The following is a 57,147-nucleotide window of genomic DNA, read 5'->3' on the forward strand; positions in this document are numbered from 1 at the left end:
GCTCTCGTGTTTCGCTGTGTTGCTTGGATTTGTCACGAAAGTCCTCCCAGGCTTTTTTGTTATCGGGAGGACGATCATGCGCCCGCAATTTGGGCACAATGCGGGCGCGCTGTGAAGAAACAACCAAAGAGTGTGTCGCCCCGGCCTCGTGCGCGATTGCGCACGGCGTTCGCCGAGGCGACTTTTTCATAAAACTGTCAGATCGGATCCCAAATTCAGATCGGATCCCAGGTGAAGACGTCGGCCGAGCGGTCGAGCTTGGCGAACGATCCCTTCAGCGCCGGCATGCCGTGTTCGGCAATGGTCTCGGGCGTCCAGCCTTCGCCGCGATGAACCGAGCGCACCGGACGATGCTGGCCGAACAGGAAGATCTCGTTCATGCGCACGCCGAAGATCTGCCCGGTGACATCCTTGGCGGCGTCCGAGAGCAGATAGGCGCAGACCGGCGCGATCTTCTCCGGGCCCATCTGCTTGATCTTCTCGACGCGCGCCTTCTCGGCGTCGGTCTCGGTCGGGATGGTGCCGATCATGCGGGTCCAGGCGAACGGCGACACGCAGTTCGAGCGCACGTTGAAGCGGCCCATGTCGAGCGCGATCGATTTCGACAGGCCGACGATGCCGAGCTTGGCCGCGGCGTAGTTGGCCTGGCCGTAATTGCCGATCAGGCCGGAGGTCGAGGTGAAGTGCACGAACGAGCCTGACTCCTGCTCGCGGTAGATGCGCGCCGCGGCGTGGCTGACATAGAACGAGCCCATCAGATGCACCTTGATGACGGCCTCGAAGGCTTCCACGCTCATCTTGTGGAAGATCATGTCGCGCAGGATGCCGGCATTGTTGACGACGCCGTCGAGCCGGCCGAAATGATCGGTCGCGGTCTTCACGATCTTGCTGGCCGGGATCGCTTCCGCCACCGACTCGAAATTGGCGACGGCGGTACCGCCGCGCTTCTTGATCTCCTCGACGACTTCCTCGGCGGGCGCCGCGCTCGAGCCGCCACCGTCGGCGGCGCCGCCGGGATCGTTGACCACGACCTTGGCGCCTTCCGCCGCGCAGAGCAGCGCAATCTCGCGGCCGATGCCGCGGCCCGCGCCGGTGACGATGATGACTTTATCCTGCAGTGATTTTGCCATGTGGGTTCTCCTTGGTTCTGTGTGTCCGCAGGCCGATGCAGAACCCACTCGTCATGCGCGGGCTTGGCCCGCGCATCCATCCTTCCTCAGAAGGAGATGGATTGCCGGGTCAAGCCCGGCAATGACAGATTGGGCGCTGCGCTCGCGCGGGCCATTGCTATCGTTCGTTCGTAAAGATGATCGTGCCTGACGCGGCGAACATGCCGCCGACGCCGTGGCAGACCGAGATCTTCGCGTTCGGCACCTGCGCCGGCGCGATGCCGCGCATCTGCCGCACGCTCTCCTGCAGTGCGTACATGCCGTACATCCCGGAGTGCATGTAGCTCAGCCCGCCACCGTTTGTGTTGAGCGGCAGCTTGCCGCCGGGGCGGGTGTTGCCGTCGGCGATGAACTTGCCGGTTTCCTCATGCGGCATGAAGCCGAGGTCGCCGAGGCCGTAGAGCGGCAAATGCGCGAAGGCGTCGTAGATCATCAGGTGGTCGACGTCCTTGTGGGCGATGCCGGCTTCCTTGAAGGCGAGCGGGCCCGCCACCTTGAAGGCGCGCGATGAGTCAAATGTCTTCATCTGGCTGACCATCGGCGTTTCCACGCTCTCGCCGGTGCCGAGGATGTAGACCGGCTTTTGCGGGAAATCCCTGGCGCGATCGGCCGAGGTGAGGATCAGCGCGCCGCCGCCGTCAGTGACGAGGCAGCATTGCAAGAGCCGGAACGGATAGGCGATCATCCGCGAGTTCAAGACGTCGGCGACCGTGATCGGGTCCTTCATGGTTGCGCGCGGGTTCTTCGCCGCCCATTCGCGCTGCACGACGGCGACCATCGCGAGCTGCTCATGCGTGATGCCGTGCGTCTTCATGAAGCGCAGCACCGGAATCGGGAACATGCTCGGCGGCCCGTAGACGCCGAACGGCGACTCGAACTGGCCGTTGAGGCTGTCGGGTGCGGTGAAGCGCGGCTGCTTGCCGATCATCGACTTGCCGCTCTCGGCATGGGTGATCAGCACGGTCTTGCAGAGGCCGGCCTCGATCGCCGCAGCTGCGTGGCGGACATGCAGCATGAAGGAGCAGCCGCCGACTGAGGTGCCATCGACCCAGGTCGGCGTGATGCCGAGATAGTGCGCCATCTGCTGCGGGGTCTCGACCGCGGTGGCGAAGCCGTCGATGTCGGACAGTTTCAGGCCGGCATCCGCGATCGCGTTCAGCGCCGCGTCCGCGTGCAGCTGGATCTGCGACATGTTCGGGATGACGCCGAGTTCGGTGGTTTCGGCCGCACCGACGACGGCAACCTGGTTCCTGCGCATCACATTACCCCTTTGCCGGGCGGAACAGGGGAAGGGTGATCTTGTCGTCGAGTGCCTCGAAGGCGACCTCGAGCGGCATGTCGAGCTCGAGCGCTTCCGGCGTCTGCGGACAATCGATGATGTTGCTCATCATGCGCGGACCTTCGTCGAGCTCGACGATGGCGATCGCATAAGGCGGCGTGAACCCGGGCGCGGCGGGACGATGGTTGATGACGTAGCTGTAGAGCTTGCCCTTACCGGTGGCCTTGAAGACGGAGACCTTGCGCGAGGCGCAGGAGGGGCAGAACGGTCGCGGCGGAAAGTAGACATTGGCGCAGGCGTCACAGCGCTGCAGGCGCAGTTCGCCGGCCTTGGTGCCATCCCAGAAATGCTGGGTCTCAGGCGTCGGTTTTGGTTTCGCGCGCGCGGGCTCGGCCATGTCTGATGTCTCCTCCCGAAATCGTTACAGTCTTGATGCGCCATTGGACCAACGGCCGTCAACGGTCCATCCGCGCCCCGCGCAGCGGCCTGTGTCCCGCGCATGCCGCATATTCCGCCCCTCGCACAATTGCTAAGGCCGCGATGCTTGTGTCGCCCCGGTCCGGCGCGTAGAAGGGCCGCGGTCCAAGATACGTCGAAGACCGGTCCACGAGACGTCCAAGATACCCGGGAGGAAGAATATCATGCTGAGGATCATCGGTGCGGCACTCGCTGCCAGCCTCGCATTTGCCACGCAGGCGATGGCCGCCGACGCACCGTCGGAGATCAAGATCGGCACGCTCTACGCTTCCTCGGGGCGCTATGCCTCGATCTCGATGCCGGTCTACAGCTCGCTCAAATTGTGGGTCGAGCAGAAGAACGCCGAGGGTGGCGTATTCGTGAAGGCGTTCGACAAGAAGATCCCGATCAAGCTCGTCTCCTATGACGACCAGAGCAACACCGCGACCGCCTCGACGCTTTATAACCAGCTCGTCACCCAGGATAAGGTCGACCTGCTGGTCGCCGATTCCGGATCGGTGCTGACGGCGCCGGCGGTTGCGATCGCGCGCGACCACAAGATGTTCCTGTTCGACCAGACCGGCACCGGCGCGAGCTTCTTCTCCAAGGACAATCCCTACATCGCGCTGATGGCCGATCCGGTGTCGACGGTCTGGCCGAAGCCGGTGGCTGACTTCATCAGTCATGACGGCCCTGGCCTCGGCATCAAGAAGATCGCCATCCTCTACGCGACCAACGAGTTCACGGGCACCCAGGCCAACGCGTTCCGCAAGTTCGTCAAGGAGTCCGGCGCGCCGATCGAGATCGTCTACGACCAGGGCGTTCCGACCGAGACCACCAATTACAACGTCATCATCAACAATATCAGCAACACCAATCCCGATGCGGTGATCCATTTCGGCTATGCGCCGAACGACATCGCCTTCCTGCGCAACGTCCAGGACGTCGGCACCAAGTTCAAGATGCTGTTCGCGATCTATGCCGGTCTCGAGACCGAGCTGCTGGAGAAGAACGTGGGCGCCAAGGGCCTCGAGCACGTCTGGACCTATGTGCCGCCGTCCGAGCTGGACTATCCCGTCAATTTCGGGATGACCATGAAGGACTTCCGCGCCGCCTGGCTGAAGAAGTACAACGACGGCAAGATGGAGTTCGGCTTCAACGCGGTGGCGGGCTACACCACCGCGCTGGTGATCGAGAAGACGCTGTCGGTTGCGACCAGTCTCGACCAGATGGAGCTGCGCCGCGCGGTGTTCTCGCTCAGCGGCCAGCTCAAGACGCTGGACGGCACCTTCGCGCTGGATGAGACCGGCGGCCAGATCGGCGAATTGACGCCGCTCGGCCAGCTCACGGTCGACGAGCACGATCACATCAAGTTCGTCTCGATCTATCCGCATGAGACCGCCACCGGCAAGCCGATCTATCCGGCGCCGTGATGCAGGTGAGTGCGGCAGGCGTAACCTTCGGCGGCGAGCGGTAGCATGACCTATGCGCTCGTTGCCGGCGTGCTATTCGGGCTGTATTTCAGCCTGGTCGGCATCGGTCTCAATCTCGTGTTCGGCGTCATGCGCATCGTCAATCTTGCGCATGGCGACATTCTGATGCTCGGCGCCTTCATCGCGCTCGGCGTGGTCGGCATTGCCGGCATCGACCCGCTGTTCGCGGTGCCGCTGGCCTTCATGGTCTTCGTGCTCGCGGGCGTGCTGCTTTACTGGGTGCTGGTGCCGCGGCTGCAGGGCTCGGCCAACCCGGAAATGCTGTCGATCATCCTGTTCTTCGGCCTGTCGCAGGTGATCGAAGCCGTCACCACGATCTTCGCCGGCACCAGCGAGCGCTCGATCCAGAGCCGGCTGCTTGGCACCGTGTTCACGACGATCAAGGTCAAGTGGTTCGGCGGCAAGGCCGGCGGGGCAGGGCCGATCCAGATCTTCGGCCAGGGATTTCCCGCGCCCTGGGTGATCGCGGCCTGCACAAGCCTTGTCGCGATCGCGCTGGTCTATCTCTATCTCTACCACACGCGGCTCGGCACCCTGACCCGTGCCGTGATGTCACGCCGCGACGAGGCCTTGGCGACCGGCATCGATGTCGATCGCGTCTCGGCTGCCGCATTCGGCATCGGGCTCGGCATCGCGGCGGTTGCCGGCGTGTTCGCGCCCTTCATGTTCGGCTCGGTGACGCCGGCGTTCGGCGCCGATGCCACGGTGACGTCGTTTGCGATCGTCGTGCTTGGCTCGCTCGGCAACCCGCTGGGCACCGCGCTCGGCGGCGTCGTCTACGGCCTCTGCTACATGCTGGTGCAGACTTATCTCAGTTCCTGGGCCGACCTCTTGCCCTATGTATTGTTGATCGTGATCCTGTTGTTGCGCCCGAGCGGTCTGCTCGGAAGGCGGGTGCGCGTTGCATAACGCCTCGAAGCACCTGCTGTTCATCCTGGCGCCGCTGGTGGTGGTGTTCGCACTGCTGCCCGGCGTCTATCAAAACCATCTGCTGCTGTTCAACTTCGTGATCTTCCTGATCCTCGCGCAGGGCGTGAACATCATCTATGGATTCACCGGCTATCTGCCGTTCGGCTATGTCGGCTTCTTCGGGGCCGGCGCCTATGGCTTTGCCATCATGGTGATGCATCTGCAGACGCCGGCGCCATTGGCCGTGCTGGTCGGCGGCGTCGTCGCGGTTGCGCTCGGCCTGTTGCTGACGCCGCTGCTACGGCTGTCGGGCGCGTATTTTGCGATCGCCAACCTCGCGGCCTCGCTTGCGGTGCTGCACTTCGTCGCCAACCCGGCGCTGGAGGGGATCACCAAGGGCCCGTACGGCGTGTCGCTAACCGGCACGTTCAACCCGACCCATGCCTATTATGCAGCCGTCGTCGTCATGGCGCTGACGGTCGGCGCGGTGATCTATCTCAAGAACTCGCCATTCGGCCTGGCACTGCAGGCCGTGCGCGAGGATGCGGTGTCGGCCTCGATGGCCGGCGTCAACATCATCAAGATGCGGGTGATTGCCTGGCTCGCCTCGGCGCTGGTTGCAGGTCTCGCCGGCGGCATCTACGCCTGGTACGTCTCGGTGTTCTATCCGGACAACGTGTTCTCCGGCGAGTTCAGCATCTTCGCGATCGTGTTCGCGCTGTTCGGCGGGGTCGCCACCATCACCGGACCGATCGTCGGCGTGCTGATCCTCTACGGCATCTACAATCTGATCGGCTTCACCACGCCGCAATATTTCCAGCTGATCTACGGCCTCCTGATCATGGGACTGGTGCTGTTCCTGCCCGCCGGGCTGGTGTCGCTGGCAACGCGCAGGGGGTGGCATGTCCCCTGAGCAAAACTCCATCCTCAAGGTCTCCAAGCTGGTCAAGCGCTTCGGCGGCTTCCACGCGCTCGATGGCCTGAGCTTTCATGTGGTGCCCGGCGAGATCCTCGGCCTGGTCGGTCCGAACGGCTCCGGCAAGACGACGGCGATCAACGTGATTTCCGGACTCTATGCGCCCGACGGCGGCGAGGTCGTGTTCGACGGCGCGTCCTCCGGCGGCGTCGCCTCGCACAAGCTCGTTCACCGTGGCATCAACCGCACCTTCCAGGTGCCGAAGCCGTTCCTGTCGCTCACGGTGCGCGAGAACATCCAGGTGGCGCTGGCCTATGGCGGCGCGACCGGTACGCCGCCGTCGATCGCCGAGTTGCTCGAGGATTTCAGGCTGAAGGAGGTCGCCGACCGCCCCGCAGCCGATCTCAACAGTGCGCAGCAGAAGATGCTCGATCTCACCCGCGCGCTCGCCACGCGGCCGCGGCTGCTGCTGCTCGACGAGCTCGCCGCCGGTCTCAACCCGGCGGAGCTCGACTGGATCGCCGGCCGCATCAAGGCGCTGGCCGCGACCGGCATGGCGATCATCGTGGTGGAGCATCTGATGGGCTTCATCGAGCAGATCACCGACCGCGTCATCGTGCTCAATGCGGGCAAGGAGATCTTCGAAGGTACGCTCGCGACCGCGGTGCGCGAGCCGCAGGTGATCGAGGTGTTCCTGGGAGGCGAGCATGCTCACTGATGCAACGTCGCTTCTGGACGCCAAGGGCGTCGATGCCGGCTACGGCACCATGCAGGTGTTGTGGGGCGTCGATCTCGACGTCCGCCCCGGCGAGACCGTGCTGCTGCTCGGCGCCAACGGTGCCGGCAAGACCACCTTCCTGAAGTCGCTGGTCGGCCTGATCGAAGCCCGCAGCGGCCACATCAAGCTCGGCGGCGAGGACATCACCAGGATGCGATCGTCCGACCGCATGAAGCGCGGCATGACCTACATGTCGGAGCTCGCGGTGTTTCCCGATCTGTCGATCGAGGAGAACATCCGTGTCGGCGCGCAGGCGCTCGGCCATGCCAATCCGGGCGCGCGGGTCGACGAACTGTACGGCCTGTTTCCGGTGCTGCGCGACAAGCGCCGCGACCCGGCCTCCAGCCTGTCCGGCGGTCAACGCAAGATGCTGGGCATCGCCAAGGCGCTGTCGGCCGAGCCGAAGCTGCTGGTCATGGACGAGCCTTCGGCCGGGCTGTCGCCGCTGTTCGTCAAGGAGGTGCTTCGCGCCTTGTCGAGCCTGCAGGGCCGCGGACTGGCGCTCTTGATCGCCGAGCAAAATATCGGTTTCCTTGAGATTGCCACCCGCGTATTCGTGCTGGAAGGCGGGCGGATCCGCTTCTCCGGCACAGTTGCCGAGATGAGCGGCAATGAAGAGCTGCACCGGGCCTATTTCGGGCTGAAGTGATGCCGGCGCACCGGTCTGGAAATCGGCGCCGGTTCGCGCGACAATCAGCTGCAAGACCTTCTGAATTGCAAGCCAGCAAGCCGTGAAGTGCAAGCCGTAAAGTGAAAGCCATGCCGAAAAATCCGACACTCGCCTCCCTTGCCGCCGACCTCGCCAGCGGCGCGACCTCCGCCCGCAAGCTCGTCGAGCAATGCATTGCCAGGATCGCCGATCCGGCGGGCGAGGGCCAGCGCGCCTTCATCCATGTCGACCGCGACGCCGCGCTGGAAGCCGCCGACGCCATGGACCGGCTGCGCAAGGCCAATGCGGCGCCGTCACCCTTTGCCGGCATCCCGGTCTCGATCAAGGACCTGTTCGACATCAAGGGGCAGGTGACGCGCGCAGGCTCCCGGGCGCTGGATGATTCCGCGCCAGCGGATGCCGATGCGCCCGCCGTGGCGCGGCTCAAGCGCGCCGGCTTCATCGTGATCGGCCGCACCAACATGACCGAGTTCGCCTATTCCGGTATCGGCATCAATCCGCATTACGGCACGCCGAAGAGCGCCTGGAACCGGAGCGTCGGCCATGTGCCCGGCGGCTCGTCCTCGGGCGCGGCGGTCTCGATCGCCGACGGCATGGCATTCGGCGCGCTCGGCACCGACACCGGCGGCTCCTGCCGGATCCCGGCCGCCTTCAACGGCATCGTCGGTTACAAGCCGACGCAGCGCCGGATTCCGCTCGATGGCGGCGTGCCGCTGTCGTTCACGCTCGACAGCTACGGCCCGCTGGCGAATTCAGTCGCCTGCTGTGCCGCGCTCGACGCGGTGCTGGCCGACGAGCCGGTGACGCCGATCGTCCCGCGCCCGGTCAAGGGCATGCGGCTCGCGGTGCCGACCACAGTCGTGCTCGACGACCTCGACGATGCCGTTGCAAAGACCTTCGAGCGCGCGCTGGCGACGTTGTCGCGCGCCGGCGCGTTGATCGAACGGATCGAGGTGCCCGAGCTGCTCGATGTCGGCGTGATGAACACCAAGGGCGGGTTTTCCGCGGCCGAGAGCTATGCCTGGCACCGCTTCCTGCTGGCCAGCAAGGGCGACATCTACGATCCCCGCGTCGCGGTACGGATCCAGCGCGGCGAGGGATTTCTTGCCGCCGACTATATCGACATCATCAACGCGCGGCGGTCGTTCATCGCCCGGACCGAAGCGCGCATCGCGCCCTATGACGCGATGGTGCTGCCGACCACGGCGAACCTGCCGCCGACCATTGCGAGCCTTGCCGATGACAAGGCATTCGCCACCGAGAATTTGCGCGCGCTGCGCAACCCCTCGCTGATCAACGTGCTCGATGGCTGCGCCATCTCGCTGCCCGCGCATCGCGAGGGCGAGGCGCCGGTCGGCCTGATGCTCGCCGCCGCGGGCGGTTCGGATCGCCGCATCTTCGAGCTTGCCGCCGGAATGGAGACCGTCATCCGTGTTTGATCTCACCTTCAATGTCGACGACAAGGGCGTCGCGACGCCGCTCACGCTCGAAATCAAACAGGCCGTGATCGCCGGCTGGACCGGCCGCGATCCGGTGGCGCGCGACAAGCATATCGCCGAGCTCGAGGCGCTCGGCATCGCGCGTCCCGCGACGACGCCGATCTATTACCGCTGCTCGGCGCGCCGGCTCACCTTCGCCGACACGATCGAGGTCTGCGGCGAGGATTCGAGCGGCGAGGTCGAGTTCGTGCTGATCGGCTGGCAGGGCCGCACCTTCGTCGGCTGCGGCTCCGACCATACCGACCGCAAGGTCGAGAGCTACAGCGTCACGGTGTCGAAGCAGATGTGCGACAAGCCTGTCGCGGCCGAACTGTGGGAGCTCGAGGACGTCATCGATCATTGGGACCAGCTGATCCTGCGGTCCTGGGCCGTGATCGGCGGCCAGCGCGTGCTCTACCAGGAAGGCACGCTCGATCAAATGCTGCCGGTAAAGGACCTGATCGCGCGCGGCTTCGACCAGGGCGCGCTGCCCGACGGCTGCGCCATGTTCGGCGGCACTTTCGCGGCCAAGGGCGGCATCCGCCCCGCCAGCCGCTTCGAGTTCGAGCTGGAAGACCCGGTGCTGAAGCGGAAGATTAGCCATGGATATGATGTGGTGACGCTGCCGGTCAGGGGCTGATTTCCTTCCGCGCGTGATCCTGTCGATATCTGGGTGGTACTTCCTCCACGCGTCGTCCCTGCTTTCGCAGGGACGACACCGTGATTGTGGCGGCGCTCTCGGCATATTTGGATCGGAAATCGGGTGGCGCCAGCTGCGCTCAAGAGCCAGATTCCCTCGCATGACAGCAACAGCCAGAACCATCACCCGCCCAACCACCAGCATTCCCGCCTGCGTTGACGCGCTCGACTGGGACCAGATTACAACCGACCTCGACGGACAGGGCTGCGCCGTCCTTGGTGGCCTGCTGACGCCGCAGGAATGCGACGCCATCGCCGGGCTCTATCCCGACGACAGCCGGTTCCGCAGCCGGGTCGTGATGGGCCGCCACGGTTTTGGCCGCGGCGAGTACAAGTATTTCTCCTATCCGCTGCCGGACCTGATCGCGGAACTGCGGCCGGCGCTGTATGCGCGGCTGACCGCGACCGCCAATCGCTGGAACGAGACGATGGGGATCGAGATCAGCTATCCTCCGTCGCATGCGGCCTTCCTGAAGCGCTGCCATGATGCCGGGCAGACGCGGCCGACGCCGCTGCTGCTGCAATATGGCGAGAGCGATTACAATTGCCTGCACCAGGATCTCTATGGCGAGCACGTATTCCCGATCCAGGTCGCGATCCTGCTGTCGCAGCCGGGGCGCGATTTCACCGGCGGCGAGTTCGTGCTGACCGAGCAGCGGCCGCGGATGCAGTCGCGGCCCGAGGTGGTGCCGCTGACCAAGGGCGATGCGGTGGCCTTTGCCGTGCATCATCGTCCGGTGCAGGGGACGCGCGGGCCTTATCGTGTCAATCTGCGCCACGGCGTCAGCCGGATCAGGTCCGGTCATCGCCACACCGTTGGCGTGATCTTCCACGACGCAAAGTGAGTGCGAGAGAGGCGTGGCCGCTGATCTGTTCGAGACAATTGGCGATGCGCGGCCGCCGCGCGAAGTTATCGCGGACGGCGCGGTGCTGTTGCGCGGCTTTGTCCGGCCGTTCGAGGCTGAGCTGATCCCGGCCTTGCGTGTGATCGTCAAGCAGGCGCCGTTCCGGCATCTGATCACGCCGGGCGGCCACCGGATGTCGGTCGCGATGACCAATTGCGGCAGCGTCGGCTGGGTCTCCGATTCCAATGGCTATCGCTATGATCCGATCGATCCGGACTCCGGACAGCCCTGGCCTGAAATGCCGGAGGCGTTGCGCGGGCTCGCCGCCGAGGCCGCGGCTGCGGCCGGCTTCAACGGCTTCGCGCCGGAGGCCTGCCTGATCAACCGCTATGTGCCCGGTGCAAAACTGTCGCTGCACCAGGACAAGGACGAGCTCGACTACGGCGCACCGATCGTCTCGATCTCGCTCGGGCTGCCGGCGGTCTTCCTGTTCGGCGGGCTGAAGCGCAGCAATACGCCGCGCCGCTATCGGCTCGAACATGGCGACGTTGCGGTGTGGGGCGGGCCGTCACGGCTATTTTATCACGGCGTCGCGGCGCTCGCTGATGGCGAGCACAGCGTGCTCGGCCGGCAGCGCATCAATTTGACCTTCCGCAAGGTGCGTTGACGCCCCCCTCCCGCAAATGGGGGAGCTGGTCTAAACTCGGGCCATGACCACCAAGGCCGACCGCGCGGTCAACCGCACCGGCGTCTATCTCGCCGTGCTGCAGCTCGTGTTCACGCTGGGCTGGACCACCTACCTGATCTATCTGCCGAAGCTGTGCGCCGATGTCGGCATCGCGCCGTCGACCGTCATCCTGATCCTGATGATGGACCAGGGCATCTTCACGGTCACCGACACCGCGATGGGCATGGCCGCCGACAGGATTGCGAGCCTCGTCGGCCGGCTCGGCGTGTTCGTCGGCGTTCTCGCCGCGATCTCCTGCGCCGCCTTCGTCGCGCTGCCCTATGTGGCCGGCACCGGGCCGGGCGCGAAATTGTGGCTCATCGTGCTGATCGTAATCTGGTCGGTCACATCGTCGGCCTTGCGCGCGCCGCCACTGACGCTGCTCGGCAAGTATCGCGCGCAACCCTCCGTCCCGTTCCTCGCCGCGCTGGCGATGCTGGGCTACGGCATCGCGGGTGCGGTCTCGCCCTATCTCGGCGTTGTGCTGCGCGATCATGATGCGCGGCTGCCGTTCGTGCTGTCCGGCGCCGTGCTGCTGCTGACCGCGCTCGCGTTCTCAGGGATTGAGCGCCGCGTCGCCGAGGAGGTTCAGCCGGAGCGGCTCGCGCCACCGGCCAAGCGGCTCGGGGCGGTGCCGATGTTCCTGATCGGATCGATGGTGCTGCTCTCGCTCGGCTATCAGCTGCATTTCAACATCAACAGCGCGCCGTTCTATTTGCGCTTTGCCAAGTCAGACGAGCTGCAGTGGCTGATGCCGGTGTTCTGGATCGGCTTCAACATCGCGATGTTTCCGGCGAGCATCGTCGTCAAGCATCGCGGCGGCCTGATCGTGATGGGCGCGGCGGGACTGCTCGGCGCATTCGCTGTCATCGCCGCGGAGATCGCCGGCAGTCTCAATGTCCTGATCGTGGCGCAGTTCATGGCGGGAGCGGCCTGGGGCTGCATGCTGATGAGCGCGGTGTCCGCGGCGCTTGCGATCGGCGAGGCCGGCGCGGAAGGCAAGGTGACGGGACTGGTGTTCTCGGCGCTGGCGCTTGCTACCTTTGCGCGGATGGCGGCGGTCGCCGGCGGCTTGCAGAAGATGCCGGACTATGCGCCGCTGGTGCATTGGGCGCCGGTCGCCTGCTGGTCAGTCGCCGGCGCCGGCCTGCTCGTGATCGCCGCGTCGCGATTGCAGCGCGGCGTGAAGAGCGCTTAGTTGTTCCTCGCCGGATGGATGAACGCCCAGGGCGAGACTTCCGAATCCGTCGGCACTTCAACCGAGATCACGTAGGGGCCGCCGTCGGCCAGCGCCTTCTCCAGCACGGGGCGGAAGTGATCGGGCGAGGTGACGCGCGCGGCGCCGACGCCGAAGGACTCCGCAAGCTTGACGAAATCGGGGTTGACCAGGTCGGAGGCAACGACACGACCGTCGAAGCGCTCGCGCTGGTCGCGGCGGACATTGCCATAGGCGTTGTTGTTGAACACCAGCGTCACCACGCCGATCTTGAACTGCACGGCGGTGGCGAGCTCCTGCACGCCGAACATGAAGCCGCCGTCGCCGGTGATCGCGACGACAGGCTTGTTGGGGTTGGCGACCTTGGCGCCGAGCGCGGTCGGGAAGCCCGAGCCAAGCGTGCCCTGATAGCCCGAGGTGACGAAGGTGCGCGGTTCGTAGATCGGAAAGCCGTACCAGGAGGCAAAGCCGACTTGCGATAGCTCGTCGGTGACGATGGCGTTTGCCGGCAACACCTCGCGCAGGATCTTCAGGTAGGCCATCTGCGGCTGGATGCGCTGGATCTCCTGCTCGGCGGCCGCGGTCGCCTCGCGGATCGCGGCGCGGCGGCCCGAGGTCTTGCTGTAGCCGGCCTTGCGCACGGCGGCGATGAGATCGGCGGTCGCGGCTCTGGCGTCCGCGATCACGCCGGCGTCGGCCGGCCAGCGGCGCAGCTCGACCGGATCGATGTCGATGCGCACGCATTTCAGGCCGGCCGGCTGATAAGGCCAGCGCGACATCGTCGGCAGCTCCATGCGGGTGCCGATGCCGATCATCAGGTCGGTCTTCGGCCACAGCTTGTAGGCCGCGGCCATGGTGAGCCCGAGCTCGTGCGCGTTGGAGACGATGCCGCGGCCGCTGCGGAATGCGACCACCGGCGCGTCGATCATCTCGGCCAGCTCGAGGATCTCCTCGCGGGCCTCGATGGCGCCGCTGCCGACGAAGATCATCGGCGCTTTGCTGCCGGCGATCAGATCGGCGGCCGCCTTGATGCGGTCCGGATCGGGTTGCGGCGCCGGCAACGGATCGAACGGATTGACGGGGGCGACCTGGGTGCGCTGAGTGAAGACATCCCACGGCATCTCCAGCGACGCCGGGCCGCGCCGGCCCGACAGCATCTCCTGGAATGCGCGCGACACCATCGCGGGCGCGTTGTCAGGATATTCGATCCGGTCGGCCCATTTCACGAAGGTGCGCAGCGTCGCGAGCTGGTCCGGCATCTCGTGCAGATGGCCGCGGCCCTTGCCGAGAAATTGCGTCGGCACCTGGCCGGTCAGGCACAGCACCGGCTCGTTGCAGCCGAATGCGGTGAGCAGCGCCGCCGAAGCGTTGAGCACGCCAGGACCGGGCACGACGCTGAACACGCCGGGCTTGCCAGAGGAGCGGGCATAGCCGAACGCCATGTAGCCGCAGGCCTGTTCATGCCGGGCGCCGATCACCTTGAGCTGCGCCTGGTGGAAGGCATCGAACAGGCCGTAGATCTGCGCGCCGGGCAGGCCGAATACGGTGTCGACGCCGTGGGCGACGAGGCCGTTGACGATCGCTTCGCCGCCGGATGTTGAGGTCATGGCACTGTCCACTTGCTTGTGAGGTTAGCTGGCTTCGTCGACGACGCCGTTGCGCAGGATGCCGACGCCTTCGGCCTCGACCTCGACGACATCACCGGGCTTCAGATAGCGCGGCGGATCGAACCGCGCACCTGCGCCGGTCGGGGTGCCCGTGACGATGATGTCGCCGGGAACCAGCGTCGTGAAGGTCGAGATGTAGTTGATGAGGTAGCGGAAGCCGAAGATCAAGCGCGAGGTGCGGTCGTCCTGCCTGACTTCGCCGTTGACCCGCGTGGTCAGCCGGATATCGGCGATCTGCGCTTCACTGGTGTAAGGCACGATCCACGGGCCGAGACTGCCGGTGGAATCGAAGTTCTTGCCCTGGGTGACGTTGAATTTGGCGTGGCGCACCCAGTCGCGGATGGTGCCTTCGTTGCAGAGCGTGATCGCGGCGATGTGATCGAGCGCGGCGCTCTCGGCAATGTGCCGGCCGGCCTTGCCGATCACCAGCACCAGCTCGCCCTCATAGTCGAGCTGCGGCGAGACGCGCGGCCGCACCACCGGCGTGTTGTGGCCGACGAAGGAGCGCGGCACCCGCAGGAACATGCTGGGATATTTCGGCGCGTCCGAGCCGTCCTTATACTCGGCATTGCGGTCCGGATAGTTGACGCCGATGCAGATGATCTTGTCCGGCGCCGGGATCGGCGGCTGCCAGGCAACTGCGTCCAGCGCGTGGTCGGGCGCGCGCTTGGCGGCGTCCTCCACGAGCCTGGTCAGTGCGCCGGCGGCGATCGCCTCGCGCAGCGTCGGATAATCCCCGGCGAAGCGCGACGAGAGGTCGACGATGCCGGTGTCGGTGACCGCGCCATACTGCGTGGCGCCGTTGACGGAATAGGTGGCGAGGCGAGGGGCTGACATTAGCAATCCATTTCTTGATGTCGTCCCGGCTCCGTGCGCAATCGCGCACTCGGCCGGGACGACGTGGAGGGTGTTCGTTGTACTCGCGCTTAATCCGCAACCAGCACGTCGGCGACGAAGCGGGGCTCGCGCACCGCCTGGCCGGCGAAGGTCGAGCCTTCCTCGAACCAGGAGCGCGGCGCCGGTGCGCCCCACAGCGTCTGGCGGCGCGGATCGCGCAGCGACCAGCGCAGCGGCTCATGGTCGTGATCGCCGGTGAAATAGTCGCTGGTGTAGAGCTCAATGCGGTGGCCGTCGGGATCGCGGATGTAGAGGAAGAAGGCGTTCGAGATGCCGTGCCGGCCCGGGCCGCGTTCGATGTTGGCGAGGAAGCCGGAGGAGGCCATCACGTCGCAGAGATGCACGATGTTCATCGCGGTCGGCACCCAATAGGCGATGTGGTGCAGGCGCGGGCCACGGCCGTTGGTGATGGCGAAGTCATGGACATTGCCCTTGCGGTGCATCCAGGCGGCCGCGATGCGGCCGTTGTCGCCGTCCTCCTCGGCATATTCGGTGAGGCGGAAACCGAGCCGGGCGTAGAAGTCGACGGTGTCCTGCACTTCGGCCGCGAACACGTTGAAATGGTCGAGCCGCTGCGGATGGCAGCCCTTGTAGAGATCGTAGCGCCGCAACAGATGCGGGCGCTTCTCCATCGTGGCGTAAAGCTCAATCTGGAAGCCGAACGGATCGGTGAATTGCAGCGTGCGGCCCTGGAACGGCTGGTCGACGAAGGCATAGGCAATGCCGTTCTCGGAGAAGAACGACGCCGCCTTGTCGAGATCGCCGTCGTTGCCGACCTTGAAGCCGAGGCGGTTGCAGGCGGCCTTCGCTGCTTTGCGCAGCACCACCGAGTGATGCTGGTGCTCCTCGCTGGCACGCAGATACACCGAATTGTCGTCGCGGTCCTCGATATGGAGGCCGACGGTCTTCTCGTAGAAGGTGGCGCTCTTCTCCAAATCCGTGACGTCGAGCACGGCATGGCTGCAGCGGATGATATTGAACGGCGGATCGAAGACGTGGGTTGGAACGGGCATGGCGTGTTTCCCTCAATTTGGCTCGTCATTCCGGGATGCGCCTCTTGGCGCAGGCCCGGAATCCATACTCACGATCGTGGTTATGGATTCCGGGCTCGCCGCTACGCGTCGCCCCGGAATGACAGTGCTGATTAGACTCCCAGTTTCTGAATCTTGTGCGTCCCGCGCGCGAGCGAGACGTGCTTGGTTTCCATGTAGAAGTCGAACGAGTAGTCGCCGCCGTCGCGGCCGATGCCGGACGCTTTCATGCCGCCGAACGGGGTCGGCAGATGGCGGACGTTTTCCGAGTTGAGCCAGATCATGCCGGCTTCGAGCGCGTCCGCGACGCGCAGCGCGCGGCCCACGTCGCCGGTCCAGACATAGCCGGCAAGGCCGTACTGCACGCCGTTGGCGATCTCGATGGCGTCAGCCTCGTCACGGAACGGGATCACGGTCAGGAACGGACCGAACACCTCCTGCTGGGCCACGCGCATGGTCGCGTTGGCGCCGGTGACGAGGGTTGGCTGCACATAGTGCCCGCCGCCGGGACCGTCATGCGGCTTGCCGCCGACCGCAATCGTCGCGCCGTCCTGCTTGGCGACGTCGAAATAGCTGCAGACCTTGGCGAAGTGCCGTTCGTGGATCAGCGGCCCGATCTCGGTCGCCGGATCGAGGGGGTGACCGACCTTGAGTGCCTTCACGCGCGCGGTCAGCTTCTCGATGAATTTCTCGGCGATGCTTTGTTGAACCAGCAGCCGGCTCGACGAGGTGCAGCGCTCGCCGTTGAGCGAGTAGATCATGAACACGACTGCATCGAGCGCGCGGTCGAGATCGGCATCGTCGAACACGATCACCGGGTTCTTGCCGCCGAGCTCGAAATGCACCCGCTTCAGGGTCGGCGCACCCTGCGCCATGATTGCCGAGCCCGTCGTGCTCTCGCCGACGAAGCCGATCGCCTTGATCGCGGGGTGCTCGGTCAGCGCCTTGCCGGCGTCCTCGCCGAAGCCGTGCACGGTGTTGAAGACGCCGTCGGGCAGACCGGCCTGTTTCGCGAGTTTGACCAGCAGATCGGCGGTCACCGGCGACCATTCCGCCGGCTTGTGCACGACCGTGCAACCGGCCGCGAGCGCCGGCGCGATCTTCCAGGTCGAGAGCATGAACGGCGTGTTCCACGGCGTGATCACGCCGACCGGGCCGATCGGCACGCGGGTCGAGATATTCCAGTGCTCGTCCGAGGGCGTGTTGAGGCCGTCGCGGGCCTCGCCGCATTTGTCGGCGAAGAAGCGGAAATTCTCGGCAGCGCGGATCGCGGCCTTGGCCATGAAGCGGTGTGCCTGGCCGGTGTCGATGCATTCGAGCACGGCGATATCGTCGGCGCGTTCCACGATCGCGTCAGCCACACGATGCAGCAGCTTGCGCCGTTGCGTCGCCGGCATGTCGCGCCAGGCCTTGAAGGCCTTCGACGCGGCGGTTGCGGCACGGTCGATGTCCTCGGCGTTGCCGCGCGCGACGGTCGCCAGCACCGTGCCGTCGATCGGCGATTTCGTCTCGAACGTCTGGCCGGAGGCCGCCGGCACGACCTTGCCGTCGATCACATGGCCGATGCCTTCGGCCTTCAATTTCGCAAGCAGCGGCCCGGCGCGATCGCGGTTGGCCTGGAACACGTCGGCCGACGATTTCAGGGTGGCTTTATCCATTGACCGTCTCCACCTTCAGTGCGTCGTGGATGTTGTTGCGTTTCCAGCTCGTTTCCTTGTCGTTGATCTGCATGTCGAACGACAGAGCGAACTTGCTGTTGGCGAATACCGGATCGAGATGGGCCGACAGCGCCTTGAAGATGTGCTCGCCGGCCTTCTTGCGCGCGGTGAGGTCGCGGCCTTCGCCCAGCCGCAGCACCATGTCGAGGAAGCCGTAATTCTTGCGGCCGTCGGCGATCGCGTAGTGCTCGCATCTGATGGCGCGCACGCGGATGCCGCCGAGCGGGAAGATGCCGGTCTCGACCGCGGCCTTCCGGACCAGTTCGACCGTCGCGCCCATGTCGACGAGGCCGTCGAGATTGGCGGAGTATTCAAGCGTGAAATGCGGCATGCAGCTCTCCTGCTGAGTGCGTCAGGCGAAGTAGCAGCTCACGGACCCGTAAGGTCCGTAGTCGGCCTGGATGGTGTCGCCCTTGCGGGTCTCGATCGGGCGGATGAAGGAACCTGCCAGCACGATCTGTCCGGCCTCCAGCGCCAGCCCGTTCGGTGCGATCTTGTTGGCCAGCCAGGCCACCGCGGTCGCCGGATGATTCAACACGCCGGCGGCCAGACCGGTTTCCTCGAGCTGGCCATTTCGGAAGCAGAGCGCGCCGATCCAGCGCAGATCGGCTTCGAGCGGACGGATCGGACGGCCGCCGAGCACAATGCCGGCATTGGCGGCGTTATCGGCGATGGTGTCGAAGATCTTCCGCGTCGCCTTGGTCTCGGAGTCGACGCGCTCGACCCGCGTATCCAGGATCTCCAGCGCCGGCACCACGAAGTCAGTGGCGTTGAGCACGTCGAACAGCGTGCAGTTCGGCCCCGCCAGGCGATGCTTCATCACGAAGGCGAGCTCGGCCTCGACGCGGGTTGCGATGAAGCGGTCGGTCGGCACCAGGCCGCCATCGGCAAAGAACATGTCGTCGAGCAGGATGCCTGAATCCGGCTCGTCGATATTGAGCGCGCTCTGCATCGCCTTCGAGGTCAGGCCGATCTTGTGGCCCTTGACGACGCGCCCCTGCGCCACCTTCATCTCGACCCAGGCCTTCTGAATCGCGTAGGCGTCTTCGAGGGTAATGCGGGGGTATTCCAGCGAGAGCTGGCGGATTTGCTTGCGGGTCTTTTCCGCGTTGTCGAGCCGTTGGGCGGCAGCGCGGATATCGTCCTTGGAAAGGGCCATGCGTGATACACAAAAGTGGATGTCGGGGAGATGATTAACATGTTAAGTGAATTCCCGCAAACTGAATCAGGGCATGTTGCAACGCAAAATTTTGTTGCTGTGGATTGAGCTGAGTAATGGCACGCAAGAAATCGTTGGATGAGACCCGGCCGGGGCAGGGCGACGACGCATCGTCGCGACGGACCCCGATGCGCGAGTTCTCGCGCTCGCTGCCGATGTCGCTGCTCCGTGCGCGCGAGGCGGTGATGCGGCAGTTCCGACCGTCGCTGCGCAATCACGGGCTGACCGAGCAGCAGTGGCGGATTTTGCGTGCGCTCACCGCGGTCGACGAGATCGAGGTCACCGAGCTCGCCCGCGTGGCGTTCCTGCTCGGCCCGAGCCTGTCGCGTATCCTGCGTGATCTCGAGGCGCGCGCGTTGATCGAGCGCAAGGCGGCGGAGAACGACGGGCGGCGCGGAGTGGTCTCGATCTCGGCCAAGGGGTTGAAGCTGATCGAGGCGGTGGCGCCGACGTCGGAGGCGATCTATGCCGAGATCACACGGCGATATGGCGCGCGCAAGCTTGCCGAGTTGCACGAAATGCTGGGCGCGCTGGAGGCAAGCCTCGCCGGAATGGGCTCGGCTGATGACGCCGAAGCCGAGGCCGACGAGTAGTCGCGACGATGCGCGGCAATGCCGCTCAGGCCATGTAGGGCACCCGCGAGATCACGTTGATGGCGCGGAATTCGGCGATCCAGCCTGCGACCTTGGAGTGGGACCATTCGATATGGCGGCGCAAGGTCGCGGCGGCTGCGTCGCCGTCACGGGCGCGCAAGGCTTCGATGATCACCAGATGCTCGTCCATGAAGGAATCGATCTGCGGCGCGGTCAGGGCGACCTGGATATGCTTGCCGATCACGAAAGCGCAATGGGTGCGCTTGAGCGCTTCGACCATCTCGCGATTGATGCCGTAACCCAGGCAGCGGATATGGAGGTCGCCCTCGATCTCATCGAGCTCGCCGACGCCGACGCGGCTGCGGAATTGGATGCCCTCGCGCAGCCGCTCCGCCATCCGGTCGAGCAGTGCGGTCGGAATCCTCGGCGCAGCGGATTTGAGGAGCAGCGGCTCGAGGGTTGCGCGCACCTCGAAGATGTCGCGCAGGCGATCCTCATCGAGCGGCACGACATACCAATGAGCCTTCGCGCCCTTCTCCAGGATTCCGATCGCCTGCGCGCGTAGCAGCAGATTGCGCGCAACCGTGCGCCCGACCCGGAAGTGCCGCGCCAATGCGAGCTCGCTGACGCGGAAGCGTCCGAACAGCGACCGGTAGATGATCTCGCGTTCGAGCTTGTAATAGAGCGCATCCCAGGCGTCGCTGCGCACCGCCTCGACGGGGCCGTCGGTCAGCCCGAACATCTCCGGCGTGATCGGGACGCGCCGCGGGTCGACCTTGCGCTTGCCGGCGATGACGCCGCGGCCATCGAAGCGGCGCACCAGGCCGATGTGCTCGAGCTGTTCGAAGGCCTGCCGTACCGGCGAGCGGCTGGAGCCGAACAAGGTAGCGATCGCCGATTCGGAGAGAACCGTGCCGGGTGGCACGTCGCCAGTCCGGATGTGCTTCGCCAATGCGCTCTTGATCAGCGCGTAGGCCGGCTGTTTTCGTCTGGTCTGCGATTTCGCTCTTGGAATCGACATCGATGACTGCCCGCCGGTCACACTATCACGTGATCCCGTCATGGTCGCTGGTAGCAGGCATTTACACACCGTTGCCAGCGAACTTTTGACTATTGCGTGCAATGTGCAATCATGTTTAGCTACCTCAAACGCCAGATCGAGGGCCGCCGTTGCGCGTCATGTGCGCTGCAGCGGCGCTCACGTTTGTTCGCCGCGCCGATTGACGGCTGCGGATAGCGCAGCAGATCGACGCGTCAGCTCGTTTCAACGCAGCCGACATGCAAGTCGGCGCACCAAAGGGAGGATTGAATGAAACTGACGAGGCGTGAGTTTTCCGCCGGCTTGGCGGCAGGTCTCGCTGCTCCCGCGCTGATGCGCAGCGCTTGGGCGCAGGGGGCGACCATCAAGATCGGCATGTGCGTGCCGGTGACTGGACCCGCGGCGGAGCAGGGCCTGTGGGCCCAGAACGGCGCCAAGCTGGCGCTGGCCGCGGTCAACAAGGCCGGTGGAGTACTTGGCAAGCAGGTCGAACTCGTCATCGAGGATGACCAGACCACCAATCCGGGCATCGTGCTGGCGTTCTCCAAGCTCGCCGCGCAATCCGACATCGTTGCCTTCCTCGGCTCGATCCGCTCGACCCAGGTGCAGGCGATGGCGCCCGATGTGATCAAGGTCGGCAAGCCGGTGATGATCGGCGGCACCAATCCCGATCTCACCCATTCCGGCAATCCCTGGCTGTTCCGCTTCCGCCCGAACGACAATTATTCCGGCCGCGTGATCGCCGATTTCGGCGTCACCACGCTCGGCAAGAAGAAATGGGCGATCGTGCATTCGACCGACGCGTTCGGTACCGCGGGCGGCAAGGCGCTGTCAGAGGCGCTGACCAAGCTCGGCGCGCCGCCGGTGCTTGACCAAGGCTACGCCAACCAGAGCCAGGACTTCACCCCGGTCGTGCTGGCCGTGAAGCAGTCCGGCGCCGACGTGCTCGGCACCTACTTCACCTTCGAGAACGACCTCGGCATCTTTGCCCGGCAGTTGCGCCAGCTCGGCGTCAACATCCCCTGGGTCGGCTCGCCCTCGGTGGTGGCGGTCTCCTCGACCAAGCTCGCCGGTCCCGCGCTGTTCGGCACCTACGGCGTCGCCGACTTCGCCGAAGACTCGAGCGATACCGCGAAGGCGTTCGGCAAGTCCTATCGCGATGCCTACAAGACCGCGCCCGACAACCAGAGCGCCTGGCCGTACGACGCGATCACCATCCTGTCGGCGGCGATCAACAAGGCCGGCTCGACCGATCCGAACAAGATCCGCGACGCCATCCTGGCGACGCAGAAATTCGCCGGTGCTGAAGGCGAGTATAATTTCGACAAGAACGGCGACGGCCTGCACGGCTACAATGTCGTGAAGAACGACAAGGGCAAGATCGTCTACGACAAGCACATCGACTTCAACGATTGATCGCGGATCGGCCTCGCCGGCGAAACCGGCGAGGCCGATCTTCTGCGCACACTGTTCAGATCGAGCGCTGTCATGGATCTGGTTCTACAACTGCTGTTCACCGGCATCGGCATCGGCGCGGTCTACGCGCTGGTCGCGCTCGGTTTCGTGCTGATCTTCCGCGCCACCAACGTGGTGAACTTCGCGCAAGGCGAGTTCTCGATGGTGGCCGCCTATCTGATGGTGGTGTTCTCGGTCGATCTCGGCTGGCCTTACTGGCTGTCGTTCCTGATCGCGCTCGCCGGCATGGCGCTGTTCGGCGTCATCTTCAATCTCGGCGTCTACTATCCGCTGCGCCACCGCACCTATCTGCCTGTCATCATCGCCACCATCGGCGCCTCGATCCTGCTGTCGAACTCGGTGCTCGCGATCTACGGTCCGCAGCCGCAGGTGCTGCAGGGCTGGTTCGATACGCCCGGCATCCAGCTCGGCCCGGTCTATCTCGACAGCCAGTATCTCTTGATCATCGGCGTCACGATCCTCCTGGTGCTGTTCAATTTCTGGTTCTTCGAGAAGACGCTGCTCGGCAAGAAGCTGCAGGCGACCTCGCAGGACAAGGAGATGGCCTCGCTGCTCGGCATCTCCGTCTCCACCATGATCATGATCACCTTCATCTACTCTGCCGTGCTCGGCGGTCTCGCCGGCATCCTGGTGGCGCCGGTGCTGTTCGTCTCGATCCAGATGGGCTCGACGATTGCGCTGAAGGCGTTTGCCGCGACCATCATCGGCGGCTTCGGCGACGTTGCCGGCGCCATCGTCGGCGGCCTTGCGCTCGGCGTCATCGAGACGTTCGGCGCCGCCTATATCTCGGTGCCGTACAAGGACGGCTTTGCCTTCCTGGTGCTGATCGCTTTCCTGGTGTTCCGGCCGCAGGGCATCTTCGGCGAACGTGTCGCGGAGAAAGCATGAGCGCCAGCGACAACATGATCCCGGCGCCCGCCGTGCGCTCGAAACCGCTGATCGTTCGCCATTTGCCGTATTTCATCGGCGCGGCCGCGCTGGTGGCGCTCGCCGCCGGCATGCAGTTCGACGGCTATATCCTCAACATCCTGCTGCAGGCCACGACCTTCTCGATCGCGGTGTTCGGTTTGTCGGTCGTGCTCGGCCTGTGCGGCCAGATCAACCTGGCGCAGGCGGCGTTCTTCGGCTTCGGTGCCTATGCCGTCGGCCTCGGCACTGCCGACCTGCATCTGAACTTCTGGCTCTGTCTGGTCGGCGCCTGCGCGATCACGCTGGTCGCCGGCGCGTTCCTGGGCATGTCGACGCTGCGGCTCGGCGGGCATTACCTCGCGATGGTGACGATCTCGTTCCAGCAAATCGTGACGCTGGTGATGATCAACGCCATCGGCGTGACCCACGGGCCGGACGGCGTCGCCAACATTCGCCGGCCCGAACTGTTCCAGTCCTCGCAGAGCTATCTCGCCTTCTGCGTCGCGATGCTCGCGATCGTCGGCTATCTGGTCTGGCATCTGCCTGACACCAAGCTCGGCCGCGCCATGCGCGCGGTGCGCGACAACGAGCTTGCGGCCGGCGTCAACGGCATCGACGTGTTCCGGACCAAGGTCTACGCCTTCGCGGTGTGCGCGGTGCTCGGCGGCCTCGCGGGCGGCCTGTTCGCCGGCGGCTTTGCCTATGTCAGTCCGGACCAGTTCTCGTTCGCGGAATCCATTCAGTTCCTGACCATGTCGCTGCTCGGCGGCGTGGCCTCGCCGATCGGCTCGGCGATCGGCACCGGGCTGCTGATCCTGATCCCGGAATGGCTGCGCTTCCTGAAGAGCGTGCCGGGCCTCTACCTCGCGATCTACGGTCTGTCGGTGATCCTGATCATCCGCTTCATGCCGGACGGCATCTGGGGCTTCGTGTCCGACGCGTTCACGCGCTGGCGCGCGCACACCCGGGCGCCGCCTGTTGCCGGAGCGCTCCAGCTCAAGCCCGCGACCACAGGCGGCGACATCGTGCTCGAAGTCACCGGGCTCTCGAAGCATTTCGGCGGCCTGAAGGCGGTCGATGGCGTCGACATCGCGGTGAAGCGCGGCAGCGTGCATGCGTTGATCGGACCCAACGGTTCCGGCAAGACCACGACGCTGAACGTGCTGTCCGGTCTCTACAAGGCGACCGCGGGCAGGATCGTGCTCGACGGCACCGACATCACCAGCATGGCGCCGCATCAGCGCACCGCGGCGGGGCTCGGACGCACCTTCCAGAACATCCGCCTGTTCCGCTCGATGACGGCGCTGGAGAACGTCGAGATCGGCGCCGAGCGTCCCGGCAACACCATGATCGGGAAGGGCGACGACGCACTGACCGAGCGCGCGATGGAGGCCTTGACCTTCGTCGGTCTCGGCAACCGCGCCAACGAGCTGATCTCGAGCTTCTCCTACGGCCACCAGCGCCTGATCGAGATCGCCCGCGCATTGGCGTCGAACCCGACGTTGCTGCTGCTCGACGAACCGGCCGCCGGCCTCAATTCGACCGAGAAGCTCGAGCTGCATGAGCTGCTGAAGCGCATCGCAGCGCAGGGCCTCACCATCCTGATCATCGATCACGACATGACGCTGGTCTCGGAGGCAGCCCAGCACATCACCGTGCTGAATTTCGGGCGCCGCATCGCCGACGGCGAGTCCATGGCGGTGCTGCGTCATCCCGACGTCGTCTCCGCTTATCTCGGGAGCGAATGATGCCGCTGCTCGAAATCCGCAATCTCGTGGTCCGCTACGGCGAGATCGAGGCGCTGCGCGGCGTCACCATCGCCGTGGAGCAGGGCCAGGTGGTCACGCTGCTGGGCGCCAACGGCGCCGGCAAGTCGACCACGCTGCGCGCGATCTCCGGCCTCGCCAAGCCTGCCTCCGGCGACATCCTGTTCGACGGTCATTCGATCGCGGGCCTTGGGCCGGAAGCGATCGTGCGGCTCGGCATCTCGCATGTGCCGGAAGGCCGCCGCGTGTTTCCGGGCCTCACCGTGAAAGAGAACATCATGCTCGGCGCGTCGAACCGGAAGGTCGGGGCGTCGCAGATCTCGCGCGAGGCCGACGCGATGTTCGACCTGTTCCCGGACATCCGCGCCTTCTCCAATGCGCTCGGCTGGACGCTGTCCGGCGGCCAGCTGCAGATGGTCGCGGTGGCGCGCGGCCTGATGGCCAAGCCGCGGCTGTTGCTGCTCGACGAGCCGTCTCTCGGGCTGGCGCCTGTGATTGTGCAGGCGGTGTTCCGCATCATTTCGCAGATCAGGAAGGACACCACGGTCTTGCTCGTCGAGCAAAATGCGCGCATGGGACTTTCGGTCGCCGATCACGGCTTCGTCCTGGAAACCGGCCGGATTGTGCTGGGCGGCAAGCCCGACGAATTGTGGGGCAACGAAGCCATCGCCGCGGCCTATCTCGGCGGCCACGCCAAAACCCACGCCTGACAACGCACTGTGCTTCATCGAGCGAGCTAGTCTTTCATGGTCACCATCAAGGTCGATAATCTCATCAACTTCGTGTCCGAGGTGTTTTCCCATTCGGAGTCCTCTCCGGAAGAGGCGAAGCGCATCGCGACCTACCTGACGACCGCGAATCTGACGGGCCATGACAGCCACGGCGTGATCCGCGTGCCCGTCTATGTCAGATGGAAGAAGATGGGCTCGATCGTGCCGAACCAGACCCCCGAGGTCGTGGTCGACACGGCCTCGCTCGCAGTGGTCGACGGCAAGTTCGGTTATGGCCAGACCGTCACGCCTGTCGCAGTGAGGCTCGGCATCGAGAAGTGCAAGAAGGCGGGGCTTGCCGCGGTCGCGCTGCGCAATTCCGGCCATCTCGGCCGCGTCGGCGACTGGGCCGAAATGGCCGCCGCCGAGGGGCTTGTGTCTGTTCATTTCGTAACCGCAGCGGGCTCGCTGCTGGTCGCGCCTTACGGCGGCGTCGAGAAGCGGCTGTCCACCGCGCCGTATTGCGTCGGCATTCCGCGCCAGGGGCAGGACCCGATCGTGCTCGATTTCGCGACCTCCGTCGTCGCCGAGGGCAAGTGCCTGGTCGCCAGCCGCGGCGGCAAGAAGCTGCCGCACGGCGCGCTGGTCGATGCCGACGGCACGCTGAGCGAGGATCCGCATGTGCTGTATGGCCCGTACACGCCGGACGGGCCGCGCGACCATACCAAGGGAACCGGCGCGATCCGCGCCTTCGGCGATCACAAGGGTTCGGGCCTTGCCTTCATCTGCGAGCTGCTCGGCGGCGCGCTGACCGGCACCGGCGCGACGTCGTCGGACCGGCGTTTCGCCAACGGCATGATGGCGTTCTACATCGATCCCAAGGTGATCGACACCAGCAATTTCTTCGACGATGAAATCACCCGCTACACCGATTTCATTCGCGCCACCAAGCCGATCGCAGGCACCGAGTCCGTGCTGGTTCCGGGTGATCCCGAGCGAAAAACCCGCGCCGATCGCACCAGGAACGGCATCCCCTTGCCTGACGACACCTGGGCGGCGATAGTGAATACCGCGCGCGAAGTCGGCGTCAGCGAAGTTTCTATCCAGCGGGCGACCAGCTGAGGCTCGTCCCCCAATAAACCGCAAAGGGAAACGCGATCAATGGCAAACAAGGTCAAGCAAGTCTGGGCATCGGGCAAGGCAGTGGTGAACGCGTGGCTCGCGATCCCCTCCGGGTTCTCGGCCGAAGTGATCGCGCAATGCGGCTTCGACAGCGTCACCGTCGACATGCAGCATGGCGTGCAGGATTATCAGTCGATGGTGCAGTGCTTCCAGTCGATGCATGCGCATCCGGTGACGCCGATGGTCCGCGTGCCCTGGAATGAGCCCGGCATCATCGGCAAGGTGCTGGACGGCGGCGCCTATGGCGTGATCTGCCCGATGGTCAACACGCCGCAGGAAGCCAAGAACCTGGTTTCCTATGCCAAGTATCCGCCGAAGGGCGTGCGCTCCAACGGCCCGATCCGCGCCGGAATGTATGGCTCGGCCGGCACCTATCAGCAGACCGCCAACGACGAGATCGTGCTGCTGCCGATGATGGAAACCAAGACCGCGGTCGAGAACATGGAAGCGATCCTCGATGTCGAAGGCATCGACGGCGTCTATATCGGTCCGTCCGATCTCGGTTTCTCCTACGGTCTGGTGCCGAAGCTCGATCGCGATGAGCCAGAGATCCTCAAGATCTACGAGAAGATCATCAAGGAGTGCGGCAAGCGCGGCCTCAATCCGGGCATCCACTGCTCGGGCGCCGAGGGCGCGGTGCGCGCGATCAACATGGGCTTCAAGCTCGTGACGCTGTCGAACGAGGTCGGCCTAATGCAGGTCTATGCCAGGATGCAGGTCAATGCGACCCGCGAGAAGTCCGGCGGCAAGGCGTAACTTGATCCTCTCCCTCTCCCCGTTCTTTACGGGGAGAGGGTTGGGGTGAGGGGCTTCTATCCGGCGAGCACCGTTGTTGAAGTTGGCAGTGTGCCTCGCCCCTCACCCGGATCGCTGACGCGATCCGACCTCTCCCCGCAGAGAGCGGGGAGAGGTGTAGAAAGCACCAAGGAGAACTCCCATGGCCTCGGCACAAGTGATCCGTCTGCACGCCGACGACAGCGTCCTGATCGCGCGCGCGAGCCTGCCGCCGGGGTTGGAGGTGACCGAAGGCGTCACTACGGTCGATCGCATTCCGGCCGGCCACAAGGTTGCGATCAAGGCGATCGCGACAGGTGAGCCGATCCGGCGCTACGGCCAGATCATCGGCTTCGCGACCCAGCCGATTGCGCCCGGCCAGCACGTGCACACGCAGAACTGCGGCATGGGCGATTTTGCCAAGGACTATGCCTATGGCGTCGACGTCAAGCCGGTGCCGAACTTCGATCTGCCGGCGACCTTCGAGGGCATCCGCCGCGCCGACGGCCGCGTCGCGACGCGCAACTATATCGGCATCCTCACCTCGGTGAACTGCAGCGCCCATGTCGCTGGAATCGTCGCCGACATGTTCAAGAAGAATCCGTTCACCGGCGACAATCCGCTGGCCGATTTCCCGAATGTCGATGGCGTTGTCGCGCTGACCCACAAGACCGGCTGCGGCATGACCCAGGACGAGCCCTTGGCGCTGCTTCGCCGCACGCTCGGCGGTTATGCGCGGCACGTCAATTTCTCCAATGTCATTGTGCTCGGCCTCGGCTGCGAGGTGAACCAGATCGGCGGCCTGATGGCCGAGCAGAAGCTCGCCGGCCGCCTGCGTGCGATGGACATCCAGGAGGTCGGCGGCACGCGCAAGACCGTGGAAGCCGGCGTGGCCTTCGTGAAGGAGGCGCTCACCGACGCCAACAAGGTCAAGCGCGAGGCGGTGCCGGCAAGCGAGTTGACGGTAGCGCTGCAATGCGGCGGCTCGGATGGCTATTCCGGCGTGTCGGCCAATCCGGCGCTCGGGGCCGCGAGCGACCTGCTGGTCCGTCACGGCGGCACCGTCATCCTCTCCGAGACGCCGGAGACCTACGGCGCTGAGCATCTGTTGACCCGTCGCGCCGTCAGCCGCGAGGTCGGCGAGAAGCTGGTCGGCCTGATGCGCTGGTGGGAGGAATACACCCAGCGCGAAGGCGCCGAGATGAACGCCAATCCGAGCCCCGGCAACAAGGCCGGCGGTCTCACCACGATCCTTGAGAAGTCGCTCGGCGCAATGGCCAAGGCTGGCAGCACCAATCTCGTCGACGTCCTGCATTACGCCGAACCCGTCACCAAGAAGGGTTTTGTGTTCATGGACACGCCCGGCTACGACCCGGTTGCCGCGACCGGGCAGGTCGCCGGCGGCGCCAACCTCGTCTGCTTCACCACCGGCCGCGGCAGCGTGTTCGGCTGCAAGCCCGCGCCCTCGATCAAGCTCGCCACCAACACGCCGATGTACAAGCGGATGGAAGACGACATGGACGTCAATTGCGGCACCATCCTCGACGGCGAGGAGAGCGTGCAGGAATGCGGCCAGCGCATCTTCGACCTGATCCTCAAGACCGCCTCGGGCCAGCCGACCAAGAGCGAGAGCTTTGATTTCGGCGGTGCCGAGTTCGCGCCGTGGGTCTTGGGCGCGACGATGTAGCATTCGCGTAGCCCGGATGAAGCCTCCCGGATTACGCTGCGCTCCATCCGGGCTACGGATTGGACGGAGGATGCATGCGCGTGCGCGGGTTGATTGGATGCCTCGCATTCCTGGCCGCCTTGAGCCTTAACGTCGGTTCGGCTAACGCCGCAACTATCGTCGCGCTTGGCGCGAGCAATACCTACGGCAAGGGCGTGGCGCGCAACCAGGCCTATCCCGCGCAGCTCGAAGCGATCTTGCGGGCGAAGGGTTTGAGCGTCCGTGTCGTGAACGCCGGCATCAATGGCGACACCACGGAAGGGATGCTGCAACGCCTGGACCGTGCCGTCCCGAACGGGACCCGTGCGGTGATTCTACAGCCGGGCGGCAATGACCGGCGCAAGGGCAGCCCTGACCGGACCGCGGATATTCAAAGTCGCCTCAGCGCCCGGGGCATCGCGGTGATCATGCTTCCTAACGGGATGCTGGGCGGGCTCCCGCATCAGCCCGATGGCCAGCATTTGACTCCCGAGGGCTATCATATGCTTGCCGAGCAGCTTGCGTCGCAGGTATCCGGCGCGATCGGCCGCTAGCGGGTGAGGCTAACCAGCCACGCCAGTCGCTGAGGTCGGGACAACGCGGCGGATAATTCCTGGGCAGTCGCTGCCCGTTGTTAGTGCTTGATGTCGACCGGCAGCAGTGTTCTGCTCAAAAAAGCTGCTGGAGTCCTCGGTCCGTGTCGATCTTCGTCGCACTGCATCACGTCACGCACTACAAATACGACCGGCCGATCGATCTCGGGCCCCAGACCATTCGGCTCCGGCCCGCGCCGCATACCCGCACGCCGATCCTGAGCTACTCGCTCAAGGTCACGCCATCAAACCACTTCGTGAACTGGCAGCAGGATCCGCAGGGCAACTGGCTGGCGCGCTACGTGTTTCCGGAGAAGGCGACCGAGCTCAAGGTCGAGGTCGACTTTACCGCGCAGATGACGGTGGTCAATCCGTTCGACTTCTTCGTCGAGCCCTATGCCGGCAGCTTTCCATTCGAATACCCCGGCGACCTCAAGACCGAGCTCGCGCCTTATCTTGAAACCGAGGTGCCTGGGCCGTTGCTCGCGGCTTATCTGAAGGACATTCCGCGCAAGGCCGACTCGACCGTCAATTTCCTGGTCGAGCTGAACGCGCAGCTGCAGAAGAAGATCGGCTACGTGATCCGCATGGAGGCGGGCATCCAGACGCCGGAGGAGACGCTGGCCGCGGGCTCCGGCTCCTGCCGCGACTCGGCGTGGCTCTTGATCCAGGCGCTGCGCCATCTCGGGCTCGCCGCGCGCTTCGTCTCCGGATATCTCATCCAGCTGCGGCCCGACATCGATCCGCTCGAGGGGCCGCGCGAGGTCGAGAGCGATTTCACCGACCTGCACGCCTGGGCCGAGGTTTATCTGCCGGGTGCGGGCTGGATCGGTTTCGACGTCACCTCCGGCATGCTGACGGGCGAGGGACATATCCCGGTCTGCGCCACGCCACACTATCGCTCGGCTGCGCCGGTGACCGGCACCGCGGGCTTTGCCAATGTCGAGTTCGGCTTCGAGATGAGCGTCAAGCGGATTCGCGAGGCGCCGCGGATCACCAAGCCGTTTTCGGATGAATCCTGGGCGCGGCTCGACCGGCTCGGCGAGCAGGTTGATGCAGATCTAAGTAAGGACGACGTGCGGCTGACCATGGGCGGCGAGCCGACCTTCGTCTCGGTCGACGATCTGGAATCGCCGGAGTGGAACGTCGCCGCGGTCGGTCCGACCAAGCGCGGGCTTGCCGACGAGTTGATCCGCAAGCTGCGCACGCGGTTCGCGCCCGGCGGCCTGCTGCATTACGGCCAGGGCAAATGGTATCCCGGCGAGAGCCTGCCGCGCTGGGCGTTCGGCCTCTACTGGCGCAAGGACGGCAAGCCGATCTGGAACAATGCCGACCTGATCGCTTCAGTCGAAAATCCGCGCAAGGCTGAGATCGCCGATGCGGAGCGCCTCGCAATCGGCATCGCCGCCCGGCTCGGCCTGAAGGCTGACCACGTCATGCCGGCCTTTGAGGACACTGCGTTCTGGCTCGAGCGCGAGGCCGGTTTGCCGGCTAATGTCAGCCCTGCGAATTCCAAACTGACCGATCCGGAAGAGCGCGCCCGGATGGCGCGGGTGTTCGACGAGGGGCTGACCACGCCGAAGGGTTACGTGCTGCCGATCCAGCGCTGGAGCCCGCTCGGCGATCGCGTGCCGGCGCGCTGGCGCAGCGAGCACTGGAAGATCCGGCGCAGTCATCTGTTCCTCTTTCCGGGCGATTCCCCGCTGGGCTTGCGGCTTCCGATCTCTTCGCTCGAACACGTCCCGCCCGAGGATTTTCCCTACGTCATCGAGCAGGATCCGATGGCGCCGCGCGATGCGCTGGGGAAGATCGATCCGGAGCTGACGCGGGCGCTCAAGGACATTGAAGAGCCGCTGCCGGTGCGCACCGCGATGTCGATCGAGGTGCGCGATGGCGTGCTGTGCGCCTTCATGCCGCCGGTGGAGAAGGTCGACGACTATCTCGAACTGATCGCCGCGATCGAGGCCGCCGCCGAACAGCTGCAGCTGCAAGTCCACGTCGAGGGCTACGCGCCGCCGTTCGATCCGCGGATCGAGGTGATCAAGGTGACGCCGGATCCCGGCGTGATCGAGATCAACGTGCAGCCGGCGCAAAGCTGGCGCGAAGCCGTCGACATCACCCTCGGTCTCTATGAGGACTCCGCGAAGACGCGGCTCGGGGCCAACCGTTTCCTGATCGATGGTCGCCACACCGGCACCGGCGGCGGCAACCACATCGTGGTCGGCGGCAGCAAGCCGGAGGATTCGCCGTTCCTGCGCCGGCCCGATCTGCTGAAGAGCCTCGTGCTGTACTGGCAGCGGCATCCGTCGCTGTCCTACCTGTTCTCCGGCATGTTCATCGGCCCGACCAGCCAGGCGCCGCGCATCGACGAGGCGCGGCATGACGGGCTCTATGAGCTCGAGATCGCGCTGTCGCACGTTCCGCCGCCGGGCATGGAGGCGCCGCTGTGGCTGGTCGATCGCCTGTTCCGGCACATCCTGGTCGACATCACCGGCAACACCCATCGCGCCGAGATCTGCATCGACAAGCTCTATTCGCCCGATGGCCCGACCGGCCGGCTCGGCCTGGTCGAATTCCGCGCGCTCGAAATGCCGCCCGACCCGCGGATGTCGCTGGCGCAGCAGCTTCTGATCCGGGCGCTGATCGCCAAGCTGTGGCGCGAGCCGCAGCAGGGCAAGTTCGTGCGCTGGGGCACCGCGCTGCATGACCGCTTCATGCTGCCGCATTTCCTCTGGGAGGATTTCCTGGGCGTGCTCGCCGAGCTCAAGCAATCCGGCTACGACGTCGAGCCGGAGTGGTATCAGGCCCAGCTCGAATTCCGCTTCCCCGCCTTCGGCCGCATCCATCACGGTGGCGTCGGCCTCGAGCTGCGGCAGGCGCTCGAGCCCTGGCACGTGCTGGGCGAGGAGGGCACGGCCGGCGGCACCGTGCGCTACGTCGATTCCTCGGTCGAGCGGCTCCAGGTGAAGGCGACGGGATTCGTCGAGGGCCGCCACGTCATCACCTGCAACAGCAGGCGGATGCCGATGACCGAGACCGGCCGCGCCGGCGAGGCAGTCGCCGGCGTGCGCTTCAAGGCCTGGCAGCCGGCCTCCGGCCTGCATCCGACCATCCCCGTGCATGCGCCGCTGACGTTTGACCTGATCGATACCTGGAACGGCCGCTCGCTCGGCGGCTGCGTCTATCATGTCGCCCATCCCGGTGGCCGCAACTACGAGACCAAGCCGGTCAATTCCTACGAGGCCGAGGCGCGGCGGCTGGCGCGCTTCCAGGAGCACGGTCATACCCCCGGCAGGATCGAACCACCGCCGGAGGAACGCACAATTGAGTTTCCCTTGACCCTCGACTTGCGGACGCCGCTCCTGCAGTAATTGGATGCAGGGGAAGTGCAATGACCGCATCGGGTGGCCAAGGAACCAGTCAAGGAAGCAGTCAGGAGAGCAGGGCCCGTCCCGGTCAGCGCCGGATGGCGCAGTGGACCCGCGACTATGTCCGGCTGCCCGGCATTCCCGATGAATATATTGCCGAGAACGGCGCGCCGCGGCCGGTCTGGGCGCGTTTCTTTGACGCCTTTGCCGGGCTGTCGCCGGCCGATATCGAACGCCGCTTTGCCTCCGCCGATCGCCATCTGCGCGAGGCCGGCGTCACCTACCGCGCGCCCGGCGACACGTCCGACCGGATCTGGCCGCTCAGCCATCTGCCGCTGATCATCGATGCGGCCGACTGGCGCCAGCTCGCCGCCGGTGTCGCGCAGCGCGCGCAGCTTTTGGAAATGGTGCTGGCCGATCTCTACGGCGACGGCCGTCTCGTCACAGAGGGGGCGATTCCCGCCGCGGCGATCGCTGGCAGCAGCGAATATCTGCGCGCGGTCAGCGGCATCAAGCCGCCCGGCGGCCGCTATCTGCATCTTTACGCCGCCGACATCGGCCGCGGGCCTGACGGCCGCTGGTGGGTGCTCGGCGATCGCACGCAGGCGCCGTCCGGCGCGGGCTATGCGCTGGAAAACCGCCTGGTGCTGTCGCGTGCCTTTTCCAATCTCTACAAGTCGATGAATGTCGAGCGCGTCGCGCCGTTCTTCGAAGCGTTCCGCGATTCACTGCGTGCCAGCGCCGACCGCGACGAGCCGCGGATCGGTCTGCTGACGCCCGGCGCGTTCAGCGAGACCTATTTCGAGCACGCCACGCTGGCGCGCTATCTTGGCTTCCTGCTGGTCGAGGGCGACGATCTCGCGGTCTCCGGCGACCGCATCCACATCCGCACCGTTGCCGGATTGAAGCGGCTCGACGTGCTGCTGCGCCGGGTCGATTCCAACATGCTCGATCCGCTCGAGCTCGACGCCTCTTCCTATCTCGGCGTGCCCGGGCTCGTCGAGGTGCTGCGCAAGAGCGGCGTCGTGGTCGCCAACATGCCGGGCTCGGGCGTGATGGAGGCGAGGGCGCTGCTTGGCTTCCTGCCCAATCTGTGTCGGCGTCTGCTCAGTGAAGACCTGATGATGCCGCACATCGCGACCTGGTGGTGCGGCCAGAAGTCCGCCCGCGAGCAGGTGCTGTCGCGGCTCGACGAATTCGCCATCGAAGGCGCCTATGGCCGCGGCGTCGCGGATTTTCCAGGCCACGGGCCGGTGCTGCCGGGCGAACTGTCGGCGGCGGACCGCGACCGCCTGAAGGATGCGATCAGCCATCGCGGCATCGATTATGTCGGACAGGAACTGGTACGCCTCTCCACGACGCCGGTGTGGGAGGACGGCCGCATCGCGCCGCGTCCATTCGTGCTGCGGGTGTTCGCGGCGGCGACGCCGAACGGCTGGACCGTGCTGCCCGGCGGCTTCTGCCGGATCGCGGATCGGGCGGATGCGCGCGCGGTGTCGATGGGCGATGGCGCGGTGTCCGCCGACGTCTGGGTGGTCTCCGACAAGGCGGTTGTGACCTCGACCCTGCTGCCGGCGGTCGACACCGTCCGAATCCGCCGCATCGCCGGTGTGCTGCCGAGCCGCGCCGCCGACAATCTGTTCTGGCTCGGGCGCTATCTCGAGCGCGCCGAAGCCACCATTCGCTTGATCCGCGCGCTGTGCACGCCGCTGCGCGATCCGGCACGGGCGAATTCGACCGGCTCGACGCCGGCGATGCATTCGGCCGAGCGCATCCAGCGCATGCTGGTTACCTGGGGCGCGGCCTCGCAAACCGCGCGCGCCAATCCCGCCAAGGTCGCGCTCGAAGCGCTGCAGAACGAGGAGAAGTTCGGCTCGGCGCTGTCGCTGGTGCGATCGGCGCAGCGCACGGCCACCTCGCTCCGCGAGCGGCTGTCGCCGGACGCCTGGCAGGTCATCACCGAGATGGCCGATCGGCTCGCGATCGAGGTTCACGACGATGACGGCGTCGTCAGTGCCGCCGAGCTGACCTTGCAGGAGCTCGCAAGCTTCGCCGGCCTCGCGCAGGAGAACATGAACCGCGCGGCGGGTTGGCGCTTCCTCGAGATGGGCCGCCGCGCCGAGCGCGCCATCAACACCACGCGCTTTGCCCGACAGTTCGCCTATGACGAAGCCGGTGACGAAGACCTCGACGTCCTGCTGACGCTGGTCGACTGCCAGATCACCTACCGCTCACGCTATCTGGTGCAGCCGCTGCTCACACCGGTGCGCGATCTCGCCGTGCTCGATCCCTACAATCCGCGCTCGGTCGCATTCCAGGTCGCGGCGCTGAACGGGCATATCGCCGCGCTGCCGAGCCTGAAGGAGCACGGCCTGATCGAGCGGCCGCAGCGGCTCGCGGTTGCGGTCGAGGCGATGTTGACGACGGCTGAAGCCAGCAGCCTCGACGTCAAGACGCTGTTTGCGCTGGAGCAGGACCTGCTCAACCTCGCCGACTCGGTCGGGCTGCATTATTTTCCGCACGGGCCGAACGCCAGCCGGCCGGAGAAGCTCACGGGGCTGGCGTGATCTACGACATCCGTCACGTCACGACCTACAGCTACGAGACCCAGGTCAGCTTCGCGCGCTGCGCGCTGCGGCTGGAGCCGATCACCGGCGACGGGCAGGAGCTGGTTTCCCATTCGGTCGAGATTCGTCCGAAGCCCGCGGAGCGCACCGCGCGGCGCGACTTTTTCGGCACGCTGACCGAAAGCGTCCTGATCGAGACCGCGCATCGCAGTCTTCGCATTGATTCCCGCTCGCGGGTCTCGGTGGCGCGACAGCCGCCGCTCCGTGACGCGGCGAGCCCGCCCTGGGAGTGCGTGCGCGACAACGCGTTCGAGGCATTGAGCCTCGATGCGGGCTCGCCGGTCGGCTACGTCTTCGCCAGCGCGCTGGTGCCGGTGCTGCGGCCGGTGACGGCCTACGCTTCGGCGAGCTTTTCGCCCGGCGGCGGCATCCTTTCCGGTGCGGCCGACCTGATGCGCCGCATCCGCGGCGACTTCAAATACGATCCGAAGGCGACCGTGATCTCGACCCCGCTTCGCGACGTATTCGAGAAGCGCCACGGCGTCTGCCAGGATTTTGCCCATGTGATGATTGCGGGGCTTCGCGGCCTCGGTCTGCCGGCGGCCTATGTCAGCGGTTATCTGCGCACCATTCCGCCGCCGGGCCAGCCGCGGCTGCAAGGCGCGGACGCAACCCACGCCTGGGTGTCGGTCTGGTGCGGCAGCGAGCTCGGCTGGGTCGGGTTCGATCCGACCAACGATCTCATGGTCGCCAACGACCACATCATTCTCGCGATCGGCCGCGACTTCGCCGACGTCTCGCCGGTCGACGGCGTCATCGTCGGCGCGCGCAAGCAGAAGCTCAGCGTCGCCGTCGACGTGTTGCCGGTGGAGTGAGCCGAGGGGGCAGGCGCGCGTTCGGCCGCGCCGCCGCGATCTCGATCAGGCGACCTGCCGCTTGCCCGATTTGTCCCACCCGATCGGGCTGGTGATGACGCGGTCGCGGCCTTCATGCTTGGCTTGATAGAGCGCGAGGTCCGCTGCCTTGAGCAGATCGCGCGATGTGCGCTCGTGATCCGGGACGAGGCAAGACAGTCCGATGCTGACGGTCGGCAACTCATGCTCGGATTCGCGCGCAGCGGTCAGCTTCGCGCGAATCTGCTCGGCAACCTCCAATGCACCCGCTTTGCCAATGCCGGGCAGCAACACCGAAAACTCCTCGCCGCCGTAGCGCGCGCCGAGATCGGTTGCGCGCTTGGTGCTGGTGGCGATGCACCGTCCCACAGTGGCGAGCACTGCGTCGCCGGCCTGATGGCCGTACGTGTCGTTGAAGGTCTTGAAATGATCGACGTCGATCATCAGAAGCGATACCGGCGACTTTGCGCGCATGCCACGACGCCATTCGACGTCAAGCGTATCGTCGAGGCGGCGGCGGTTGGCGAGGCCCGTCAGCGCATCGGTGTTCGCGAGGTGCGCGAGCCGGCCTTCAGCGGCGGCCCGCCGTTTGAGAGCGGCCAGCAGGTAGAACATCAGGACGATCGAGAAGCCGCAGAGCGCCGCCACCACGCTTCCGATCAGCCAGAGCTGCTGCCACCAGTCGGCATAAATGCCGTCGAGCGCGAGGCCCTCGGCGATCAGCAGGGGATGGTGTCCGACCGCCTGAAAGACATAGAGCCGGTTGACATGATCGACGAGCGATTTCGTCATGTAGGAGCCGGATTGCCGTGCCGGGAACTGCTTGAAGACCTGTGAGTCCCTGATGCTTTGCCCGATCTTGGCGATGTCGAACGGTGCTCGCATCAGCATGACGCCATCGGTGTTGAACAACGCCATGCTATCGCCGAGGCCGAAGCTCAGCTTGCGAAACAGATTGTGGAAATAGCTGAGCCGCATGCTGCCCGCGACGACACCGGCAAAGGACCCGTCGTCATTGCTGATGCGGCGGCTCAGGCTGATCAGATATTCGCCGTCTGAAGTCACCCAGGGAGCGCTGATGAACAGCCCGCTGTCGGCTCGCGCCTGATGCACCCGGAAGAAGTCCCGATCGGCGAAGTTTGCGGTCCGCGGCGTCAATGTCCGGGAATCGAGCGTGACGTCTCCCGCCGTATTCAGCACGAGGATCGAGCCGAGATCCTTGGCGGTGGCGGCGCGGTCGAACAGCACGACCTGGCGAAGCTCCGGGCTGATCTTGCCGAGCTCCGGCAGCTTGACGCCGTCGGCGACGGCCTGCAGCGACAGGTCATAGAGCTCGATGTTGCGATCGATCTCGCTGGCGATGGAGGCGACGAGGTTGGTCGCGCCTTCCTTCGCATGCTGATAGTCCTTGCCGGCCATCTCCCAGAGAATGGACGCGCAGATCGCCGAAAAGCACAAGACGAGACCGATCCCGAGCGCGAGGAGCCGTTTGGTCGGCACCGCTTTCGGCTTTGGCAACAGTCCGTTCATTGCTCGCTTCCACTTCCCCGCGCCCCCGCGCACTTTGAGTTTCTATAGGGGCATCAAATTGAGAAAGGCGACCTCAAGCACCGGCAATTTGCGCCCGTGCGTTGCGATAGTCTTAACCATCCCAGGTTGGTCGGAACCCGTCGCGCGGAGCCCGGATCGATCGCCTGATCCGTTCAGGTTCCGGTCCGTCGCAGATCCTCGGCGGCGTCGCTGCGCAGGTTGCGGAAGAACTGCTCGACCTCGCGCGACAGCGTCTCCGCGGTTGCGGTTAGATCGTTCGATGCCGCGAGCACCGATTCCGCCGCCTTGCTGGTCTGGTCCATGTCGTCGCGGAGCGAGCCGACATTCGTCACCAGGGTTTCGTTGCCCTGGGCGGCCATCTGCGCGTTGGCGGAGATTTCGCGCGTGGCGGCATCCTGCTGGCCAATCGCGCTTGCGATGTTGGCGGTGACGTTGCTGATCTCGCGCACCGCCTGGCCGATCTCGCGCACCGCGGCCACCGAGTTGCGGGTCGAGGCCTGGATCAGGCCGACATTTTCGCTGATCTCGGCGGTTGCCTTGGCGGTCTGTCCGGCCAGCGCCTTGACCTCGTGCGCGACGACCGCGAAGCCGCGGCCGGCGTCGCCGGCGCGGGCGGCTTCGATGGTGGCGTTGAGCGCGAGCAGGTTGGTCTGCTCGGCGATCGCCTGGATCAGGTTCAGCACACCGTCGATGCGCTGCGTGGTGGCGGCAAGGCTCTCGATCTCGGTGATCGACCGGTCGGTGCGCGCACCTGCCTGATCGACCGCCCCCGACGACTGCTTGACCTGGCGGCCGATTTCCTCGACCGAGGCGGAGAGCTCTTCGGCTGCGCTCGCCACCGCAGACACGTTGCTCGAGGCCTGTTCGGTCGCGCCTGCCGCCGCAACCGTCCGGCCGCTGGCGTCCGCCGCGACGGTGGCGATGCTCTGCGCGGTTTGACGCATCGTCGCAGCGTTGTCGTGTACCGCGCGGAGCACCTCACCGATGGTGCCGCGGAACGTCTCGACGAAGCTTTCGATATGCCGGCCGCGGGCGTCGCGAGCCTCGGAGTCCTGCACGACTTGCGCGTTCAGGCTGCGATTGCGGTCCATCGCCTCCTGGAAGACCTTGATGGCGCGTGCCAGTGCGCCGATTTCATCGCTGCGCCCGACGTGCGGCACGTCGACATGATCGGCGCCCTCGGCGACGTGCTTGATGGTCGTTGTGATCTGCGACAGTGGCCGCGCCACCGAGCGGGCGATGATCAGCACGCCGAGCACCACCACGATCAGGGCCGCCGCGCCGAGCCCGGTCAGCAGCAGCGCCAGCTCGCGGTTGGTGTCGGTCTGCTGCGCCAGCTTCTTGCTGCGCTCGGCGTAGACCTTGGACAGCGCCTCGAGATCCTTGTTCAGTGCGGTGCGCACGTCGCGGTTGGCGTCGTTGTCGCCCCACTCGCGCCCGGCAGCGGCGCCGATTTCGATGCCGCGGCGGACCAGCTCTTTGCGGAACTCGATGAATTGCTCGATGCGCTTCTTGAACACCGCGAATTGCGCGGCGTCGTCGGCCTGCACCAGGGTCTCCCAGTTCCTCACCACGCCGAGGATGCGGTCGTTGAACGCCAGCAGCCCGTCGCCGTACTTCTTCACCGCCGCAGGTTCGGTCGACATGTAGACGCCGCGGGATTCCATCACCACTGCGTAAACCAGCGAGTTGACCCGCTCGACATTGAGCGCGGCGCGGCTTGCGAGGTCGACGGCCGCGGTCAGCTCGGCATTGCGCCGCGCGTTGTAGTCGGACAGGACGGTGATAGCTGCGGTCAGCGCCGCAATCAGCGCAAACGTCGAGTACAGCCTGGCAGCAAGCGAGAATCGGGATGCCATTGGAGGCCGGGATGTGGAGATGGGGGATGTGACGGGGGACGGCATTGCGGGCACTCCAAGAGGCCGGGGAGTACCTTCGGCCAATTAAAGCTTATGCAAAATCTTCATGGATAATTTCTTAACGCGTGCGTTCTGTGCCCCTGCAACCGTTAAAATATCTAAATTATACCAATGTCTTATGAGGTACACCGCAGCGAGCGGGTGGCGGCGGCTCGCCGCCGTGTTGAATGACGGACCGCCATCATCATCATTCATCAACATCCCCCGGCGCACCGGGCGAAGCTGATGGCACGGCTTTCGCAAAGAGGTGCTAGGTTACGCCGTCCCCAGCCTCGACGCGAATCCCCATGCTCTATCGTCACACCATCGACGCCACCAGTTATGCATTCGACGATCTGCGCATCCTGCTTGCCAAGGCCTCGCCGCTGCGGTCCGGCGACCGTTTGGCCGGCATCGCGGCCGACAGTGCCGCGGAGATGATCGCCGCGCGGCTGGCGCTTGCCAACGTTCCGCTCAAGCAATTCCTCGATGAGCCTGTCATCCCCTATGAGGACGATGAAGTCACCCGCCTGATCCTCGACAGCCACGACGTTGCCGGCTTCCTGCCGGTGTCGTCGCTCACCGTCGGCGGCTTCCGCGACTGGCTGCTGTCGGATGTCGCCACCAGTGAGGTGATCAACCGGATCTCGCGCGGCATCACGCCGGAGATGGCGGCGGCAGTGTCGAAGCTGATGCGCAACCAGGATCTGATCCTGGTTGCGAAGAAATGCGAGGTGACGACCCGCTTCCGCAACACCATCGGCTTGCGCGGGCGAATGAGCACGCGACTGCAGCCGAACCATCCGTTCGACGATGCCAAGGGCATCACCGCCTCGATCCTCGACGGACTGCTGCTCGGATCGGGCGACGCTTGCATCGGCATCAATCCGGCAAGCGACGATCCGAACGTCATCGGCACCCTGCTGCGGCTGCTGGACGACGTCATCACCCGGCTCGGGATTCCGACGCAGGGCTGCGTGCTGACCCATGTCACGACCACGCTCGGCCTGATCGGGCAGGGGCTGCCGATCGACCTCGTGTTCCAGTCGATCGCTGGCACCGAGGCGGCCAACCGCAGTTTCGGCGTCGACCTCTCGTTGCTCCGGGAGGCACGGGAAGCCGGGCTGTCGCTCCACCGCGGCACGGTCGGCGACAACGTCATGTATTTCGAGACCGGGCAGGGCTCGGCACTTTCGGCCAACGCCCATCACCAGGTCGACCAGCAGACCTGCGAGGCTCGGGCCTATGCGGTGGCGCGGGCGTTCGATCCGCTGCTCGTCAACAGCGTGGTCGGCTTCATCGGTCCGGAATACCTCTATGACGGCAAGGAAATCATCCGCGCCGGGCTCGAGGATCACTTCTGCGGCAAGCTGCTCGGCCTGCCGCTCGGGATCGACGTCTGCTACACCAACCACGCCGAAGCCGATCAGGACGACATGGACAATCTCCTGACGCTGCTTGCGGCCGCCGGCGTGAACTTCATCATGGGCGTGCCGGGCGCCGATGACGTGATGCTGAACTATCAGTCGACATCGTTTCACGATGCGCTCTACATCCGCGACCTGTTCGGCCTGAAGCGGGCGCCCGAATTCGACGACTGGCTGGCGCGCGTCGGCCTTGCCGGGCAGGATTTCCGCCTCGTTGCCGATGCGGGGCAGCTGCCCGAGCTCGCCGCCAGGCTGTTGACCTGACGGGATAGCGAAATTCTGCAGAGCAACTATCTCACCGTTGTGACGTTGGTAAGCGCCACAATGTTGAAGAATTTCTGGCCCAGCGTTCCACGCTATGGTTAGATTTGCGGGTGCTTCGGGGTCGATTGATGAGAGCTGAGGGCATAAAGACAGCACGGCGTATCCTCTGCGTCTTTCCGCGCTATACGTCGTCCTTTGGGACCTTCGAGCACTCCTATCCTCTGACCGACGGCGTCAAGGCGTTCATGCCGCCGCAGGGCCTGCTGCTGATCGCCGCATACCTCCCCGAGAACTGGCCGGTCCGCTTCGTCGACGAGAATCTGCGTCCGGCCACAGCGGAGGATTTCGAGTGGGCGGAAGCCGTGTTCGTCAGCGGTATGCACATCCAGCGCCAGCAGATGAACGATATCTGCCACCGTGCGCATGACCATGACCTGGTGGTCGCGATCGGCGGTCCGTCGGTCAGTGCCTGTCCGGACTACTATCCCGCATTCGACTACCTTCATGTCGGCGAGCTCGGCGATGCGACCAATGAGCTGATCAGGCGTCTGGAGCAGGACACCAGTCGTCCCGACGAGCAGGTGGTGCTGAAGACCATCGACCGCCTGCCGATGACGGAATTCCCGCTGCCGGCCTATGAGCTCGCCGAAACCAAGAAGTACTTCCTCGGCAGCATCCAGTTCTCCTCGGGCTGCCCCTATCAGTGCGAGTTCTGCGACATCCCCGGGCTCTATGGCCGCAATCCGCGGCTGAAGTCGCCGCAGCAGATCATCGCCGAACTCGACAAGCTGCGCGCCTGCGGCGCGACCGACACCGTCTATTTCGTCGACGACAACTTCATCGGCAACCGCAAGGCGGCGAGCGATCTGCTGCCGCATCTGATCGAGTGGCAGAAGCGGACCGGCTATGTCACGCGCCTTGCCTGCGAGGCGACGCTCAACATCGCCAAGCGGCCCGAGATCCTGGAGAAGATGCGCGAGGCCTTCTTCGTGACGATCTTCGTCGGCATCGAGACGCCCGATCCCGACGCATTGAAGGCCATGCACAAGGATCAGAACATGATGGTTCCGATCCTGGAGGGCGTGCGCACCATCAACTCCTTCGGCATGGAGGTCGTCTCCGGCATCATCATGGGGCTCGATACCGACAAGCCCCAGACCGCTGACGCGCTGCTCTCCTTCGTCGAGGAGTCCCGGATTCCGCTTCTGACCATCAACCTGCTGCAGGCGCTGCCGAAGACGCCGCTGTGGGATCGGCTCGAAAAGGCAGGAAGGCTGGTCGATGACGAGGGCCGTGACTCCAATGTCGAGTTCCTGCTGCCCTACGAGGACGTGGTCAGCTCCTGGCGCAAATGCATGGAGATCGCCTACCAGCCCGAGAAGCTGTTCGAGCGCTATTTGCATCAATGCAACTACACCTATGCCAACCGCATCAAGGTGCCGGTCAGCCCTGAGATGAAGAGCTGGGCCAACATCCGGCGCGGCCTGATAATGCTGCGCAACATCTTCTGGAAGGTCGGCGTGCTCGGCGACTACAAGCGCGTGTTCTGGAAGTTTGCGCTCGGCCGGCTCAAGCGCGGCGACATTGAAGGGTTGATCTCGGCGACGCTGGTTGCGCATCATCTGATCACGTTTGCGCGTGCAGCCTCCAGCGGCCGGCAGAACGCCTCGAACTACTCGATCCGGCTGCGCGAGGCTTCCGTACCCGCCGAATGACAGCATGACCACACCGCCGGCGCCATCGCCCCCGTCGCTTTCCGATTTGCGGGATCTCACGCCGGCGCGCGTCGGTCTCGGCCGGTTCGGGGCCAGCCTGCCGACCGATGCGCTGCTCTCGTTCACGCTCGATCACGCCCGCGCTCGCGACGCCGTTCACGCAGCCTTCGATGTCAGCGGCATTACGGCCGGTCTTGCCGGCCTCGGCATCACGCCGCGCGAGGTGTCGAGCCAGGCGCCAGGCCGGCGCGACTATCTGCGCCGGCCCGATCTCGGACGCATGCTGGACTCAGCATCGCGACGGTCGCTGGAAGGGTGCGGCATCACCGCATGCTCCTGCGCCATTGTGATCGGCGACGGCCTGTCGCCGGCCGCGGTCAATGTGCACGCTGTCGAATTGATCCGGCATCTCTTGCCGCGGCTTGCGGCCGACGGGATCGACACCGGTGCGGTGGTCGTCGCGTCAGGCGCGCGCGTCGCGCTCGGTGACGAGATCGGCGCCATCGTCGGTGCGCGCATGTTGGTGATGCTGATCGGCGAGCGGCCCGGCCTTTCCGCGCCCGACAGCCTTGGTGCCTATCTCACCTTCGCGCCGCGGATCGGCCTCACCGATGCCGACCGCAACTGCATCTCCAACATCCACCGTGCCGGGCTGAGCTATCCGGAAGCCGCATTCAGGATCTCGTGGCTTGTGCGCGAGGGACTGGCACGCCAGGTGACCGGGGTCGCGTTGAAAGATGAAAGCGGCGGTGGATCGTCACAGAATGCGCTACTGGGGTGTGACAAATCAGATACTTAATGGTGGGGATCAGCGGTTCCCCGCCGATTTGGTTCGACCCTCGCGCTTGCGAGCAAAGGTGCAGACAGGTAAAACACGCGCCGGTCAATATTCGCGTGTTTTCAAGGACTAGCGCCGATAAGCCGCGCTCACCCGCCTCATTCGCGCCCCTCGACCCAAGCTAGACAGATTGAGCCGTTTTCAGAACTGGACAGGGCATGCTCGAAAAGAACTCCGAAAGTCAGGTCCACGTCGAGAAGGTCGAAGAGCCGCGGTCGGGCCCCAGCATCGCGTTCGGGATCGAGCGTCTCGGCCTGATCCCGATGCGGGCGCCGATCCTGTCCTGTGTCGTGCTCGTCCTGTTGTTGATCGGCGCGGTGTTCGGCGTGCACCGGATCAAGATCGACGACTCGCTGTCGCAGCTGTTCCGTTCCGAATCAAAGGACTACAAGCAATATGAGGCGGTGACCAAGCGCTTCCCGGCGACCGAGTTCGACGTCCTCGTCGTGGTCGAAGGCAAGACGCTGCTCGAACGCGACAATCTCGGCAAGCTCCGTGACATGGTCACAGACCTGCAGCTCGTCGAGGGCGTGCGCGGCCTGGTGTCGCTGTTCTCGGCGCGCCAGGCGCCCGAGCCCGGCAAGCTGCCGGCGGCGCTGTTCCCCAATGAACTCCCCGAGGGCGCGGCCTATGACAAGTTCGTCGAGACCGTCAAAAGCAACGAGATCATCCGCGGCAAGCTGTTGTCGGAGGATGGCACGCTCGCGCTGGTCGTGCTGTCGCTCGAGCCGGAGGTGGTCGGCAGCAACAAGCTCAGCAAGGTGGTCGGCGACATCAGGAAGATCATGGCCGACGATCTCGGCGGCAGCGGGCTCAATGCCCAGCTGTCCGGCGTGCCGGTCATGCAGCTCGAGATCCGCAATGCGGTCGAGCGCGACGGCCTGACCTACAACATCCTCGGCATCCTCGCCGGCTGCGTCATCGCCATCATCTTCTTCCGCAAGATTTCCTTCATGGTGGCGGCGGCGTTCCCGCCGATGATCGCGATCCTGCTCGCGCTCGGCGGCCTCGGCTGGGCAAATTTCAATCTCAACATGTTCCTCAACGTGATGACGCCGCTCATCATGGTGATCAGCTTCTCCGACTCGATGCAGTTGACATTCGCGGCGCGCGATCGGCTGATCGCGGGCCAGGACAAGTTCACCGCGTTCAAGAACGCGGTGCTGGTGGTCGGCCCGGCCTGCGTGCTGACGCACGGCACGGCGGGGATTTCCTTCATCGCGTTGCAGTTCTCGGATTCCGACCTGATCCGCAAGTTCGGCGAGGCCGGGCTTGCGGCGACCATCATCGCGCTGGTCGCTGTGCTGTCGCTGGTGCCGGTGTTCGGCATCCTGCTGGTGCGCAACGAGAAGGTCTTCGCGGTCAAGTTCCAGAGCGCGGACGCCGGCGTGCAGGCGCTGCGCAATTTCTGCTACTGGATCGCGGTGCGCATGGTCGGCCGTCCCGGGCTGTTCAGCCTGCTCGCGCTGATCGTCGTCGGCGGCCTCGGCATCATCTACGCCAATCTGGAGCCGCGCTACCGGCTCGCCGACCAGGTGCCGGACAAGCGGCAGGCGGTGGAGGCGTCGAGCCGGCTCGACGCCAAGCTGACCGGCGCCAATCCGGTCGACGTGCTGATCGAATTTCCCAAGGGCCAATCGCTCTACTCGCCGGAGACGCTGAAGACGATCGCCGACGTTCACGCGATGGTCGAGGACAGCGCCGGCGTCGGCAACGTCTGGTCGCTGGAAACCCTGCGGCGCTGGCTCGCCGAGAAGGCCGGCAGCAATGATGTCGCGACGCTGAAGGAATATGTCAGCGTGATTCCCGAGCATCTGGTGCGCCGCTTCATCTCGAAGGATCAGGATGCCGTCGTGGTGTCGGGCCGCGTCCCGGATCTCGATTCCAGCCAGCTGCTTCCGGTGGTGAACAAGCTCGATCACTCGCTGGACAAGGTGCGTGCCGAGCATCCCGGCTACGAGATCGCGGTCACCGGCCTGTCGGTGATTGCCGCGCGCAACAGCGCCAACATGATCGAGAAGCTCAACCGCGGCCTCACCGTGGAGTTCGCGCTGGTCGCGATCTTCATCGGGCTCGCGTTCCGCTCGGTCGTGGTGATGTTCTCCTGTATCCTGCCCGGCATCTTCCCGGTGGTGCTGTCAGGCACGGTGCTGTGGCTGCTCGGGGAGGGGCTGCAATTCGCCAGCGTCGTGGCGTTGACCGTGTCGTTCGGCCTCGGCCTCAGCGCCACCATCCACTTCCTCAATCGCCTGCGGCTGGAGACCAAGCCCGGTGTCACGCCGGAGCTTGCAGTGGAGCGCGCCACCGTGCTGGTCGGCCCCGCGCTGATCCTGACCACGGTGGTGCTGGCCTGCGGCCTCGTCGTCACCGTGTTCTCCGACCTGCCGTCGCTGCGGCTGTTCGGTTGGCTCAGCGCGTTCTCGATGGTCGCGGCCCTGGTCGCGGACCTCTTCATCCTACGGCCGACCTCGATGTTCCTGATCAACCTGTCGCAAAAGCTCCGCGGCAAGGGCGGCCAACCGGCGCCGATTGAAAAGGCCTGATCGACGGGCAACAAAGACTCGCAACAAAAAGCCCGGTTCCGAAGTGCTCGGAACCGGGCTTTTTTGTTTGCCTGCCAAATCGGCCGGAGGGTCAGGTCTTCGTCATGGTGATCGTGACGCCGCGGATCTCGCCCTTGGAGTCGATCTGCACGACCTGCTTGGAGCCGTTGGTCTGCAGGTTCAGGTTGGCGGCAAAGCCGGAGGCCTCGACGAACACGTCGATCCGCCCGCCGCCCGCGGTGCCCTGTAAATTGCCGAAGATGTTGCGGCTGGCCTCGCTCCAGTTGCCGGAGATCCGGTCGCCCTGGCTGGTGACGTCGCTGGAGAGGTCGAACTTGTAGCTGTCGCTCGCACAATGCAGCGACTGCTTCAGATTCATGCCCGATGGCGCGACCTTGTAGTCCGCCTTGCAACGAATGCGTTCGGTCGTGCCGTTGGACAACGCCACCGTGCCCGATCCGGTCCACGAGCCGGCAAAACCGGCAAACGGACCGCTGGCCTGGGCATGGACTGCGGAGGCAGACAGCATCAATGCGGCGCCGACGCCTACAGCTCTGAGGGCCTGACCATAAAGGCTGGAACCAAACAGTTTCATTGTGAATTTTCCCATCAAAATCAACGCTTCTTTCGCAAGAAAGCGTCTCGCCGCATCGAAGGTTTAGTGTCACCCAAGAATGTTAGGTTCAAACGACAGAAGCGGCGTGCGCGAGCCCTGTTGTCATCGAACAGAATCAGAAACCATTGGCCTCATGATGGCATGTAGCTTTGCGCGAGTGTGATCCGCAATACCCAAACGCGACAAAGTGATGGCATGAATCGTTGTGTTAAATCAATGGCTTAAGCAGGGGTTTACAGCGCCGCAAATTTAGCCGCATTTAGCAGTGCTTGTCGTCAATCCGTTGCCGCGTTACGTGGCGTCTGCAATCCCCCAAATCCGTCCCGGCCATGCCGAAACGCGTTTCGGGAACAGATTTTCTGCTGTCGGAAATGAAGGAATACGATGCGTAAATTTCTCCTGGCTGTTGCCGTGTTGTCGATCCCGCTCTCGTCCAGCGCCTTCGCCCAGCAGCAAGGGCGCGGTACGCCCGATGAGCAGAAGGCCTGCACGCGTGACGTGCAGCGTCACTGCCGTTCCGTGATCGATCAGGGCGACTTCACCATCCTCGCCTGTCTGCAGCAGAACCGCAGCAAGATCAGCGCCGCCTGCGACCAGGTGCTGAAGACCCACGGCCAATAAGACCGAATTCAGGTCTCAAGGGACCGCTATCAATACCGCGGCTGGCAGCCATGCCGGCCGCGGTCACATATGCTGGCGGTCACAGATAGCATTGGTTTTGGTGGCGTATTCCCCTATATGGGGCTCGCAAATCCCCCGCATGCGCCTGACCGTCCGCGCCTGCGTCGTGCCATGACCAGTGTAGCCCAAATTTCCCATGACCACCGCGAGCGACCTGCGATCCGGAAAGACCCACCGCGACGAGAATTTTCCGGTCGCGTCGTGGATCATTCATCCGCGGCATCGTGCCCTGATCCTGGCCTTCTACAATTTCGTCCGCACCGCCGACGATATCGCCGATCACGCCACGCTGCCCGCCGAAGAGAAGCTGCGCTATCTCGACCTCATGGAGGCCGAGCTGCTCGGCAATGGCGATAGCCAGAAGGAAGCGGTCAGCCTGCGCCGCGCCTTTGCCGAGCGCGGCATGCCGCCGCGGCATGCGCTCGACGTGCTGGTGGCGTTCCGGCTCGACGTCACCAAACTGCGCTACGAAAACTGGGACGACGTGATCGATTATTGCCGTTACTCGGCGATGCCGGTCGGGCGCTTCATGCTCGACGTGCACGGCGAGGATATTTCGACCTGGGCGGCGTCGGACGCGCTCTGCGCCGGATTGCAGATCAACAACCATCTGCAGGACTGCGGCAAGGACTACCGGAACCTGAACCGCGTCTATCTGCCGCGCGATGCGCTGGCCGCTACGGGTGCGACCGTCGAGATGCTCGGCGAGGCGAAGTCGCAGCCGGCCCTGCTCAAATGCCTGCAGGCGCTCGCGCTGCGCACCGCGGCGCTGCTCGAGCAGAGCAAGTCGCTCGCCGCCGAAGTGAAGGATTTCCGGCTAGGGCTCGAGATCTCGGTGATCCAGGCGTTCGCCGACAAGATCGTCAACATGCTGAAGGTGCGCGACCCGCTCAGTGAGCGCGTGCATCTGGGCCCGGTCGAACTGCTGCTGCAGAGCCTTGGCGGCGTCGCCGGCGAGACGGCGCGGCGGGCGATCGGACGGCGTGCGGTCTCCAAGACGGCGGCAGGGGCATGAGTGCTGAGGCGGCGGCCAACGCAAATTACGGAAGCACCGCGTCGGGCAGCTCGTTCTATGCCGCGATGCGCATCCTGCCGCACGCGCAGCGCGAGGCGATGTTCCAGATCTACAGCTTCTGCCGGCAGGTCGACGACATCGCCGATTCCGACGGTCCGCGGCCGGAGCGCCTGGCCGCCTTGCAGCAGTGGCGCGAAGATATCGATGCGCTCTATGCGGGGCATCCGCCGGAGCGGCTGAGGGACTATGTCGCGTCGGTGAAGGCCTTCGGCCTGAAGCGCGAGGATTTCGTCGCGATCGTCGACGGCATGGAGATGGACGTGCCGCAGGACATCCGCGCGCCCGATCTTGCGACGCTCGACCTGTATTGCGATCGCGTCGCGAGCGCGGTCGGCCGGCTGTCGGTACGCGTGTTCGGCCTGCCCGAGGAGGACGGCATCGAGCTCGCCTACCATCTCGGCCGCGCGCTGCAGCTCACCAACATCCTGCGCGACATCGACGAGGATGCCGGTCTCGGCCGGCTCTATCTGCCGCGCGAATGGCTCTGGCATGCCGGCATCACTAACAACGACCCGGCCCGCGTCACCGCCGACCGCGCGCTGCCGAAAGTCTGCGCGCCGCTTGCCGAGCGCGCCAAGATGCACTTCCAGAAGTCCGACGAGATCATGAAGCGCAATTCGCGCCGCGCGGTGCGTGCGCCGCGGATCATGTCGAAATACTACCGCGCGATCCTCGATCTCCTGATCGCGCGCGGCTTTGCCGCTCCGCGTGAGCCGGTGCGTGTGTCCAAGGCAGCCAAGATCGGCATTCTTCTTCGTTACGCGATCATCTGATGCAAAAGACCGTTCATATCATCGGTGCCGGTATTTCCGGCCTCTCCGCGGCCGTGCGGCTCGCCAATGGCGGCTACAAGGTTGCCGTCCACGAGGCGACGCAGCAGGCCGGCGGCCGCTGCCGTTCCTATTTCGATGCCGCCACCAATCTCACCATCGACAACGGCAACCATCTGCTGCTGTCGGGCAACCGCCATGCGCTGAGCTACGCGCGTTCGATCGGCACCGAGGCGGGCCTCGTGGGACCTGCGCGCGCGCAGTTTCCGTTCGTCGATCTGGCCACCGGCCAGCGCTGGCAGCTCGACCTCGGCGACTCCCGCCTGCCGCTGTGGGTGTTCGACGAGGCGCGCCGTGTCCCGGACACCGGCCTGCGCGATTATCTCGCATTGGCGCCGCTGGCCTGGGCCGGCACCGCGGCACTGGTCGGCAACACCATTCCCTGCAAGGGCACGCTGTATGACCGCCTGGTGCAGCCGCTGCTGCTCGCCGCATTGAACGTCGATCCGCCGGAGGGCTCGGCCGGGCTAGCCGGCGCCATCGTGCGCGAGACGCTGCTCGCCGGCGGGCAGGCCTGCCGTCCGCTGATCGCGCGTGATGGCCTGAGCTCGGTGCTGATCGAGCCGGCCGTGAAGCTGCTGCAGGAGCGGGGCCACAGCGTCCAGTTCAGTCACGAATTGCGTACGCTTGGCATATCGGGTGATCGCATTAGCGAGCTCGACTTCGGCGGTGGCGACAAGATCACGCTGGCGGCCGACGATGCCGTGGTGCTCGCGGTGCCGCCGCGCGCGGCGGCAACCCTGCTGCCCGGCCTGAAAACCCCGACCAAATTCCGCGCCATCGTGAACGCGCATTTCCGCGTCGATCCGCCGCGCGACGCCGCGCCCATTCTCGGCGTGGTCGGCGGCCTCGTGGAGTGGCTGTTCGCGTTCCCGCAGCGGCTGTCGGTTACGATCAGCAACGGCGACCGCCTGGTCGACATGCCGCGCGAGGAGCTCGCGCAGGCGATCTGGCGGGACATCTGCAAGGCATCCGGCGTTTCCGGCGACTTGCCGCCGTGGCAGATCGTGCGCGAGCGCCGCGCCACATTTGAGGCGACGCCGGAGCAGAACGCCCTGCGTCCGGGGCCCACGACGGCGCAAAAAAACCTGTTCCTTGCCGGCGACTGGACTGCTACCGGGTTGCCGGCAACCATCGAGGGGTCGGTGCGGTCGGGTGATCGCGCCGCAGATCTGGTTCTGGCCAGGCGCTAGATTCGACCTGTTAAGCGGCCGCGGCTTTCGATCAGCCGGTCCGCAATGAAGAGGATATCGAGCGAAATGCTTTCGAGAGATCACAGCGTCGCAGTCGATCCGGTCGCGCTGGAGAAGAGCATCTCCAAGGCAACCGAAGCGCTGCTCGGCTATCGCCAGTCCGACGGGCACTGGATATTCGAGCTCGAGGCCGACAGCACCATCCCGGCCGAGTACATCCTGCTGCGTCACTACCTGGCCGAGCCCGTCGACGCCGCGCTCGAGGCCAAGCTCGGCAACTATCTGCGCCGCGTCCAGGGCGCGCATGGCGGCTGGCCGCTGGTGCATGACGGCCCGTTCGACATGAGCGCCAGCGTGAAGTCGTACTTCGCGCTGAAGATGATCGGCGACTCCGTCGACGCGCCGCACATGGTGCGGGCGCGCGAGGCGATCCGTTTGCGCGGCGGGGCTTCGGGCAGCAACGTGTTCACGCGCTTCATGCTTGCGCTCTATGGCGTCGTGACCTGGCGCGCGACGCCGGTGCTGCCGATCGAGATCATGCTGCTGCCGATGTGGTCGCCGTTCCACATCAACAAGATCTCCTACTGGGCGCGCACCACCATGGTGCCGCTGATGGTGCTCGCTGCGCTGAAGCCGCGCGCCAAGAATCCGAAGGGCGTCGGCATCGACGAATTGTTCCTGGAGGATCCGAAATCGGTCCGCATGGCGCCGAAGGCGCCGCATCAGAGCGCAGGCTGGTTCTATCTGTTCCGCTCGCTCGACGCCGTGCTGCGCGTGATCGAGCCGATGTTTCCGAGGCGCCTGCGCCAGCGCGCGATCGACGCCGCGCTCGCCTTCACCGAAGAGCGGTTGAACGGCGAAGACGGCATGGGCGCGATCTATCCGCCGATGGCCAACATCGTCATGATGTATGAGGCGCTCGGCAAGGACGAGAATTTCCCGCCGCGCGCCGTCACCCGCCGCGGCATCGACAAGCTGCTGGTGGTCGGCGAGCACGAGGCCTATTGCCAGCCCTGCGTCTCGCCGGTGTGGGACACCGCGCTGACCTGTCATGCGCTGCAGGAAGCGGGCGGCGACGATACGCTCGCCAAGGCCAAGCAGGGGCTCGACTGGCTGAAGCCGCGCCAGGTGCTGGAGCTGAAGGGCGACTGGGCGGTCAAGGCGCCGGGTGTCCGTCCCGGCGGCTGGGCGTTCCAGTACAACAACGATCACTATCCCGATCTCGACGACACCGCGGTGGTCGTGATGGCGATGGACCGCGTGCGGCGTCACAGCGGAACCAGGGAATATGACGAGGCGATCGCGCGCGGCCGCGAGTGGATCGAGGGGCTGCAGAGCCGCGACGGCGGCTGGGCGGCGTTCGACGCCAACAATCTCGAATATTACCTCAACAACATCCCGTTCTCCGATCACGGCGCCTTGCTCGATCCGCCGACCGAGGATGTCACGGCGCGCTGCATCTCGATGCTGGGCCAGCTCGGCGAGACCGCGGAGAGCAGCAAGGCGATGGCCGACGGTATCGCCTATCTGCGCCGCACCCAGCTCGCCGAGGGCTCCTGGTACGGCCGCTGGGGCCTGAATTACGTCTACGGCACCTGGTCGGTGCTCTCCGCGCTAAATGTCGCAGGGATCGATCGCAACGACCCGATGATTCGGAAAGCGGTCGATTGGCTGGCGTCAGTCCAGAATCAGGACGGTGGCTGGGGCGAGGACGCCGTCAGTTACCGGCTGGATTACAAGGGTTATGAAGTTGCGCCGTCGACCTCCTCGCAAACGGCATGGGCCTTGCTTGGATTGATGGCGGCCGGAGAGGTCGAAAATCCCGCCGTTGCGCGGGGGGTGGAGTACCTAAAGGCAACACAGACGGAAAAAGGGCTGTGGGACGAGCAGCGATACACAGCTACGGGGTTTCCGCGGGTATTTTACTTGCGATATCATGGCTACTCGAAGTTCTTTCCGCTCTGGGCGCTGGCGCGGTATCGGAATTTGAGAAGCACCAATAGCAGGGTGGTAGGGGTCGGGATGTGATTGTTGAGGCGGGGGCCGCCGAGACCGTGGGCAGTAGAATTGATCCTCGGCCGGTATTGATTGTGACTGGATTGGTGCAGGAGGCCCGCATCGCAGCCGGTCCCGGCATGATCGTGATCTGCAGCTCGAGCGATCCGCAGCAGCTGCGTGAATTGCTGGCGACGCTGGATCCGACGAGCTTCCGCGGCGTGATTTCGTTCGGCGTGGCCGGCGGGCTCGATCCGTCGCTCAAGTCGGGCGACGTCGTGGTCGCGACCGAAGTGATGTCCGGCGATACCCGTTTCCTGGCCGCATCCGCCCTGAACGAAGAGATGATCGCCAGCGCCGCGCTGAAGCGCCGCCGGATCGTCCGCGGCGGGCTTGCCGGCGTCGAGCAGGTGATCGCGGCGAAGGCCTGCAAGGCCGCCCTACGCTCGATGACGGGCGCAGCCGCAGTCGACATGGAAAGCCACATCGCGGCAGCCTATGCCGCCAAGGCGGGCGTTCCATTCGCCGCGCTGCGCGTGATCAGCGATCCCGCGCACCGGGCGCTGCCCGAGCTTGCGAAATCCGCGGTGAAGCCGAACGGCGACATCGACCTGCGCAAGGTGCTGCGCGGCATCGTGCGCAATCCGCGGACGCTGCGGGCACTGGTGTCGACCGGTATCGATTTCAATCGCGCGCTGCGCTCGCTGCGCAGCTGCCGCGGCTTCCTGCTCGGCAGCGACGTGCTGATGCCGGTGGACGATGTCTTGGTGGCGAAGGCGGCCTGATCCAGCTGTCCCGGGCCAGGACAGCGTTGCTCGCCGCACCGAGCTCAAAACAATCAACCTCAAAAATAGAGGCCCGATCGCATCGCGATCGGGCCTTTTGCTTTGGTGCCTGATGGTTTGGTTCGATGTCACGCCGGTCCGGGTTCCGGGCGTTCAGCGGGCGATTTGCCGGGCGTGCATTTGCCGGCTTGCGGGCGGGTGACCCTCGAGGCCTGTTCCTGCCTGCGCGTGGCACGGCAAGTCTCCGATGATCCTGCAAGCCCAGCCACGGCGTCCGCGGGCGGTGTGCGCCGTCCTGCGACCTCGGATCGCCCCGTGGATGCTTGACAGATACCGGCATTCGACCGAATATGAACTATGATCCTGAATTCATGAATTAAGGTTCACTATGGCAATCGCAGCAGTTCGCCTCAACCAACTGGTCGAGACCAAGGCCCGCATTCTGGATGCCGCGAGGGACGCCGTGGCGCTGAGTGGGTGGAAGGACGCCCAGATCGCCCTGATCGCCTCACGGGCCGGCGTGGCCACGGGCAGCGTGTATCGCTACTTCGACTCGAAGGCGGACCTGTACGCGCAGGTGCTCGCCCTGGTTTCCGAGCGCGAGGTGGCCGTTGTCGCCGCAATCGCCGAGGCGGAGGGATCCGCGTCCCAGTGTCTGGTGGACGCGATCTACACCTTCTCGGTCCGGGCGATGCGCGGCCGCCGTCTGGCCTATGCGTTGATCGCCGAACCCTGTGAACCCGAGATCGACGCGGCGCGCCTGAAATACCGGGCGGCCCTGGCCGACCAGATCGCAAGGCTGGTCCGGCGCGGCATCGCCAACGGCGAGTTCGTCGATATCGATGCGAATGTCGCGGCCTCCTGCGTGGCCGGCGCTTTCATGGAGGCGCTGGTTGGTCCGCTGGCGCCCGAAGCAGCCCCGGACTCCGACGCGGCAAAGGCGATCGCTCAGACGATCGCGGGGCTTTCCGCGCGCATGCTGTTTCGCCATCCCGCGCCTGAATTGACCCCTGTATCGAGAGTTTCCGCATGAATGCGCGCGTCCAGCCGGTTGCCGTCGCGGAAGCAAAAGCCAGTGCGTTCGCGACCCATGAAGTCCGCAATCAGGCGCGGCCAGCCGCAGACTTCAACGCGTTCGATGACGACCGCGCGTTGAGCGATCTGATCGCAAAGACCGCGCCGTGGGCAAGAGACAGGCTTTCCGCGCTCGGGGCCCATGCCGGCAGCGAAGCTGTGCAGGAGGCCGCGCGGCTTGCCAACGAGCACGAGCCGAAGCTCTTGACCCATGACCGGTATGGCAACCGCAATGATTGGGTCGAGTTTCATCCGGCATGGCATCAATTGATGGCGCTGGCGTTCCAGAGCGAGGTCCATAGCCTCGCCTGGTCGACGCGCGAGCCACAAGGCCATCTGGCGCGCGCGGCGCTGAGCTATCTCTGGAATCAGATCGAGAACGGCGTCGGTTGTCCAACCGGGATGGCGTACGCCGCAATCGCCGGGTTTTCCGGCAAGCCGCAATTCAGCCTGTGGCGGGAACGAACGCTGGCGGCGGACTACGATCCACGCCGGCTTCCGATCGAGGTCAAGCGTGCGGCGGTGATCGGCTATGCGATGACCGAGAAGCAGGGTGGCTCCGATCTGCGTGAGACCCAGACCACCGCGCGCTTCGTCGAGCGCGGCGCGCATGGCGAGATCTATGCGATCACCGGCCACAAATGGTTCTTCTCGGTGCCGGTCGCGGATGGATTCTACACGCTGGCGCGCACCCAATCCGGCGTCAGTTGCCTGTTCGTGCCGCGCCTGTTGCCGGATGGCAGCGCCAACCGCATCCACATTCAGCGCCTGAAGGACAAGTGCGGCAACCGTTCGAACGCGTCGAGCGAGATCGAGTATCACGATACGTGGTCGATCCTGGTTGGTGAGGAAGGCCGCGGCGTCGCGGAGATCCTTTCGCATGCTCATTTGACCCGGCTGGATTTCGCGGTCGGCTCTGCCGGGCTGATGCGGCAGGCGTTGAGCCTGGCACTGAACCACGCGCAAACGCGAACCGCGTTCGGCAAGCCGATGGCCGAGCTCCCGATGCAGCGCAACGTGCTTGCCGATCTCGCACTCGAGAGCGAGGCGGCGATGCTGGGCGCATTTCGCGTCGCGCGTGCGACCGACGGCCTGCAGACGAGCGACCATGAACGGCTGCTGGCGCGGGTCGCCACTCCCGTGGTGAAGTTCTGGAATTGCCAGCGTGCGCCGGCTTTCACCTATGAGTGCCTGCAGGTGCATGGCGGCAACGGCTTCATTATGGAGAATGCGATGGCGCGGCTCTACCGCGAGGCGCCGCTGAACTCGATCTGGGAAGGCACCTCCAACATGATGTGCATGGACGTGCTGCGCGCCATGCAACGGGATGCAAATTGCCGGGACGCGTTCGTCGACGAACTGCGTGCGAGCAGGGGCCTCAATGCGGTCTATGACCGGTACACGGACGATCTCGCGGATCGCTTGCTGGCACGATATCCGGACGACGGGTATGCACGGGCGCTCGTCACCCGCATGGCGCATGCGTTGCAGGCGGCCGAGATGTTGCGGCATGGCGATGCCACCGCGGCCGATCTCTTCGTGCAATCCAGATTTGGCGCCGACGGGATGCATGTGTTCGGCGCGCTTCCGTCGTCGGAAGGCCTCGGCAAGGTCGTCGAACGCGCCTCCGTCATCCGTCGATAAGGGTCCCAGTCATATGCGTCAGACCGAAGTTTGTGCCGTCAACGACGTCAGGGCGATCGTCGGAGAAGAGGAGTGGGCGATGCGGGTCGATCTCGCGGCGTGCTACCGCCTGGTCGCGCTCTATGGAATGACCGACCTGATCTACAACCACATCAGCGCGCAGGTCCCGGGGTATGACGATCGTTATCTGATCAATCCGTACGGCATGCTCTATGAGGAGATCACGGCGTCGAGCCTCGTCAAGATCGACATCGAGGGCCGGACCTTGCTGCAGCC

The 57,147-nt window shown here is 65.2% G+C and carries 50 protein-coding genes (2 of these 50 cut by a window edge); 35 read left to right on the forward strand and 15 right to left on the reverse strand.

The genetic code is table 11. From position 1 onward, the window contains the following. The 4 genes from JQ573_RS06725 to JQ573_RS06740 form a co-directional block, all read right to left on the reverse strand. A protein-coding gene (locus JQ573_RS06725) for an SMP-30/gluconolactonase/LRE family protein (protein WP_212311152.1) crosses the window boundary here: on the reverse strand, positions 1-36 show its 5' portion. Its footprint begins 1,077 nt before the window's first position; the window shows 36 of its 1,113 coding nt (coding positions 1-36); its start codon is at positions 34-36; the stop codon falls past the left edge of the window. Positions 37-215: 179 nt separating this feature from the next. Next, positions 216-1,130: an SDR family oxidoreductase gene (locus JQ573_RS06730; RefSeq protein ID WP_028338734.1), complete on the reverse strand. Its 915-nt coding sequence runs from the start codon at positions 1,128-1,130 to the stop codon at positions 216-218. Positions 1,131-1,287: 157 nt separating this feature from the next. After that, positions 1,288-2,427: a thiolase C-terminal domain-containing protein gene (locus tag JQ573_RS06735; RefSeq protein ID WP_212311151.1), complete on the reverse strand. Its 1,140-nt coding sequence runs from the start codon at positions 2,425-2,427 to the stop codon at positions 1,288-1,290. Positions 2,428-2,431: 4 nt separating this feature from the next. After that, positions 2,432-2,845 (reverse strand): Zn-ribbon domain-containing OB-fold protein, encoded by a 414-nt coding sequence (locus JQ573_RS06740; protein ID WP_024579400.1) that lies wholly within the window; start codon positions 2,843-2,845, stop codon positions 2,432-2,434. Positions 2,846-3,089: 244 nt separating this feature from the next. Between JQ573_RS06740 and JQ573_RS06745 the strand changes: the two genes are divergently transcribed. The 10 genes from JQ573_RS06745 (at position 3,090) to JQ573_RS06790 (ending at position 12,617) form a co-directional block, all read left to right on the forward strand. Next, positions 3,090-4,337, forward strand: coding sequence for an amino acid ABC transporter substrate-binding protein (locus JQ573_RS06745; RefSeq protein ID WP_092125077.1), 1,248 nt, complete (start codon positions 3,090-3,092; stop codon positions 4,335-4,337). Positions 4,338-4,382: 45 nt separating this feature from the next. Then, on the forward strand, positions 4,383-5,306 hold the full coding sequence (locus JQ573_RS06750; RefSeq protein WP_092125078.1) for a branched-chain amino acid ABC transporter permease: 924 nt from the start codon (positions 4,383-4,385) through the stop codon (positions 5,304-5,306). Then, positions 5,299-6,219, forward strand: coding sequence for a branched-chain amino acid ABC transporter permease (locus tag JQ573_RS06755; protein ID WP_212311150.1), 921 nt, complete (start codon positions 5,299-5,301; stop codon positions 6,217-6,219). Before JQ573_RS06750 ends, JQ573_RS06755 begins: the two co-directional genes overlap by 8 nt. Beyond that, entirely contained in the window at positions 6,209-6,940 is a 732-nt protein-coding gene (locus tag JQ573_RS06760) for an ABC transporter ATP-binding protein (protein ID WP_038379455.1), read from the forward strand. Before JQ573_RS06755 ends, JQ573_RS06760 begins: the two co-directional genes overlap by 11 nt. Then, entirely contained in the window at positions 6,930-7,649 is a 720-nt protein-coding gene (locus JQ573_RS06765) for an ABC transporter ATP-binding protein (protein ID WP_212311149.1), read from the forward strand. The genes JQ573_RS06760 and JQ573_RS06765 overlap by 11 nt, the downstream gene beginning before the upstream one ends. Before the next feature lie 110 nt (positions 7,650-7,759). Next, positions 7,760-9,109, forward strand: a complete 1,350-nt coding sequence (locus JQ573_RS06770; protein WP_212311148.1) for an amidase — start codon at positions 7,760-7,762, stop codon at positions 9,107-9,109. After that, positions 9,102-9,788, forward strand: a complete 687-nt coding sequence (locus tag JQ573_RS06775; RefSeq protein WP_212311147.1) for a DUF2848 domain-containing protein — start codon at positions 9,102-9,104, stop codon at positions 9,786-9,788. Before JQ573_RS06770 ends, JQ573_RS06775 begins: the two co-directional genes overlap by 8 nt. 160 nt (positions 9,789-9,948) lie before the next feature. Next, the gene (locus JQ573_RS06780) at positions 9,949-10,692 is read left to right on the forward strand and encodes a 2OG-Fe(II) oxygenase (RefSeq protein WP_212311146.1); all 744 of its coding nucleotides are present in this window, start codon (positions 9,949-9,951) and stop codon (positions 10,690-10,692) included. 13 nt (positions 10,693-10,705) lie between these two features. Further along, entirely contained in the window at positions 10,706-11,359 is a 654-nt protein-coding gene (alkB, locus tag JQ573_RS06785) for a DNA oxidative demethylase AlkB (protein WP_212311145.1), read from the forward strand. A gap of 43 nt (positions 11,360-11,402) precedes the next feature. Then, positions 11,403-12,617 carry an MFS transporter gene (locus tag JQ573_RS06790; RefSeq protein WP_212311144.1) on the forward strand — a complete coding sequence of 405 codons (1,215 nt, stop codon included), beginning with the start codon at positions 11,403-11,405 and terminating at the stop codon, positions 12,615-12,617. Here JQ573_RS06790 and JQ573_RS06795 read toward each other — a convergent pair. From JQ573_RS06795 to hpaH, 6 genes are all read right to left on the reverse strand, one after another. After that, positions 12,614-14,242, reverse strand: a complete 1,629-nt coding sequence (locus JQ573_RS06795; RefSeq protein WP_212311143.1) for a thiamine pyrophosphate-dependent enzyme — start codon at positions 14,240-14,242, stop codon at positions 12,614-12,616. The two genes, JQ573_RS06790 and JQ573_RS06795, sit on opposite strands and share 4 nt — an antisense overlap. A 24-nt stretch (positions 14,243-14,266) precedes the next feature. Beyond that, positions 14,267-15,139, reverse strand: a complete 873-nt coding sequence (locus JQ573_RS06800) for a fumarylacetoacetate hydrolase family protein (RefSeq protein WP_212311142.1) — start codon at positions 15,137-15,139, stop codon at positions 14,267-14,269. Between the two features lie 89 nt (positions 15,140-15,228). After that, complete coding sequence (gene hpaD, locus JQ573_RS06805; RefSeq protein ID WP_212311141.1) at positions 15,229-16,212, reverse strand: 3,4-dihydroxyphenylacetate 2,3-dioxygenase; 984 nt, start codon at positions 16,210-16,212, stop codon at positions 15,229-15,231. 131 nt (positions 16,213-16,343) lie between these two features. Next, complete coding sequence (gene hpaE, locus JQ573_RS06810; RefSeq protein ID WP_212311140.1) at positions 16,344-17,888, reverse strand: 5-carboxymethyl-2-hydroxymuconate semialdehyde dehydrogenase; 1,545 nt, start codon at positions 17,886-17,888, stop codon at positions 16,344-16,346. After that, positions 17,881-18,279, reverse strand: coding sequence for a 5-carboxymethyl-2-hydroxymuconate Delta-isomerase (locus JQ573_RS06815; RefSeq protein WP_212311139.1), 399 nt, complete (start codon positions 18,277-18,279; stop codon positions 17,881-17,883). Before JQ573_RS06815 ends, hpaE begins: the two co-directional genes overlap by 8 nt. A gap of 21 nt (positions 18,280-18,300) precedes the next feature. Continuing rightward, the gene (gene hpaH, locus JQ573_RS06820) at positions 18,301-19,107 is read right to left on the reverse strand and encodes a 2-oxo-hept-4-ene-1,7-dioate hydratase (protein ID WP_212311138.1); all 807 of its coding nucleotides are present in this window, start codon (positions 19,105-19,107) and stop codon (positions 18,301-18,303) included. A gap of 116 nt (positions 19,108-19,223) precedes the next feature. Between hpaH and hpaR the strand changes: the two genes are divergently transcribed. Next, positions 19,224-19,760 carry a homoprotocatechuate degradation operon regulator HpaR gene (gene hpaR / locus JQ573_RS06825; protein ID WP_212311137.1) on the forward strand — a complete coding sequence of 179 codons (537 nt, stop codon included), beginning with the start codon at positions 19,224-19,226 and terminating at the stop codon, positions 19,758-19,760. A gap of 25 nt (positions 19,761-19,785) precedes the next feature. On the opposite strand, the gene JQ573_RS06830 is transcribed toward hpaR, so the two are convergent. Beyond that, positions 19,786-20,781, reverse strand: a complete 996-nt coding sequence (locus JQ573_RS06830; RefSeq protein WP_212311136.1) for a GntR family transcriptional regulator — start codon at positions 20,779-20,781, stop codon at positions 19,786-19,788. A gap of 288 nt (positions 20,782-21,069) precedes the next feature. Between JQ573_RS06830 and JQ573_RS06835 the strand changes: the two genes are divergently transcribed. From JQ573_RS06835 to JQ573_RS06885, 11 genes are all read left to right on the forward strand, one after another. Next, on the forward strand, positions 21,070-22,215 hold the full coding sequence (locus JQ573_RS06835) for an ABC transporter substrate-binding protein (RefSeq protein WP_212311135.1): 1,146 nt from the start codon (positions 21,070-21,072) through the stop codon (positions 22,213-22,215). 72 nt (positions 22,216-22,287) lie between these two features. Then, the gene (locus tag JQ573_RS06840) at positions 22,288-23,163 is read left to right on the forward strand and encodes a branched-chain amino acid ABC transporter permease (RefSeq protein WP_029082157.1); all 876 of its coding nucleotides are present in this window, start codon (positions 22,288-22,290) and stop codon (positions 23,161-23,163) included. After that, a complete protein-coding gene (locus JQ573_RS06845; protein ID WP_212311134.1) occupies positions 23,160-24,932 on the forward strand; it encodes an ABC transporter permease subunit in 1,773 nt (590 codons plus the stop codon). The genes JQ573_RS06840 and JQ573_RS06845 overlap by 4 nt, the downstream gene beginning before the upstream one ends. Next, positions 24,932-25,660: an ABC transporter ATP-binding protein gene (locus JQ573_RS06850; RefSeq protein WP_050406791.1), complete on the forward strand. Its 729-nt coding sequence runs from the start codon at positions 24,932-24,934 to the stop codon at positions 25,658-25,660. Before JQ573_RS06845 ends, JQ573_RS06850 begins: the two co-directional genes overlap by 1 nt. A 36-nt stretch (positions 25,661-25,696) precedes the next feature. Beyond that, on the forward strand, positions 25,697-26,782 hold the full coding sequence (locus JQ573_RS06855) for a malate/lactate/ureidoglycolate dehydrogenase (protein WP_212311133.1): 1,086 nt from the start codon (positions 25,697-25,699) through the stop codon (positions 26,780-26,782). A 39-nt stretch (positions 26,783-26,821) separates the two neighbouring features. After that, the gene (locus tag JQ573_RS06860; protein ID WP_212311132.1) at positions 26,822-27,598 is read left to right on the forward strand and encodes an HpcH/HpaI aldolase/citrate lyase family protein; all 777 of its coding nucleotides are present in this window, start codon (positions 26,822-26,824) and stop codon (positions 27,596-27,598) included. 181 nt (positions 27,599-27,779) lie between these two features. Further along, entirely contained in the window at positions 27,780-29,303 is a 1,524-nt protein-coding gene (locus tag JQ573_RS06865; protein ID WP_212311131.1) for a UxaA family hydrolase, read from the forward strand. Positions 29,304-29,377: 74 nt separating this feature from the next. Next, positions 29,378-29,875, forward strand: a complete 498-nt coding sequence (locus tag JQ573_RS06870) for a GDSL-type esterase/lipase family protein (RefSeq protein WP_249131241.1) — start codon at positions 29,378-29,380, stop codon at positions 29,873-29,875. Positions 29,876-30,018: 143 nt separating this feature from the next. Beyond that, positions 30,019-33,285 (forward strand): DUF2126 domain-containing protein, encoded by a 3,267-nt coding sequence (locus JQ573_RS06875; protein ID WP_212311130.1) that lies wholly within the window; start codon positions 30,019-30,021, stop codon positions 33,283-33,285. 20 nt (positions 33,286-33,305) lie between these two features. Beyond that, positions 33,306-35,849, forward strand: a complete 2,544-nt coding sequence (locus tag JQ573_RS06880) for a circularly permuted type 2 ATP-grasp protein (RefSeq protein ID WP_212311129.1) — start codon at positions 33,306-33,308, stop codon at positions 35,847-35,849. Continuing rightward, positions 35,846-36,724 (forward strand): transglutaminase family protein, encoded by an 879-nt coding sequence (locus JQ573_RS06885; RefSeq protein ID WP_212311128.1) that lies wholly within the window; start codon positions 35,846-35,848, stop codon positions 36,722-36,724. The genes JQ573_RS06880 and JQ573_RS06885 overlap by 4 nt, the downstream gene beginning before the upstream one ends. Before the next feature lie 45 nt (positions 36,725-36,769). On the opposite strand, the gene JQ573_RS06890 is transcribed toward JQ573_RS06885, so the two are convergent. The 3 genes from JQ573_RS06890 to JQ573_RS06900 form a co-directional block, all read right to left on the reverse strand. Beyond that, entirely contained in the window at positions 36,770-38,272 is a 1,503-nt protein-coding gene (locus tag JQ573_RS06890; RefSeq protein ID WP_212311127.1) for a sensor domain-containing diguanylate cyclase, read from the reverse strand. A gap of 173 nt (positions 38,273-38,445) precedes the next feature. Next, positions 38,446-40,152 carry a methyl-accepting chemotaxis protein gene (locus JQ573_RS06895; protein ID WP_212311126.1) on the reverse strand — a complete coding sequence of 569 codons (1,707 nt, stop codon included), beginning with the start codon at positions 40,150-40,152 and terminating at the stop codon, positions 38,446-38,448. Between the two features lie 84 nt (positions 40,153-40,236). After that, positions 40,237-40,407, reverse strand: a complete 171-nt coding sequence (locus tag JQ573_RS06900) for a hypothetical protein (protein ID WP_212311125.1) — start codon at positions 40,405-40,407, stop codon at positions 40,237-40,239. 92 nt (positions 40,408-40,499) lie between these two features. Between JQ573_RS06900 and JQ573_RS06905 the strand changes: the two genes are divergently transcribed. The 4 genes from JQ573_RS06905 (at position 40,500) to JQ573_RS06920 (ending at position 46,978) form a co-directional block, all read left to right on the forward strand. Next, the gene (locus JQ573_RS06905; protein ID WP_212311124.1) at positions 40,500-41,882 is read left to right on the forward strand and encodes an ethanolamine ammonia-lyase subunit EutB; all 1,383 of its coding nucleotides are present in this window, start codon (positions 40,500-40,502) and stop codon (positions 41,880-41,882) included. Between the two features lie 128 nt (positions 41,883-42,010). Then, a complete protein-coding gene (locus tag JQ573_RS06910) occupies positions 42,011-43,597 on the forward strand; it encodes a B12-binding domain-containing radical SAM protein (protein ID WP_212311123.1) in 1,587 nt (528 codons plus the stop codon). A gap of 4 nt (positions 43,598-43,601) precedes the next feature. Next, positions 43,602-44,396 (forward strand): ethanolamine ammonia-lyase subunit EutC, encoded by a 795-nt coding sequence (eutC, locus tag JQ573_RS06915; protein ID WP_212311122.1) that lies wholly within the window; start codon positions 43,602-43,604, stop codon positions 44,394-44,396. 197 nt (positions 44,397-44,593) lie between these two features. Continuing rightward, positions 44,594-46,978 (forward strand): RND family transporter, encoded by a 2,385-nt coding sequence (locus JQ573_RS06920; RefSeq protein ID WP_212311121.1) that lies wholly within the window; start codon positions 44,594-44,596, stop codon positions 46,976-46,978. A gap of 91 nt (positions 46,979-47,069) precedes the next feature. Here the strand turns inward: JQ573_RS06920 and JQ573_RS06925 are convergent, their stop codons facing one another. Next, on the reverse strand, positions 47,070-47,573 hold the full coding sequence (locus JQ573_RS06925) for a hypothetical protein (protein WP_212311120.1): 504 nt from the start codon (positions 47,571-47,573) through the stop codon (positions 47,070-47,072). 405 nt (positions 47,574-47,978) lie between these two features. Here JQ573_RS06925 and JQ573_RS06930 point away from each other — a divergent pair, with 405 nt between their 5' ends. The 9 genes from JQ573_RS06930 to JQ573_RS06970 form a co-directional block, all read left to right on the forward strand. Beyond that, positions 47,979-48,215 (forward strand): hypothetical protein, encoded by a 237-nt coding sequence (locus tag JQ573_RS06930; protein ID WP_097670565.1) that lies wholly within the window; start codon positions 47,979-47,981, stop codon positions 48,213-48,215. Positions 48,216-48,411: 196 nt separating this feature from the next. Continuing rightward, entirely contained in the window at positions 48,412-49,290 is an 879-nt protein-coding gene (hpnC, locus tag JQ573_RS06935) for a squalene synthase HpnC (protein ID WP_212311119.1), read from the forward strand. Then, positions 49,287-50,123 (forward strand): presqualene diphosphate synthase HpnD, encoded by an 837-nt coding sequence (gene hpnD / locus JQ573_RS06940; protein ID WP_212311118.1) that lies wholly within the window; start codon positions 49,287-49,289, stop codon positions 50,121-50,123. The genes hpnC and hpnD overlap by 4 nt, the downstream gene beginning before the upstream one ends. Continuing rightward, positions 50,123-51,373: a hydroxysqualene dehydroxylase HpnE gene (gene hpnE / locus JQ573_RS06945; RefSeq protein WP_212311117.1), complete on the forward strand. Its 1,251-nt coding sequence runs from the start codon at positions 50,123-50,125 to the stop codon at positions 51,371-51,373. Before hpnD ends, hpnE begins: the two co-directional genes overlap by 1 nt. Positions 51,374-51,439: 66 nt before the next feature. After that, positions 51,440-53,401, forward strand: coding sequence for a squalene--hopene cyclase (shc, locus tag JQ573_RS06950; RefSeq protein WP_212311116.1), 1,962 nt, complete (start codon positions 51,440-51,442; stop codon positions 53,399-53,401). Next, positions 53,398-54,153, forward strand: a complete 756-nt coding sequence (locus JQ573_RS06955) for a phosphorylase (protein WP_409334636.1) — start codon at positions 53,398-53,400, stop codon at positions 54,151-54,153. The genes shc and JQ573_RS06955 overlap by 4 nt, the downstream gene beginning before the upstream one ends. 388 nt (positions 54,154-54,541) lie before the next feature. Further along, positions 54,542-55,186, forward strand: coding sequence for a TetR/AcrR family transcriptional regulator (locus JQ573_RS06960; protein WP_212311115.1), 645 nt, complete (start codon positions 54,542-54,544; stop codon positions 55,184-55,186). Continuing rightward, positions 55,183-56,871: an acyl-CoA dehydrogenase family protein gene (locus JQ573_RS06965; protein ID WP_212311114.1), complete on the forward strand. Its 1,689-nt coding sequence runs from the start codon at positions 55,183-55,185 to the stop codon at positions 56,869-56,871. The genes JQ573_RS06960 and JQ573_RS06965 overlap by 4 nt, the downstream gene beginning before the upstream one ends. A 13-nt stretch (positions 56,872-56,884) precedes the next feature. Continuing rightward, positions 56,885-57,147: the 5' end (the start) of a class II aldolase/adducin family protein gene (locus JQ573_RS06970; RefSeq protein ID WP_212311113.1), read on the forward strand. Its footprint extends 580 nt past the window's final position; the window shows 263 of its 843 coding nt (coding positions 1-263); it begins with the start codon at positions 56,885-56,887; its stop codon lies beyond the right edge, outside the window.

Source organism: Bradyrhizobium sp. AUGA SZCCT0105 (assembly GCF_018129565.1).
GTDB lineage: Bacteria > Pseudomonadota > Alphaproteobacteria > Rhizobiales > Xanthobacteraceae > Bradyrhizobium.

What these genes read in the sequence shown, in the direction of transcription:
- JQ573_RS06730 (WP_028338734.1), bottom strand. Translation starts at nt 1,130, where the DNA reads ATGGCAAAATCACTGCAGGATAAAGTCATCATCGTCACCGGCGCGGGC.
- JQ573_RS06735 (WP_212311151.1), bottom strand. Translation starts at nt 2,427, where the DNA reads ATGCGCAGGAACCAGGTTGCCGTCGTCGGTGCGGCCGAAACCACCGAA.
- JQ573_RS06740 (WP_024579400.1), bottom strand. Translation starts at nt 2,845, where the DNA reads ATGGCCGAGCCCGCGCGCGCGAAACCAAAACCGACGCCTGAGACCCAG.
- JQ573_RS06745 (WP_092125077.1), top strand. Translation starts at nt 3,090, where the DNA reads ATGCTGAGGATCATCGGTGCGGCACTCGCTGCCAGCCTCGCATTTGCC.
- JQ573_RS06750 (WP_092125078.1), top strand. Translation starts at nt 4,383, where the DNA reads ATGACCTATGCGCTCGTTGCCGGCGTGCTATTCGGGCTGTATTTCAGC.
- JQ573_RS06760 (WP_038379455.1), top strand. Translation starts at nt 6,209, where the DNA reads ATGTCCCCTGAGCAAAACTCCATCCTCAAGGTCTCCAAGCTGGTCAAG.
- JQ573_RS06765 (WP_212311149.1), top strand. Translation starts at nt 6,930, where the DNA reads ATGCTCACTGATGCAACGTCGCTTCTGGACGCCAAGGGCGTCGATGCC.
- JQ573_RS06770 (WP_212311148.1), top strand. Translation starts at nt 7,760, where the DNA reads ATGCCGAAAAATCCGACACTCGCCTCCCTTGCCGCCGACCTCGCCAGC.
- JQ573_RS06780 (WP_212311146.1), top strand. Translation starts at nt 9,949, where the DNA reads ATGACAGCAACAGCCAGAACCATCACCCGCCCAACCACCAGCATTCCC.
- JQ573_RS06790 (WP_212311144.1), top strand. Translation starts at nt 11,403, where the DNA reads ATGACCACCAAGGCCGACCGCGCGGTCAACCGCACCGGCGTCTATCTC.
- JQ573_RS06795 (WP_212311143.1), bottom strand. Translation starts at nt 14,242, where the DNA reads ATGACCTCAACATCCGGCGGCGAAGCGATCGTCAACGGCCTCGTCGCC.
- JQ573_RS06800 (WP_212311142.1), bottom strand. Translation starts at nt 15,139, where the DNA reads ATGTCAGCCCCTCGCCTCGCCACCTATTCCGTCAACGGCGCCACGCAG.
- hpaD (WP_212311141.1), bottom strand. Translation starts at nt 16,212, where the DNA reads ATGCCCGTTCCAACCCACGTCTTCGATCCGCCGTTCAATATCATCCGC.
- hpaE (WP_212311140.1), bottom strand. Translation starts at nt 17,888, where the DNA reads ATGGATAAAGCCACCCTGAAATCGTCGGCCGACGTGTTCCAGGCCAAC.
- JQ573_RS06815 (WP_212311139.1), bottom strand. Translation starts at nt 18,279, where the DNA reads ATGCCGCATTTCACGCTTGAATACTCCGCCAATCTCGACGGCCTCGTC.
- hpaH (WP_212311138.1), bottom strand. Translation starts at nt 19,107, where the DNA reads ATGGCCCTTTCCAAGGACGATATCCGCGCTGCCGCCCAACGGCTCGAC.
- hpaR (WP_212311137.1), top strand. Translation starts at nt 19,224, where the DNA reads ATGGCACGCAAGAAATCGTTGGATGAGACCCGGCCGGGGCAGGGCGAC.
- JQ573_RS06830 (WP_212311136.1), bottom strand. Translation starts at nt 20,781, where the DNA reads ATGTCGATTCCAAGAGCGAAATCGCAGACCAGACGAAAACAGCCGGCC.
- JQ573_RS06835 (WP_212311135.1), top strand. Translation starts at nt 21,070, where the DNA reads ATGAAACTGACGAGGCGTGAGTTTTCCGCCGGCTTGGCGGCAGGTCTC.
- JQ573_RS06840 (WP_029082157.1), top strand. Translation starts at nt 22,288, where the DNA reads ATGGATCTGGTTCTACAACTGCTGTTCACCGGCATCGGCATCGGCGCG.
- JQ573_RS06845 (WP_212311134.1), top strand. Translation starts at nt 23,160, where the DNA reads ATGAGCGCCAGCGACAACATGATCCCGGCGCCCGCCGTGCGCTCGAAA.
- JQ573_RS06850 (WP_050406791.1), top strand. Translation starts at nt 24,932, where the DNA reads ATGCCGCTGCTCGAAATCCGCAATCTCGTGGTCCGCTACGGCGAGATC.
- JQ573_RS06855 (WP_212311133.1), top strand. Translation starts at nt 25,697, where the DNA reads ATGGTCACCATCAAGGTCGATAATCTCATCAACTTCGTGTCCGAGGTG.
- JQ573_RS06860 (WP_212311132.1), top strand. Translation starts at nt 26,822, where the DNA reads ATGGCAAACAAGGTCAAGCAAGTCTGGGCATCGGGCAAGGCAGTGGTG.
- JQ573_RS06865 (WP_212311131.1), top strand. Translation starts at nt 27,780, where the DNA reads ATGGCCTCGGCACAAGTGATCCGTCTGCACGCCGACGACAGCGTCCTG.
- JQ573_RS06870 (WP_249131241.1), top strand. Translation starts at nt 29,378, where the DNA reads ATGCGCGTGCGCGGGTTGATTGGATGCCTCGCATTCCTGGCCGCCTTG.
- JQ573_RS06880 (WP_212311129.1), top strand. Translation starts at nt 33,306, where the DNA reads ATGACCGCATCGGGTGGCCAAGGAACCAGTCAAGGAAGCAGTCAGGAG.
- JQ573_RS06890 (WP_212311127.1), bottom strand. Translation starts at nt 38,272, where the DNA reads ATGAACGGACTGTTGCCAAAGCCGAAAGCGGTGCCGACCAAACGGCTC.
- JQ573_RS06895 (WP_212311126.1), bottom strand. Translation starts at nt 40,152, where the DNA reads ATGGCATCCCGATTCTCGCTTGCTGCCAGGCTGTACTCGACGTTTGCG.
- JQ573_RS06900 (WP_212311125.1), bottom strand. Translation starts at nt 40,407, where the DNA reads ATGAATGATGATGATGGCGGTCCGTCATTCAACACGGCGGCGAGCCGC.
- JQ573_RS06905 (WP_212311124.1), top strand. Translation starts at nt 40,500, where the DNA reads ATGCTCTATCGTCACACCATCGACGCCACCAGTTATGCATTCGACGAT.
- JQ573_RS06910 (WP_212311123.1), top strand. Translation starts at nt 42,011, where the DNA reads ATGAGAGCTGAGGGCATAAAGACAGCACGGCGTATCCTCTGCGTCTTT.
- eutC (WP_212311122.1), top strand. Translation starts at nt 43,602, where the DNA reads ATGACCACACCGCCGGCGCCATCGCCCCCGTCGCTTTCCGATTTGCGG.
- JQ573_RS06920 (WP_212311121.1), top strand. Translation starts at nt 44,594, where the DNA reads ATGCTCGAAAAGAACTCCGAAAGTCAGGTCCACGTCGAGAAGGTCGAA.
- JQ573_RS06925 (WP_212311120.1), bottom strand. Translation starts at nt 47,573, where the DNA reads ATGAAACTGTTTGGTTCCAGCCTTTATGGTCAGGCCCTCAGAGCTGTA.
- JQ573_RS06930 (WP_097670565.1), top strand. Translation starts at nt 47,979, where the DNA reads ATGCGTAAATTTCTCCTGGCTGTTGCCGTGTTGTCGATCCCGCTCTCG.
- hpnC (WP_212311119.1), top strand. Translation starts at nt 48,412, where the DNA reads ATGACCACCGCGAGCGACCTGCGATCCGGAAAGACCCACCGCGACGAG.
- hpnD (WP_212311118.1), top strand. Translation starts at nt 49,287, where the DNA reads ATGAGTGCTGAGGCGGCGGCCAACGCAAATTACGGAAGCACCGCGTCG.
- hpnE (WP_212311117.1), top strand. Translation starts at nt 50,123, where the DNA reads ATGCAAAAGACCGTTCATATCATCGGTGCCGGTATTTCCGGCCTCTCC.
- shc (WP_212311116.1), top strand. Translation starts at nt 51,440, where the DNA reads ATGCTTTCGAGAGATCACAGCGTCGCAGTCGATCCGGTCGCGCTGGAG.
- JQ573_RS06960 (WP_212311115.1), top strand. Translation starts at nt 54,542, where the DNA reads ATGGCAATCGCAGCAGTTCGCCTCAACCAACTGGTCGAGACCAAGGCC.
- JQ573_RS06965 (WP_212311114.1), top strand. Translation starts at nt 55,183, where the DNA reads ATGAATGCGCGCGTCCAGCCGGTTGCCGTCGCGGAAGCAAAAGCCAGT.